Below are 50,056 nucleotides of genomic sequence, written 5' to 3'. Positions count from 1 at the left end.
GACACTCGGCGCCTGCACTAATACGGCGGGCATTTCGGTGAACTCACTGGGAGAAACCCGCGTCGATAGCAAAAGTTTTGCCCGTGATATCAGTGTCGAAGGGGTTGAGGCGCGCCGTGTTGGCGATCTTATCCAAGGTTCGGCGCTGATCGTCAGCAAGTCCTCAAGCGATATGCGAGTGCAATATAAGTTCACTTGGTATGATGCCAGTGGTTTTACCATTGAAGATGAAGCCACCAGTTGGAAATCGGTGAAATTACACGGCAAACAACAGCTGCAAGTATCGGCTGTGGCACCAAATGCCCAAGTGGTAAAATTTGACGTTTATGTGCGCGAGACCCATTCAAACTAGATTGGTGTTTGTTTTAGTAGAGTCTGTGCCGGGTTCTCTATATTTAAAAAGACTTACTCTTTTGGGAGTAAGTCTTTTTATTTGTATCAAATACAATGTGTTAAATGAGATTTTGTTATTAAGTTTTATGATGCTAAGTGTAAACGTTGCGATAAATCATCCACTTTTAACAAAAAAGGGGGATTACAACAGAAGATCCGGACTTTAGTCCTAAAAATATTTCGCGGTTGAGCACTACTATCTGCATATTACCACATGAGGATAGATCTATGACGGCTCATATTAATGCGCAACCTACTGATTTTGCAGAAACTGTTATTATGCCTGGCGATCCGCTGCGGGCTAAATATATAGCAGAAACCTATCTTACCGATGCCGTAGAAGTGACTAACGTTCGCAATATGTTGGGTTACACCGGTTATTACCAAGGGCAACGCATTTCGGTGATGGGCCATGGTATGGGTATTTCATCTATGGTGCTCTATGGCCATGAGTTGATTAATTTTTTCGGCGTTAAACGTATTATTCGTATCGGCAGTTTAGGGGCGACCCAACAGCATGTCGAAATGCGCGATGTGATTTTAGCTCAAGCCGCTGGTACGGATTCCCCAACGAATGCTAAACGCAGCAGTGGCTACCAAATGGCGACCTCAGCCACCTTTTCCTTACTGCACAAAGCCTATACCAAAGCCAATGAAAAAGGCATTAGCGTGAAAGTTGGCAACGTATTTAGTGGCGATCTTTATTATGATCCCGACGAAGATATGATCCCGGCGCTTGAGCGTTTCGGGGTGTTAGGTATTGATATGGAAGTGGCAGGACTTTATGGCTTGGCACATCAACAGGGAATTGAATCCTTAGCCATTTTGACCGTGTCGGACCACTGTTTAACTGGTGAAGAAACCACGGCGCAAGAGCGTCAATTATCCTTTAATAATATGATCGAGCTCGCTTTAGAAACCGCGCTTAATTAGGGTTAACGCTATCCTTTGTACCCTTAGCATTTCACTGATGGAATGACAAAATGAATAATAAAATCACCTTAACCGCAATTAGTTTTCTCGCTAATTTTATAATGGCGGGCTTTGCCACTCAATTTGGGATGCTGATTGAACCCATAGCGGATAAATTTGCAGCAAACGTGAATGACGTTGCTTCAATATTCTCCTTGCTTAATGGCGGCGCACTGGCGGGGACTATTGCCGCTTTTTTCTTTATTGAAAAATTGGGTATCAAGCGAATTACCTTAATTAGTTACAGCCTAGTGGCATTGTGTGCTGTCGCGTTACATCTTACCACTTCGCTACAAGTGGTGATGATAGCCATGACCTTGATTGGTTTTTGTGGCGGTGTGGGGCTATGTATTGCGGGTACGATAGTGGTATCAGTGTGGCAAGAGAAATTACAAAGCACCATGCTCGTCGTGCAAGATGCCACATTTAATATTGCGGGGGTTATTTTCCCTTTAATCACAACTTACGCACTCACAAGTTCATTGTCATGGAGTTACAGTTACTTAGCCGTAGGTTTAGTCGCGTTAGGAACCGTGATTATTACTTTGTTCACTAATTTTTCGCTATGTGAGCAATCATCGAATACGGAAGATAAGCAACAATCTGAATGGAATTTCGGCATTATTAGCGGTGGCATTGGGTTATTTTTAGGCATGTTGGCGCTGTATACGTTTTTAACCTGGGCCCCTTTATTTGTTAAGCAAAAATTTGATATTCCATTTGAAGACGCGGGCAATATTATTACTCAATATTGGTCAGCCGCACTGATTGGTGCGTTAATTTCGACGCTGATTGTGACTCGGGTAAAAATCCACCATTTTCTAGTCGCAATTATCGGCCTTGCTATGGTCATCACCTTTATGATTGTGACAACTGATAAGCTTAATTGGATAGGTTATTTAACCTATGGTTATGGCTTTGTGTGCGCAGCTCTTTACAACGCATTTATTGCTTATGGTGTGTCTTTTGTTAAAAAGGCGAGCAGTAAAAATGTGTCTTATATTTTGATCAGTGGCAGCACGGGGGCGATGTTTAGTCCCGCCATTAGCTCATTCTTTGAACGTATTATTGGATTGCAAACGGTGATGTATGTTATCCCGCTACTTTATGTTGCGATATTTATCATGCTGATTGTTTCAGGCCGAATGAAACCTGCTGCGGCCTAAAGTTCATTTGCGACGTTAATTGATTTGGCCCACTCATTGCTAATGAATAATCTTGAGAGTGGGCTTTTTTAATTTGGTTATATCGCAGCTTCAACAAATTGTTTAAGGGCATTGAGATCTTTAATCCTTATGCCTTCTTTATTGCGTTCAATCAGGCCACGTTCTTCAAGCAACTGTAGTGCCCGTCGGTAAACGCGATCGGTTGTACCAAATCGCTCCGCTTCTAAATAACGCTTACTAAAGCCATCAACGGGTAAATCATTTAAATATTCGTGGTAAATATCATATGCCACGTTATAGCTGATGGGATACAGCAGGCGCCGGGTAAAAATATCGACGGTGTCTTGGTAGTCAATGGCAATGGCGCTGGCAAAAAATAACGCTAGCTGTGGGTGCTGGCCGAGGGAATGTTGTAGTTTTTCGGCGCTAATGACCATGATTTCTAAGGCTTCATTAGCAATAATATCCAACTGGCAGTGATACTGAGTAAAAAACTCCATTTCACCAAAGAGTTGCGAATCACAATCGATAGTCCCCAATTGAAAACATCGACCATTTCTGGCGGTATGGCCAAGCGACACGCGCCCTTGTTTTACCAACACCAGTGAGGTCATGGCTTCACCTTGTGTCATTAGATGGGCGCCTTTTTTAAGCATTTTAACTTCGCTGATACAGCTGAGTATCACCGCTTCAATAAGGGGATAGTCTTGCTCCCATCGCTGGCTATAACGTCCTTTGGCTAACGGTTTTAGCTGCATTGAGTGTGATCCTCTTATCCTATGTAAAATGGCGGCCTTCTATAACATTATCGTGATAAACGGTCAAATGGCCAAAGGAGTTGACTGGCGATTTTAGGCATTGGGATTGCGGGCGTTTGGCATAAGATTTTTAACATTGTGTAGAAAGACAAGGTTTTAGTGATATTTAAGGATATCGCCGGCACAAGTGTGTCTACTTTATTATTTTCGTCATGTATACTAAGCGCCGCCAAGGGGTGTTTGCCAACATTCGGCAGACTGAGATGTCATCAGACGAACCCTTAGAACCTGATCCGGCTAATACCGGCGTAGGAATGGGCCAATCAACAGCACACTTCTGAATCGCTTATTCGTTGCCGGATCTCAAACATGTATTTGAGGTCCTATGTCTAACAAAAAGTCTAACAACCAATCTTCAGTCTTCACGATATCGTTAACTCGTGCACCATTAGCGCTGGCCGTCTCTGCGGCGTTAAGTGCGTCGGCATGGGCGCAAACCGATGCTATCGACAAACCTGATCCCAATAATGATATGGAAATCATGGTGGTTACGGCGGATTTTCGCAGTGCCAGTCTAGAAAAAATGCCTTCAAGCATTACCGTTATCGATGCCCAGCAAATTCAAGATGAAAGCGCCCAGCACTTTGAAGATGTGATGAACTCCATCGCCAACTTTAACTGGTCAGGTGGTAGTTCTCGCCCCAAGTATTTTCAGATCCGTGGCGTGGGTGAGCAGGAGCAATATCAAGGCGCGCCTAACTCATCCGTTGGTTATATTGTTGATGATATTGATTTATCCGGTATCGGCATGGTGTCGAGCATGTACGATCTGCAGCAGGTTGAAGTGTTACGCGGCCCGCAGGGAACCCGTTATGGCGCCAATGCGTTAGCGGGCTTAATTTACCTTAAGAGTAACGACCCAACCGATGTGTTTGAACATGGCGCCGAGGTTTCTTTAGGTAATGACGATCTACAAACCTTCAGTGGTTTTAGCTCAGGGCCGTTAAGCGATTCAGGCAAATTGCTGTATCGTGTGGCACTGCAGCAACATCAGCAAAACGGTTATCGCGACAATATCTATTTAAATAAAGAAGATACCAATGGCCGTGATGAATTTACCGGCCGCGCGAAATTGCGCTGGTATGCCACCGATGATCTGCAACTGGATTTAACTCTGCTGCATGCCGATTTTGATAACGGTTATGATGTCTGGAGTTTGACCAACGATCCGACAAACACCCTATCTGATCAACCGGGTGTCGATAGCCAGCGCACCACCGGCGCAGGTTTTAAAGCGACATATTCGGGGGCAGAGCAGTTTGAGTTGACCTCGCTGACGTCATTTGCCAATACCGATCATCACTATAGTTACGATGGCGATTGGGCGAACCCTGAGTATTGGGCATCTAAACAATGTGAAGAGGGCGGTAATGTATCGCCTTGTCAGTACGATTACTTTTGGGACAAAACCGGTCAGCGTAAAACCTTATCCCAAGAGTTCCGCTTAAGCTCGACCGACCAAGGCCGTATTTTTGCAGACTCAACCGATTGGTTACTTGGGGTTTATGCCATGAACCTTAAAGAAGATAACCAATTGTATTCTGAATATAATACCTGGCCTGACGAAGTGTTAGATTCGCAGTATGAGGCCACAAACTATGCGTTATTTGGCCAGCTGGACACCGATTTAGGTGCTGACTATGCCTTGTCTGTTGGGCTACGTGTGGAGCGTCGTAATAGCCATTACTCCGACACCAACAATGATAATTTCGATCCGAGTGAAACCATGTGGGGTGGGCATATCGCACTCAGTAAAGTGCTGAATGAGTCCCACAATATTTACGCCCGTGTGGCGCGGGGTTACAAGGCGGGTGGTTTTAATATGACCTTGCCAGTCGAACTCAATGATAAAAAAGAGTTTGATACTGAAACCTTATACAACTACGAAATCGGTTTAAAATCCCATTGGTTTGAAGGGCTTATCGATACTAATCTGGCGCTGTTCTATATGGATAGACAAGATCAGCAGGTGGCTGCTTCCCAGCAAGATCCTAATAAGCCACAACGGTTTATTCTCTACACTGAAAATGCGGGTAGCTCAAACAACTACGGTGCCGAACTAGATGCAACTTGGTATGCCACGGATAATCTCCAGTTTTACTCAAGCCTTGGTTGGTTACAGACTGCTTACGGTAATTACCAATATCAAGATAAATACGGTACTGATGTGGATTTAACGGGGCGCGATCTGGCCCATTCACCGCACTTAACCTATAGCCTAGGCGGCACTTATCGTGCGAATTCGGGTTGGTTTGCCAACTTGAATATGAGTGGTAAGAGCAAGTTTTACTACTCAGACAGTAACGATTCGCGCTCCGAGCCATATACTGTTGTGAATGCGCGTTTAGGTTATGAGGCAAGTGCGTGGTCAGCGTATTTATGGGGCCGCAACCTATTTGATGAAGAATATGGCGTTCGTGGCTTCTATTTTGGTAATGAGCCCGATAATGGCTGGGCGGAAAAACAATATATCCGCTACGGCGACCCACGCCAAATTGGGGTAACACTGAACGTTAAGTTTATGTAGTGCCCAAGCTAGCCGCGCTGTGGAGAGATACTTGAAGCGCTATGCTATACCGTTTCACGGTGCGGCTATTTTTATAATAAGTATTTGAAATAAGGATTGAAGATGAAACTGACCGCCGAAATTAGCATGTATCCTTTTAATGAAAACTACCTCGATCCAATTAAATGGTTTATTCATCGTTTAGACAGTTATCCAACGATTCAACGTGTTACCAATGCGATGGCGACCCAAGTGTGCGGCGACTATTCGGACGTGATGGCGATGCTGGCCACCGAAATGCAAGCCGCCCATGAGAAGTGGGGCAAAGCCGTGTTTGTGTGTAAGTTTATTGGTGGCGAGCTAAATTTAGCCCACAGCGAGTAACGCCTTTAATGAGCTAAGCCATTGCGCGATATTAGTGGTTAATTTAAGGCTCGTTCATACAGTTACGGCTCAAGCCTACAGGTTTTTAGAATGCGATTTATCGTGAGAGTAAGGCAATGACAGATTTATGGTTAACGCTAGTCAATAGTGTTAATGCCGCCCTTGGGGAAGTCCATGTGATGACCGCGTGGGAAGCACTTGCTGTGGTATTAGCCATGGCGTATTTGCTACTGGCTATGAAGGCAAGCGTATGGTGCTGGGCGGCGGCATTTACCAGCACGGCCATTTACACTGTGTTGTTTTGGAAAGTAGCATTGCTGATGGAGTCGATGCTCAATATCTATTATATGGGCATGGCACTTTATGGCTATTGGCTCTGGACTCAAGGTGGTGATAAACATCAAGGTGTTAAGGTGACCACTTGGCCGCTGAAAACCCATTTAAAGTTGATTGCTGCAACCACGCTAGTCTCCCTTGGTATTGGTCATGGTATGGCGACCTTTACTCAAGCTTCTTTTCCTTATCTCGATGCTGCGACCACCTGTTTTGCGGTGATGACCACCTATTTAGTCGCCAAAAAAGTGTTGGAGAACTGGCTGTATTGGGTCGTTATCGATCTGGTGTCGATTTACCTCTACTTGAGTAAAGGCCTTATGCTGACCTCATTATTATTTGTGCTTTATGTGGGGTTAGCTGTTGTGGGCTATTTCCTATGGCGCACCGCACTGGCTGAGAGTCGTCTCAATCTTAATGGCGAACGTGCCGCTAAGTTACTTGGTTAAGTGATGACAAATACCGATATGGACCAACTGCCAACACCTAAGATCTTAACTGCAACATCAGTGGTAAGCCGTTAATGCAGCCGTTATCTGCTGAGGCGTTTGCAAGGCTGGTACCGATATTACGCCAGGCAGGGCTAAGCCATATCACGCATATCCATGAGTTGGCGGGTGGATTAAGTAATCATAACTATCATATTCAAACACCTGCGGCACAATACGTGTTACGTCTTAATGCCGATGCTGCCAACCGGTTTTGTTCTCGAGAGCAGGAGTTGTTTTATTGGCGTAATCTAGCTAAGGCAAAGCTTGCGCCTGAGCTGATATGGGCAAGTTGCGATTATCGTTACTATGTAAGTGCATTTATCGAATCACAGGAGATTGCCTGTCGAGTTAACGTTTCTCGGACGCCGGAAATGCTCGGCGACGGGGCTGATTTTTATCACGTGGTTAACTGGAACGACTTGGAATATCAGTGTAGTGCGGCCGAATTCACCCATGGAGAATTGTGGGTGCAAAGGTGGCTGCAAGCGCATGCTGAAAATCTTGAGTGCGCATTATACGAGACTCCCACACCTCAGTCTTTCGCCGCCGAGTTCACACCGCTGACATTACTTGAATCCCAGTGCCCAAATTATGCACATGCTCTATTGCAGCAATTATTGCAACAGCTACGCTTGCAATCCGCTGGGCCTTATCACATCAGCGTGACTGAGCAGTGGCAGCAATATCATCAGCAGTTATTAGCCTTTGCTGCAACCGATAAAGGCAGCGCTTGGCAGACGCGGTTGGACTCATTGTTGGGCTTACAACCGCAAATTCATCGTTGGACAAAAGCGTTAGCCGATTGTTTGGTGGCGGCGCAATTTTGCCATCGAGACTTAAATCCGCATAATCTACTGATAAAGGATAACCGGCTGTATTGTATCGACTTTGAATACGCCACTGCCTCTCATCCTTTATGTGAGCTGGCCGCTGTGCTGGCGACCCACAGATTAACGCCTGCACAGCGGCATATTTTAGTGCAGCAATATCTTGCAAAACATCCAGGCCTCACATCCACAGCAATAACGGCGATTCCAGCTGCAATTGAAATGTATTGGGTGTTTGCGCTTTACTGGGCGCTACTGATGGCGGCGCAAACCGATGTAGAGCGTCAGCAGGCGTATCTTGCTTGGTTTGATAGCTTTTGGCCGCTGGTAAGCTAAGACGCTTAAACACATCTTTACGCTTCCACACTTAGTCAAAGATGCTTGCACCAATTATCCTCTGTAAAACCACTTAAGCAAAACAGTTAAGGTCAAACACTGCGTGATGTTTACTGCTATGTTATTGGTGCAACTTTTTGTTAACTTGGGTGTCGTAGGATGACAAAGAGAGAAAGGACGCAAATTGATGAAAAAAACCTTGTTGCTGTTGGTATTGGTGTTTGGGGTATCCGCGTGTTCGACTAAGTTTAGTTACCATTTTCTGGATTGGGCTATCGGTTGGGAATTAGATGACTATGTCACTTTAGATAAAACTCAGCAAAAGAGTATGGATCGGCTTATCGAAAAGTTTGTGCGTTGGCATCAATCTGAAGAGCTTGCTCACTATGTGTCGCAGTTAACCGAAGTTGAACATCTCATTCAAACCAATACCTTAACCCCTGCGCTTTGGGCTGAGCATGTCACACTCGCCAAGCGGCATTGGTTTAGGTTATTTGAGTTTGCGCTACCTGACATGCTGCCGATCATCGCATCATTAACGGATTCTCAGGTAAAGCAAATTCTTACCCTGTCTCGAAAAGACGAGCAGGAATTAATTAAGGAATTTGCCGGTAAAACTCCAGAGCAGTTACAACAAGAGGCCGATGAGAATCTTATCGAGCAATTCGATGACTGGCTGGGGAGCGTAACGGATGAGCAAAAAGCGCTTATCCATCAATATAATCAACAGCGGTTATCCACCCTAGATATGTGGCTCGACTACCGCCATGAATGGCTACGCCAGTTTGAGATAGCCCTCGGGCAGCGCAGCGATATTCCGCTGTTGACCGAGCGTTTGACGTTGCTGATGACACAGCCAGACGAGCTTAAATCAGAAAAACACCGCGCTATTTTAAGGCAAAATACCGAGGCCTTTGGGGCGTTATTGCTGGCCATTAATGCTAGTTTGACACCTAAGCAGTCGAAACATTTTTATAAGAAGCTGAACAAGCTTATTCAAGATCTTCGCGAATTAAATCAAGAGGGAATCGAAAAGGCTGTTAAGACTATGAAAGATTAATCCTGGTGACAAGGTCTATTGAACAACGTCATTTTGTTGAAGATATAACCCATGTCCCTCGTTTCTTTTTACCAAAAATCACTCAATGCTAGCCGTCTGTTTGATGGACTCGCACCCTTAGCCCTTAGGCTCTATCTTGCACCTGTACTGATGCAGGCTGGGTATAACAAACTCGCACATTTTGAAGACACCGTCGCTTGGTTTGCGAATCCCGACTGGGGGCTGGGTCTACCAATGCCGACATTAATGGCCGCGCTGGCGGCGGGCACTGAGTTTTTTGGGGCGATTTTGTTATTGCTCGGATTAGCCACACGACTGATTTCTATCCCGCTGATGATCACTATGCTGGTGGCCGCTTTTACCGTGCATTGGCCTAATGGTTGGCTGGCAATTGCCGATGGCAGTTCATGGCTGGCAAATGAGCGGGTGCTCGAGGCGGGTGACAAGCTGGATAAGGCCAAATCCCTGTTGCAGCAATACGGCAATTACGATTGGTTAACCAGTTCAGGTAACTTGGTTGTATTGAATAATGGAATTGAGTTTGCGGTGACCTATTTCATTATGTTGCTGGCACTCTTAAGCCTAGGTGGTGGGCGTTATACCAGTCTTGATTACGTTATCGCTAAGCGTTATGGCATAAAGTAAGCCGAGCGACCTTGCCTGTAAACGCTTTCAATCCCACTTTTACGTGGGATTTTTTGTACCTCTTTAGCCGCAATTTGCTATGCTTGAGCCAATTTATACGCACTCATTTATAAGAACAGGGATAATTACTTGGACGCTATCGAACTTTTACTCACCCGCCAATCTACTCCAAGATTAACCGCGCCAGCACCCAATGAGCATGAGCTTAAAATCATTTTAGATGCGGCGATTCGAGTGCCGGATCATGGCGCGTTAGCACCGTGGGAATTTATTATTGCCACGGGGAAGGGTTTAGACACCTTAGCGGATATCTATGTTAATGCCGCCAAAGCCTGCGGCGCCGATGAAGATTTTATCAACAAAGCCAAAGGGATGCCGATGCGCGCGCCCATGGTGATTACGGTTGTAGCGAAAACCCAACAACATCCTAAAGTGCCAGTGCTCGAGCAGCAAATTGCAGCGGGCTGCGCTACGATGGCCATGCAGCAGGCCGCGTTTGCCTTAGGATTAGGCGCAGTGTGGCGCACGGGGGATTTTGCCTTTGATGCCAATGTGAATGCGGCGTTAGGCTTAGCACCAGAGGATCAAATCGTCGGCTTTTTATATGTTGGCACCCCAGCGGTAGCCGCACCGAAAAAACCGCAAAAGGATGGCAGCCAGTACGCCCGTTACCTATAACCTAGTTTATCCCCTCTGAATGGGAGTCGTGAGTATGCAAGTTGCCCAAACCCCAAGATTACTGCTGCGGCAGTTAACGCCCGATGATGCGTCATTTATTTTGGTGCTACTCAACACCCAAGGATTTATCGACAATATTGGTGATAAAGGAGTGCGTAGCTTGCAGGACGCCAAGGATTATATCGCTAATGGGCCTGCTATCAGCTATCGCGAGCATGGTTTTGGGTTATTTGCCGTGGTACTGGCCGAAAATGGTTTTCCGATTGGGATCTGCGGGTTAATTAAAAGACCCACGCTGAAGGATGTGGATTTAGGTTATGCTTTTTTGCCTCAATATTGGGGCAAAGGCTACGCGTTTGAAGCCGCTAGGGCATCACTGGAATTCGGTAAAACCTTAGGGATTGAACGGATTGTCGCCATAGTTAGCCCACATAATCAGGCCTCTAAGTCGCTGCTGAAAAAATTGGGCATGTCGTTTGAAACCGAGTTGCAGCTAACGCCTAATGACCCCCCAGTTGAATTATTTTCCTGATAAATTCGAAGCACTCAAAAAATGAGGCCCCAACATTGGGGGCCTCATTATGCGATTAACTAACGTTACTTTTTACTGAAACACTATCGCTGGAATGGATATACGCTCCCGAGTTTCATAATTTGAGTGAGCTCATCTAGCGCGGTGCGTGATTCGATAACGAGTTGTGGATCGGCTAAATCCTGAGTTGATAAACGGTCGCGATAGTGCTTATCTACCCAAGCGTTTAAACGTGCAAATAAAGCATCGTTAAGTAAAGTGTGCTGATTTACTGCGGCAACTTCGCGCTCATTCATGGCAACCCGTAAACGTAAGCAGGCTGGGCCGCCGCCATTTTGCATGCTTTGTTTCACATCGAAATACAGCACTTGTTTGATTGGCGTATTTAAGGTGAGTAGCTCATTTAAATAAGCATAAACAGCGGGGTTTTCTTGGCAGTCGGTTGGGGCAATGATCGCCATCTCTCCTGAGGGGAGAGTGATGATTTGGGTATTAAATAGATAACTTTTCACCGCATCGTTAATCGCCACTTTGGCGGTTGGAACTTCGATAAAATATAACTCGGTATCGAGTTTGCGTTTTATTTCATCCAATTTTGCCTGTGTATTTAAAAATGCTTGCTCGTGGTAAAACAGCACATTTTGGTTACCCACGGCAATCACATCATTGTGAAATACGCCTTGATCAATCACGTCGGGATTTTGTTGAATAAAAACGCAGTTATCCTCTTCGAGTTGATGCAATCTTGCTATCGCCATCGAGGCCTCGAGGGTTTGTCTTGCCGGATATTTCAGTGGTTTAGGAGCATGAGGATTTGTCGCCTCTTGTCCATAAACAAAGAGTTCAACCCCAGCATGGCCGTATTCCTGACACAGGCGAGTGTGGTTCGCTGCGCCCTCATCACCGAAGCTATTATGCTCAGGTAAATGATTATGGTGATGAAAATAGTGGGGATCATTGAAAGTTGCTGTTAAGATGCGCCCCGTTGTGATGGGCTCGATGCTGCGATGCAACTTATCGACTAGATTAGCGGGCGTGAAATGCAGTTTACCATCACGGGTGTCGGCACTGGGTGACACGGTAGCCGCATTAGCCGTCCACATGCTTGAAGCACTGCAACAGGCATTAAGTAGTGCAGGCGCGGTTTTAGCGGCTTGTTGTAAAACTTGGGCATCGCTGCCAGAAAAACCAATTCGGCGCAGCGTGTTAAGATCGGGGCGCTCTTGTGGCGCTAACATGCCTTGGATCATCCCTAAATCAGCGAGTGCTTTGGCTTTTTGCAAACCTTGTTTAGCGGCGGCTTTAGGATTAGAGACTAAAGCGGCGTTGTTGAGTGAGGCCACATTGCCAAAAGACAAACCGGCATAATTGTGGGTTGGCCCAACGAGTCCGTCGAAATTCGCTTCAAAGTGCTTCATTGCATATCCTTGTGATAGGGAAGGTTATTATTTATTCAAATGGTCCCTGAAGCGACCCAGTATACTGAAGGTTTTTGTGGGCACAAGCGCACGGTTTTGTGCTCAAAGCGACTTTTTCGCGATAAATGCATAACTATTTCTTGCTTGCTGGCAAATAATGAAATATTAGTTTTTAATTACGCAATATTATTTTTTTACATTTTTTCAACTTTGATTAAAAAGTGACTCGCTGGTACATATAAAAGAGGGATTAGCTTGAAACTCTCAATGCAACCCTCTATATATGGAGCCAATTTCCACCTTCTTGAGATTTTTTGGCGCAAATCAAACTATGGGTAAATCGCTAGTTATTGTCGAATCACCGGCCAAAGCTAAGACCATTAATAAATATCTTGGCAAAGAATTCATCGTTAAATCGAGCGTAGGTCATATCCGTGATCTGCCTACATCTTCTATATCTGACGGCACCGATAAGGTGAAACCTGCCGCCGAAGTAAAGAAGATGTCGCCAGAAGAAAAGGCGCGATACAAAAAGATGAAAGATCATCAAGCGCTGGTATCGCGTATGGGCGTTAACCCTGAAAAGGGCTGGGCGGCTAAATATCAAATTCTACCGGGTAAAGAGAAAGTAGTTAAAGAGCTGCAAGCCTTAGCCGATTCTGCTGACCAAATTTATCTCGCAACGGACTTAGACCGTGAAGGGGAAGCCATCGCCTGGCATTTGCAAGAGGTGATTGGTGGCGATCCTTCACGGTATCAGCGCGTGGTGTTTAACGAGATCACCAAATCTGCGATTCAAGAAGCCTTTAGTAAGCCTTCTTCCCTCGACACCAATATGGTTAATGCCCAACAGGCACGACGCTTTTTAGACCGTGTCGTCGGCTTTATGGTGTCACCACTGTTGTGGAAGAAGGTTGCCCGTGGTTTATCCGCAGGACGAGTACAATCTGTGGCAGTGCGTCTCGTGGTGGAACGCGAAAGTGAAATCAAAGCCTTTGTGCCAGAAGAGTTTTGGGATGTGCATGCTGAGCTCAATACGCCAGCCAGCGAAGCACTGCGCATGGAAGTGGTTAAGTATTTAGATTCAGCTTTTGAGCCAACCAACGAGCAACAAGCGTTAGCCGCGGTGCAGGCCTTATCTTCGGCCAGCTTTAAAGTGATTGCCCGTGAAGACAAAGCGACTCAAAGTAAACCTTCTGCCCCCTTTATTACCTCCACCCTGCAACAAGCGGCCAGTACTCGTTTAGGCTTTGGGGTGAAGAAAACCATGATGATGGCGCAGCGCTTGTACGAAGCGGGTCACATCACGTATATGCGTACCGACTCGACAAACCTAAGCCAAGAGGCCTTAGACAGCGTACGTGAGATGATTGGCAAGGAATACGGCGCCAAGTATTTACCTGCCGAGCCTATCCGCTACGGTTCTAAGGAAGGCGCACAAGAAGCGCACGAAGCGATTCGTCCTTCAAATGTCAATGTTGAAGCTGCGGCTTTAACTGATATGGAACGTGATGCGCAGCGCCTTTACGAGTTAATTTGGCGTCAGTTTGTCTCCTGCCAGATGACACCTGCCCAATACGACGCGACTAAACTCACGGTGAAAGCAGGCGACTACGAACTTAAAGCAACAGGACGCATCCTGCGCTTTGACGGTTGGACCCGTGTTCAAACTGCAATCAAGAAGAAAAACGAAGAAGACAATACGCTACCGGCAGTGAACGAAGGGGATGTATTATCTCTCGTTGAACTCGAGCCTAAACAACATTTTACTAAGCCTCCTGCGCGATACAGTGAAGCGTCATTGGTTAAAGAGTTAGAGAAGCGCGGTATTGGCCGTCCGTCAACCTACGCCACCATTATTTCGACGATCCAAGAACGTGGCTACGTGAAAGTGGAAAACCGCCGCTTCTACGCTGAAAAAATGGGCGAAATAGTCAGTGAACGCTTAGTCAATAGTTTTGCCGAGTTGATGAGCTATGACTTTACCGCCAGCATGGAACAGACCCTCGACGATGTTGCTAAGGGTGAGTTGGATTGGAGAAAAGTGCTCGATGGTTTCTATGCTGACTTCACTAAACAATTAGAGAAAGCAGAATTAGCACCGGAAGAGGGCGGTATGCGCCTCAATCAAATGGTGATGACCAATATTAAGTGCCCGACTTGCGGTCGTCCAATGGGGATCCGTACCGGCACAACAGGGGTATTCCTCGGTTGTTCTGGTTACGAGTTGCCACCAAAAGAGCGCTGCAAAACCACCATGAACTTAACGCCAGGCATTGAAGCGATCAGCGATAGTGAAGATGCCGAAACCGATGCATTGCGTGCCAAGCACCGCTGTGGTATATGCGGCACGGCGATGGACAGTTATCTTATCGACGAAAAACGCAAACTGCATGTTTGTGGTAATAACCCTGTTTGTGAGGGGTATGAAGTCGAAGAAGGGCAATTTAAGATCAAAGGTTACGAAGGCCCATTAATCGAATGTGACCGCTGCGGTCATGATATGGAACTGAAAAACGGTCGTTTTGGTAAGTACTTCGGTTGTACGAATGCGGAATGCAAGAATACCCGTAAATTACTGAAAAACGGTGAAGCGGCGCCACCAAAAGAAGATCCTATTTACTTACCAGAGCTGAAATGCAGTAAGTCGGATGCGCACTTTGTGCTGCGTGACGGGGCGGCAGGGATATTCTTAGCGGCCAGTACCTTCCCTAAATCGAGGGAAACCCGTGCGCCACTGGTTGAAGAATTAGTGAAATACCGTGAACTCTTATGGCCTAAGTATCAGTATCTTGCAGATGCACCTATCGCCGATGATGACGGCAATAAGGCGGCGGTGAAGTTTAGCCGTAAAACCAAAGAGCAATATGTGGCGACGGAAGTCGACGGTAAAGCCACTGGATGGTCCGCCCATTATGTTAATGGTAAATGGGTAAGTGAATCATCAGCGAAGAAAGCGAAGAAATAAACATGTGCTTATGGGCATGTTCATAAATCGTCATTGAGGATGAACGCTTTGTGAATATGCTCTAGGTTGTGTTACTGCTTAAGTTAGATTTCAACCAATAAAAAAGCCAAGTCACTGACTTGGCTTTTGTGTTTTAAAGATTGATCACCATTTCTTTTTCGGTTGAAACAGCATATCGATATCGTCTTCTTCATTCTTGGGCTTAGGTGCACTGGGTGCAGTGAGTTTTTGTGCGCCCATAATTTCATCTAATAGCATTTTGGCTTCATCGACTTTACGGGCGATAAAGGGATCGTTTGGCGTCTGCGCTTTAATTGCATGCAAAGTGGCTAATGCTTTAGTCACCATTTGCTTTGAAGATCCGTATTGCTTCATAAAACTTGCGGCGCGAGCACGTGACAACATAGAGTCAACGTTAATTCTGAGCTGTAAACTATCAATACGATTTTCTTCCTGACCAAATACCGCTGGGTCGACTCTCCCCTTGTTATGCTCTGCACGCAAAATGGCTTTTAGTTTCTTTAACGTTTGTACTAACACCAAAGTTTGTTTGTCGTTATCAGGCAATCTAAAATTCTCAATCGGCGGGACTTGAGGTGGGTTAGCTTGTAATGAATCAATTTGATTTTTGATATCGGCAAGTCGACGTTGAAAATCGGCTTGTTGTTGGCTTGTACTCAGTGATGTTGCCATTTCCAAAGCATCTTGAACACGGCGATAGAGCACTAACATTATATGTGTACTACAAGGTATCATCCCTGTATTGGATAATACGGTTTCTGTTTCATCAAGAATCGCACGTTGGCGGGCAAATTCAATCCTACGTTCAGCCTCTGCACGTTCTTTTTGTTGTTGTATTACGTTAATTCCGATAACAAGCAGTAATAGTGCACCGATGAGGATCAGAACCAAGGTGAATGTCATAGCTGTTCCATTATTTATCCAATTGAGCTAATGCTACAATAAATCAATAAACTAGCATAGTTATCTTAGCCTAGGTTATCATTTCTGTCGTTTGAAACATAAGACTTGTGCTCTATATTCCTATTTGCTTTAATTTTTACTATATACTATAACGATTGATTATAGCTGATACTGAGTGGTGCTATTTTAACCAATCCATTTCAGCCTGTTTGAGACAAGGACATAAGATGAAACTGCAACAGCTCAGGTATATTGCTGAGGTCGTAAAGCATAACCTTAACGTATCGGCCACAGCTGAAAATTTATACACATCACAGCCTGGGATCAGTAAGCAAGTTCGCATGTTGGAAGATGAATTAGGTATTCAAATATTTGGTCGCAGTGGTAAACATTTGACCCATGTGACGCCAGCTGGACAGCAGGTGATTAATATCGCCAATGACATCTTAGGTAAAGTTGAAAGTATTAAAAAAGTATCTGAGGAATATACAAAACCGGATCAAGGTGAATTGAATATTGCGACAACGGATACCCAAGCTCGCTATGCTTTACCCCATATCATTCGCCAGTTTATCGACCGTTATCCCAAAGTTAACCTACATATGCATCAGGGGACGCCATCGCAGATCAGTGAGCAGGCTGCCCGAGGTGATGCTGATTTTGCAATTGCGACCGAAGCGATGCATTTGTATTCCGATTTGATTATGTTGCCTTGTTATCACTGGAATCGCTCCGTCGTGGTGCCAAAAGATCATCCCTTGGCGACACGAACTCATATTAGTATTGAAGATTTAGCCCGTTTTCCATTAGTGACTTATGTGTTTGGATTTGATCGGGCATCGGAAATTGAGAAAGCGTTTAATCGTGCAAACCTTGAGCCGCGGGTTGTCTTTAGTGCTACCAGCGCTGATGTGCTGAAAACCTATGTGCGCTTAGGCTTAGGTGTAGGAGTGATTGCCTCTATGGCGATTGATCCAAATATTGATAAAGATTTAGTTGCCATCGATGCTGGCCATTTATTTGCCCATAGCACCACTAAAATTGGTTTCAGGAAGGGTAGTTTCTTACGAAGTTATATGTATGATTTTATTCAACACTTTGCGCCACATTTAACTCGTGATGTGGTTGAGAAGGCCGTCGCATTGCGTGATCAGCAATTAATTGATGAGATGTTTGCAGATAAAAATCTGCCTATGCGTTGATTAAGCTACGCTATTGGTGAAATTAATAAAAATGCCGCATCAATTGCGGCATTTTTATTGTGTTGAGAGTTGAAATGACACGCATGACTATGACAAATCGACTTTATCCATTTCAAGCTGACTTAAAGCAATAACCGCTTGAGTGCGATTACGAACGCCTAGTTTTCTGAAAATGGCAGTGGCGTGCGCTTTTATTGTTGCTTCAGAAACACCTAAGTCATAGGCAATTTGTTTATTGAGCAAGCCCTCAGCAAACATTTGCAGTACTTTATATTGCTGCGGCGTGAGATCTGAGAGCTTACTGGCCATTTTATCAGTGCTGTCATCTTCGATAGGTATAATATCAGCACCTTTAGGTAGCCATAAATCCCCACATAAAACAGCGGTTAGGGCTTCTTTCAAGGTTTCCATCGACGCCGATTTAGGGATAAAACCGCTACCACCGTAGTGAATAGCACGGCTAATGGTATTGATATCCTCGTGGGCCGAAATCACGATAACAGGCAGCTCAGGGTAGTGAGAGCGCAGATGGATAAGCGTCGAATAGCCGTGGGAACCTGGCATCTGCAAATCCAGTAAAACCAAATCGTAGCTGATACTTTGTGAATCTAACACAGACTGCAACGCATCGGCACTGTCAGCCTCAAACCACTGGGTGCGCTCAAAGGCACTACTGAGTGCTTGACGTAGTGCATTTCGAAACAATGGATGGTCGTCGGCAATAATTATATTTAAGTTTTCTAGCTTCATGGCTTTTTTGATTATGTTCGTGGCGCGTGAAGATTAAACCCAATGTAACAGAAAAGTAATCGAGGATCCTATTGGTTTATGCAGCAAGAAGGACAAAATTTTTATATGTTTCTGGTTGTTATACTTTTGTCTTGCTTAAATGAACGAATAAATTAGCCCTAAAACCTTGCTGTTAAAGGGCTAGAGTACGTTATTACGTAGTATAAATCTTATTCAGCCGTCCACACTTGGGTTGGATGGCGTTGTTCGTCTACCGCAACAAAGGTGAATACGCCACGGATCGCATGCTCACGGTGATCTTGGTACATGTCTTCGACAAAAATATTGACTTCGACCTTTAACGAGGTATTACCTACATGGATCACGCGGGCGATAAGCTCTGCTAAGGTACCCGCTGGAATAGGTTTTTTAAAGTCGATTCGATCAGAGCTGACTGTAACTAAGGCTTTACGGCAGAAACGAGTCGCAGCAATAAAAGCGGTTTCATCCATCCATGCTAAGGCTTCACCACCAAATAAGGTATTGTGGTGATTGGTGATAGAAGGAAATACGGCTTTGATTACCCGCGCTTCGGATTGATTGATTCGTTGTTCGATGGCATCGGAAAAAGTAGGGCGAGTAGAGTCGAGTGAATGTGGCATACGGCAACCTGAGGTTATGCATTTTCAAGAGGCGCGATTATAGTGAGTTTTCAATTTGAATGATATAAAACGACTATATCGTTAGGTTTTAAGACAAAACGAAAAGTAAAAAGGCTTCCAGTGGAAGCCTTTAGTGTTTGGTAATCGACTTATTTACCGAGAAGTTCACGCCTATCGCGTGAGGCTTTAGCCAGATCTCGCAGTAATTTTTCTGAGTCATCCCAATGTAAGCAGGCATCGGTAATGCTTTGGCCATAGCATAAAGGTTGACCCTCAATCACTTTTTGATTGCCTTCCTGTAAGAAACTTTCTGCCATGATGCCGGCAATGGCCGTACTTCCGGTACGCATTTGCGCCATGATATTTTCAGCAACGACCAGTTGTTTTAGGTGATTTTTTTCACTGTTACCGTGACTAAAATCAACCACCACACGCGGCGTTACATTGACAGACTCAAGTTTTAATCTTGCTTGTTCAATATCCTGCTCAAAGTAATTAGGTTTTTTACCACCGCGTAAAATAATGTGCCCATAAGGATTGCCATGGGTACGATACACTGACATAGCGCCATCTTTATCTGGTGAATAGAAAATATGTGGCACTTTGGCGGCACGAACGGCATCAACGGCGATATTGATATTGCCATCGGTTCCATTTTTAAAACCTACAGGGCAGGAGAGTGCCGAGGCCATTTCGCGGTGGACTTGGCTTTCAGTGGTGCGAGCGCCGATAGCGCCCCAGGTGATTAAATCAGCAATATATTGACCGTTCACCATATCTAAAAACTCGGTGGCAATCGGCAATTTCAGCTCAGTGATTTGCTGTAGTAGCTGACGGGCAATACGCAATCCTTTATTGGGTTCAAAGCTGCCATCTAAGTCAGGATCGGAAATTAACCCTTTCCAGCCAACAATGGTGCGCGGCTTTTCAAAGTACACCCGCATTAAAATACAGAGATCGTCCTTTAACTCTTGATGCAGCACAGCTAAACGGCGGGCGTAGTCGAGGGCAGCTTGCGTATCATGGATAGAGCAAGGGCCAATGATCACCAGTAGACGATGATCTTCGCCCATAATAATGGCTTCAACTTCACGACGTTGCTGAACGAGGTAATCGGCTGCATCTTGGGTTAACGGGTACTCAGATGCCAGTTGTGCAGGTGAGATGACTTTAGCTAATAAGGAAGTGCGTAATTCGTCTGTTTTAATGGTCATTCAAAATACCGAGCTTGCGTGCGGCGCTTTTCGCCAGATTGCCTCGGATTATAACGAATCGAACAGCATTGCACAGTGCCAATTGTGTTAATTGTCGGCAACTGTGCAATGAATTTGATTTAAGTTAGACCTATTTAGCCTAAATCGAGGGACTCGATTGTCTCGTTCGAAATCATCAAGATTAGAACATATGACGTTCTAAACCCGTCACATCTAAAATCTTAGTGGCGATTTCTTCGACCGAGTGGTTGGTGGTGTCGATATAAGGAATACGTTCACGTTTGAACATCATCTCGACTTCTTTTACCTCTAAACGACACTGCTTTAAGGAAGAGTAGCGACTGTTTTCCATCCGACTTTGGCGGATTTCATGTAAGCGTACCGGATCGATGGTCAACCCAAACAATTTTTTCTTATTGCGTTTTAAGGCTTCGGGCAGTTTAAGGTTATCCATATCGTCTTCGGTGAACGGGTAGTTAGCCGCTTTAATACCAAACTGCATCGATAAATAGAGGCTGGACGGGGTTTTACCGCAGCGAGACACGCCCAGCAGGATCAAATCGGCCTGATCCATATGCTTCATGGTTTGGCCATCATCATTATCCATCGCAAAATTGATGGCATCGATACGGGCTTCATAACCCTGATTGGCTTTACCGTGGGTGCGGTGTAATACAGGCGATGCACTTACGCCTAAATGTTGTTCAAGTGGAGCGACGAAGGTATTTAAAAAATCGTAATCGAGACCTTCACTCGAATAAATGATGTCCCGAATTTCCGGTTTAACGATTGAATGGAACACTAAGGGGCGTTCGCCTGTTGTAATAAAACAATCATTAATTTGTCGTTTAACGTTTTCAGCTTTTACCAATGTTTCAACAAATGGAATTGTAAGTGACTCAAATTCTAATGGAAATTGCGAGAGAACTGCATGCCCAAAAACCTCTGCTGTGATCGCTGTGCCGTCGGAGATGTAAAATACCTTTGGTGCCATACTGACCTCTTGTAGTAATAAAATTACAAATAAAATTATAGATTTACGCTTCTTCAGCGGGAGTGTAAAATGCCGCTGCCCTCGTGTGAAGGGGCCACTGAAATAAACTTGCGGAGATAGAACTGTGCAGCAATACGTACTCTGGTATCAGGAATTAGGCATGGGTGACGTCAACTTGGTTGGCGGTAAAAATGCTTCTCTTGGCGAGATGATCAGCAATCTAGCTAATGCCGGTGTTCAAGTACCTGGCGGATTTGCGACTACTTCTTATGCGTTCAATGAGTTCCTTGAACAAAGTGGAGTAAACCAGAAGATTTATGACATTCTAGCCACACTGGATGTAGATGATGTCAATGCACTGGCAAAAGTAGGTGCACAGATCAGACAATGGGTGATTGACACCCCATTCCAACCAGCTTTAGAGCAAGCCATTCGTGAAGCTTACGATAAACTTGCCGCTGAAACTAGCGATGCATCATTTGCAGTACGTTCTTCTGCTACCGCAGAAGATATGCCAGATGCTTCTTTTGCTGGTCAGCAAGAAACCTTCTTAAACGTGAAAGGATTTGACTCTGTACTCGTGGCGATTAAGCACGTGTTTGCGTCACTCTTTAACGACCGTGCAATTTCATACCGTGTTCACCAAGGTTATGAGCACCACGGTGTTGCCCTGTCTGCCGGCGTACAACGCATGGTTCGTTCAGACAAAGCGGCATCAGGTGTTATGTTCACCATGGACACTGAATCAGGCAACAACGATGTGGTGTTTATCACTTCATCTTTCGGTCTGGGTGAAATGGTTGTTCAAGGTGCGGTAAACCCTGACGAATTCTATGTCCACAAACCTATCCTTTCTCAAGGTCATAAAGCCGTTGTTCGCCGTAATATCGGTAGTAAGCTCATCCAGATGGTGTATTCCGATGATGCTGCTCACGGCAAACAAGTGAAAATTGAAGACGTTGCTGCTGAAAAACGTCGTCAATTCTCCATCAACGACGCCGAAGTGATGGAACTTGCTAAACAAGCAATGGTTATCGAAAAACACTACGGTCGTCCAATGGACATCGAGTGGGCGAAAGACGGTAACGATGGCAAACTCTATATCGTTCAAGCGCGTCCAGAAACGGTTCGTAGCCGTGAAGACGTACAATTAATTGAACGTTACCACTTAAAGAGCCGTGGCGCAGTGATCTCTGAAGGTCGTGCTATCGGTCATAAAGTGGGTTCAGGTGTGGCTAAGGTATTAACTTCAATCGCGGATATGGATCAAATCCAACCAGGCGATGTGCTAGTGACCGACATGACTGACCCAGATTGGGAGCCTATCATGAAGCGCGCCAGCGCCATCGTGACTAACCGTGGCGGTCGTACCTGTCATGCGGCGATTATTGCCCGTGAATTAGGCGTACCTGCGGTAGTCGGTTGTGGTGATGTGACTGACCGTATCAAAAATGGTCAGTTAGTGACGGTTTCTTGCGCTGAAGGTGACACAGGTTACATCTACGAAGGTAAACAAGAGTTTGAAGTGATTTCAAACCGCGTTGACTCACTGCCAGCATTACCGATGAAGATCATGATGAACGTGGGTAACCCAGATCGTGCATTTGATTTTGCCCGTTTACCTAACGAAGGTGTGGGTCTAGCGCGTTTAGAATTCATCATCAACCGCATGATCGGTATTCACCCGAAAGCGTTGCTTGAATTCAACCAACAAGATGCTGCATTGCAGGAAGAAATCAACGAGATGATCGCCGGTTACGACTCTCCTGTTGAGTTCTACATCGCTCGCTTAGTCGAAGGTATTGCATCTATTGGTTCGGCTTTCTATCCGAAAAAAGTGATCGTACGTATGTCAGACTTTAAGTCTAACGAATACGCTAACTTAGTCGGCGGTGATCGTTACGAACCTGACGAAGAAAACCCAATGTTGGGCTTCCGTGGTGCGAGCCGTTATATCTCTGAATCATTCCGCGATTGTTTCGCACTTGAATGTGAAGCGATTAAGCGCGTGCGTAATGAAATGGGTCTGAAGAACGTTGAAGTCATGATCCCATTCGTCCGTACCGTGAAAGAAGCTGAGCAAGTGATTGAACTGCTGAAAGAGCAGGGCTTAGAGCGTGGTAAAGATGGTCTACGCGTCATCATGATGTGTGAAGTACCATCAAATGCGCTGTTAGCGGATCAGTTCCTTGAGCACTTCGATGGTTTCTCTATCGGCTCAAATGACTTAACACAGTTAACACTCGGTCTTGACCGTGACTCAGGCATCATCAGCCACTTGTTTGATGAGCGTAACGAAGCGGTGAAGATCCTGCTGTCTATGGCCATTAAAGCGGCTAAGGCCAAGGGCGCTTATATCGGTATTTGTGGTCAAGGACCTTCAGATCACGCCGATTTCGCGGCTTGGTTAGTTGAACAAGGCATCGATACCGTATCGTTAAACCCTGATACCGTAATTGATACTTGGTTATATTTAGCCGAAGCGCACGCTTGATCTAGGCCGTAATTTTATCAAGGTGTTAAAAAAGCCGCTTTTTAGCGGCTTTTTTTTGTTTATAATGGGCCGCATAACAATAATTGACTGAAGCCGCCCATGTTACCTCTGTTATCACATCAACAAACCTTAGAACCTGTTTATCTGGCCTATCTTGATGCTTTAGAACAAAGTGCCTATGAAGGTGATATTGATAAGCGCTACAGCGCGCGCTTAGTGCAAGCCACGGATAACTCCGTCTATCAATTTTTGCCCCAGGCGGTGCTTTATCCTAAACACCAAAAGGATATCGAGATAGCACTTAAACTTGCTACGAAAGCAGAGTTTGTGGGTGTGACTTTTAGTGCCAGAGGCGGCGGAACAGGCACTAATGGTCAGTCGCTGACCCACGGTTTGATCCTTGATGTGTCTCGTTATATGAATCGTGTGTTGGAAGTGAATCCTGAGCAGGGCTGGGTTAGGGTTGAAGCTGGGGTCATTAAAGATGCGCTAAATGATGCGCTGCGTCCCCATGGATTCTTCTTTAGTCCCGATCTCTCCACTTCAAATCGCGCCACTATTGGCGGTATGATCAACACCGACGCCTCGGGCGCAGGCTCTTTGGTGTATGGTAAAACTTCCGACCATGTACTGGCGCTGCGCAGTGTATTGATAGATGGCAGTGTGTTAGATACTCGTCCTCTCGATGCGGGTCTGTTATGTAATCCCGATAACGTGAGTGAAAATCCGCTTGGACAAAAACTGATTTCGGCTATTGCAAAGGTATGCCGTGAGAAGCGCGCGCTCATTGAGCAACAATTCCCTAAACTCAATCGATTTTTAACTGGATATGACTTAAAGAATGTCTGGAATGAAGGCTTAACTCAGTTCGACCTTTCACGCATTTTAACAGGCTCTGAAGGCACGCTGGCGGTTATCACCGAAGCGAAACTCAACATTACACCACTGCCGAGTGAGCGGGCGATGGTGAATATTAAGTACGATTCCTTCCAGTCTGCGCTGCGTCATGCACCTTCCTTAGTGGCTGCGCGGGCAACGGTTGTCGAAACCGTGGACTCTAAAGTGCTTAATCTTGCCCGCGAGGACATTGTTTGGCATTCGGTTTCCGACCTTATTCAAGAAGTGCCGGGTAAAGTCATCGATGGCCTGAATATGGTCGAGTTTGCTGGTGATACGGCAGAAGTTGAGCAAAAACTCGCGAGTCTTGAGGCTGTATTGACCGAGCAAATTGGTCGCGGTGAATGTGGTGTGGTCGGTTATCAAGTCACTCAAGATAAGGCCAGCATTGAGAAAATCTATGGCATGCGTAAAAAGGCCGTTGGATTGCTCGGTGCTACCAAGGGGCGTCGCAAACCCATTGCATTTGCCGAAGATACTGCTGTGCCACCTGAAAAACTTGCCGATTATATTATGGAGTTTCGTGCGCTACTCGATAGTCACAATTTGCAATACGGTATGTTTGGCCATGTGGATGCGGGCGTATTACACGTAAGGCCTGCGCTGGATATGTGCGATGTCGAAGATGAAAAACTGCTGAGGGTGATTTCTGATCAAGTTGCAGCACTGACGCTCAAATACGGCGGCCTGATGTGGGGCGAGCATGGTAAGGGCGTGCGTGGCGAATACGGCCCATCGGTATTTGGCGATGAACTTTATGGCGTATTGCAAGACATTAAAGGTCTATTTGACCCTGATAACAGGCTTAATCCCGGCAAGTTAGTGGCGCCCAAGCAAGTCGGCAGCTTGGCATTTGATGTGGATAGTACCAAGCGCGGCAAGTTTGACAGACAAATTCCCGTCGAAGTACGCGATGCCTATCCCGATGTGATGAATTGTAACGGCAATGGCCTGTGCTTTAATTACAGTAGCTACTCGCCTATGTGTCCGTCATTTAAGGTGACTGGCGATAGGGTGCAATCCCCTAAAGGCCGTGCGGGTCTGATGCGTGAGTGGCTGCGTTTGCTTGAGTCGGAAGGGGTGGATGTGAACGCGCTGGCGAAAGCCAAACCCTTAGGCATTTTGCAGCGGATGCAAAATACCATCAATGCGAAGCGCGATTACGATTATTCCCACGAAGTGATGGAATCGCTTAAGGGCTGTCTTGCGTGTAAGGCGTGTTCGAGTCAGTGCCCGGTTAAAGTGGATGTACCTAAGTTTAGGGCGCAATTCTTTAATATTTACTATCAACGTTATCTGCGTCCGGCCAAGGATTACCTGGTTGCGGGCATAGAAGATAGCTTACCTCTGATGGCTGCTGCGCCAAGACTGACTAATTTCGCCTCGCAAAACCCACTCAGCCAATGGGTCATCAAAAAGGCTATTGGCTATGTGGATGCGCCAGCGCTGTCGGTGCCAACCTTAAAACAACGACTCGATGGCCATGCGAGCCGCGGCTATGATCTGGCGGCATTGCAGGCCATCCCCGCCGATGAGAGGGCAAAATTTGTATTAGTTGTACAAGACCCCTTCAACAGTTTCTACGATGCGGGCTTGGTGTATCGCTTTATCCAATTGATTGAAACCTTAGGATTAAAACCCGTTCTACTGCCATTTAAGCCCAACGGTAAACCGACCCATATAAAGGGCTTCTTGGGTAAATTTGCTAAAACAGCGCAGTCGAGTGCGGATTTCTTAAACCAAGTGCATAAGTTAGGCATGCCAATGGTTGGGATCGATCCCGCCTTAGTGCTCTGTTATCGCGATGAATATAAAGAAATTTTAGGGGCTAACCGCGGCGCGTTTGAGGTTAAACTGGCTAACGAATGGCTGCTTGGCATACTGCAGGATATTCCTACTAAGGCCATGCAAGATAAACAATTTACTTGGTTTAGCCATTGTACTGAGTCTACGGCGAAGCCTAATACCGCCAATGAGTGGAGCAAAATCTTCACTCACTTTGGCGCTAAATTAACGGCAGTGAATCTGGGCTGTTGCGGCATGGCGGGTACCTACGGCCATGAGGCTGAGAATCTTGAGCGTTCTAAGACCTTGTTTGATATGTCATGGAAAGACACCTTAAGCAAGATGGATGCATCACAGGTGCTAGTCTCTGGCTACTCATGCCGCAGCCAAGTGAAACGTTTCGCCGGTTACAAGCCAAAACATCCATTAGAGGCTTTATTGGAGCTCGTTAAGGCTTAACGCAATTTTTTATTAGGGATTGGATAATCCCTAAGGCAATGCCACACTAAACCAGTCGTCAGGCTGGTTTTTTTATTGAGGGGACGCTATGGAAAAACACACGGACAATGTTATTGACACGCTACAGGCATTTACCAGCAAGACAAAACAGAATGATGACTTAGCACAGCAAACTGAGCTATGTAGTCAAACAACGTTATTTTGTATTCAACTCTCCGGTGACTGGTTATATCAGGACAGCCCATTACCGACGAAGTTTGCTAAGCTGTTTGCCAGTATTTTACATCACATCGATGGGGAGCATTTTCTAATAACCCCAGTGGAGAAAGTGCGAGTCGAGGTGGATGATGCGCCGCTGTTGATTGTCGATTATGTGAAGGATGAGACTGCATCGGGTTTAACGCTGCGCAGTAGTATTGGCACCGAGCATTCTCTGGCGACACTCCATCATTTAAAGCTCACCGACTTTGGGATTTATCTGCCGCTAGAGCGCGGCCTATGGGGAAAATTGAGCCGTGCCTGCTACTACAATTTTGTGAATGAATTCAATTTAACCGATGAAGGTGGCCTCAGTGCTTAAAGATTTTGATTGTAATAACTTGGGGAGGCTGACTAGTTTATTATGGGTTAAGTGATAGTATTAAAACTAACCTTAGCCAATCCTACTCGGGTTTAGGTTTGTGTCGATGGGTCTAAATGTTGTTTTCGGAGGTGCTGTTTGAACCGTTATGAAAGCTTAGGCTATCTTGTTTCGCACTTAAATATTGAGTTGCAAAATGAACTCGATTTGCAGTTGAAACGCTATCAGCTCGACATTAAGTTGTGGCCAGTATTATTCGCGCTTTGGCAGGAGGAGGGGATTACTCAGACCGAGTTGTCCAAACGTTGTGATGTAGCGAACTATACCATGACCCGTTTGCTCGATCAGTTGCAGGTGCAAGGCCTCATCACCCGCCATCAAGAACTCGATAATCGCCGAGCTTTCCAGATTTTTCTCACCGATGAGGCCAAGGCGCTGGAGCAGGATTTGATCCGTGAGGCCGAGCGCGTCAATGAAAAGTTTCTTGCTAATCTTACTGAAGATGAACGAAGTTATTTTATTAAGCTTTTGAATAAAATAAATAAACTGTCATCTAATCCGTAAGTTTTATTGTGCTTCTTTCGGTTATTTACAGTGGGAGTAGCATAAAAAGTAACACTAAACTTGACCCCAATAATATCCCTTGTTGCAGTAATCGTTGTCGCTGCATTAAGCTATTTTTTCCCTGTTTCAGACTAGTGATTAGCTGATTACGCTTATAAATACGGCAAGTTAACTCATTTGTGAAGGGGTCAATAAATAACTTACATAGGCATTGCCCACCATCTTTCAATTTGATCAGATGTTCACTTTGATGACTAAAATTGAGTTTGCGCGAAACCATTTGGCCATTGATATAGACTCTCTCCAAACCCGACCAATCACTTGCTTGTAATTCAAGTGAATCTTTCCCCAGCTCATATTTGAAACTGACCATAGTGGCACCTTCTCCGTGACTGACGAGTAGTTAATTCAAGCAGAGAGATATAGGGTTTTCCACTACAGAAAAGTGAATTTTACGTGGCGTTTTGGTATCTGATTGGTATTGAGAGGAATTTATTTTTTAGATTGATAAGTGGAGCGAGGGAAGTGGTTGAGGCGGACAACGACTCGTTGTCCGCCTACTGCATGATTAGGCTTTGGCCGCCTGGTAAATGGCACGGGCCATTTCGTCAGCTACTGCACCTGTCGTGCGGTTTTCAGCATCGGCCTTAGCAAAAATCTTCAGCAGCGTGTTGTAGATTTCTCTGACCTTAGCTTCTGATTTTGCTGCGTCATAATCTTTTTCAAATGACACGTTGATAATGCCGCCAGCGTTAATCACATAATCTGGCGCATACAGAATGCCCATTTCTTTTAACTGCTCGCCATGGCGGACTTCGGCTAATTGGTTGTTGGCACAACCCGCAACAATCTTAGCTTTGAGTTGTGGTAGGGTAACATCGTTTAGAGTTGCACCTAGTGCACATGGCGCATAGACATCCACGTCTTGGGCATAAATATCCTGTGGAGCAACAACGATGGCGCCAAAGTCGGTAGCCACTTTATCCAGTGATGCTTGGTGAATATCGGTAACAATCAGCTGTGCACCTTCTTCATGCAAATGTTTACACAGGTAGTAACCGACATGGCCAACACCTTGAACGGCGACCTTAAGGCCTTTTAAGCTGTCTAAATCGAGTTTATGTTTAACTGCAGCCTTGATCCCTAAATAGGTGCCTAATGCTGTAAATGGCGATGGGTCTCCACTCTTGCCTTCAAGGCCTGCCATGTAAGGTGTTTCTTGATGGGCAATCATGATATCAGCGGTCGTGGTGCCCACGTCTTCAGCAGAATAGTAACGTCCACCGAGGCTATTGATAAAACGGCCAAAGGCACGGAAAAGGGCTTCGCGATCAGGACGCTTAGGATCGGCAATAATCACAGACTTACCACCGCCCATGGTTAAACCTGCGAGGGCATTTTTGTAAGTCATACCACGGGAGAGGCGTAATACGTCTGTCAGGGCTTCATCATCGGATTGATAATTCCACATCCGGCATCCACCCACAGCTGGACCTAAGTTGGTGTTATGGATGGCAACAATGGCTTTTAAGCCACTTTCTTTATCATGACAGAATACGACCTGTTCATGTTCATCAAAGGATACATGATTAAATACAGCCACGTGAAGTTCTCCGCTATACACAATAAAACGTCGATGGAACGACTTCCCATCGACAGCTCGTTATATTTATTGCAGAACCATAGCATTTAGCGATACTCTCAACCATGCATAATGACCGAATAAATAGATTATTTGTGGCAATCTAGCTTTCCACTTTACGTAAACGTAAGCTTAGAGATGCGAAACCAGTTTTAACTGATGATATTCTCAGACATTAGTATGATTCGCGTGCTGTCCCAAGAATGAGAGCCGCGCTATAACAATAAGATAGGACGGAAGTATGACTGAACAAGCTGTCGATCAAGCTCAACCAACAATCTCTCCTGAAGAAATGGAGAAATTGCGCCAAGAGTGGGTCAGAACACAATTCCAAAAAGCGAACCGTTTTTTAGCGGAAAAAGGGGTCATCCCCAGCAAGGTTTTAGCCGATGAGAGCCGTTATCTTGCACCTTATTTAGCGATTTGGAAGATGGAATCCAAACGTCCTACGACCAAAACCTATTGGGTGATGTCAGGCGATTTACCATCGGATTTTGTGGATGTCAAAGTGGCTAAAACGGCGCGTGATGCGGTTCGTCATTTCTCGATGATGTGGCAAATGCAGGCTGAAAATTTGATCCGTTCAGGCGCAACCAGACGTGATGCAACCCAGGCAAAATTTGCCCAGTTATTAGTCTCCCGTGCAGAGAGTTTATATCGTATGCACAATGATGAAAAACTGTGGAATAGCTAGATTTCCTTGTGTTGAGTCATAAAACCAAAGGCACTCGATTGAGTGCCTTTGTTGTTTAAGTCTGTCTCAAGCGTTGTGTTCTACGTTGAGCATACCGACGGTTTCATTCCATATTAAAGGATTACGCTTCTTCATCACTTAAATAGTATAAACCTTGATTAATCAGTTCCAGCAATAGCTGTTGTACTTCATCATGTTCGCATAACGCGAGAGCTGTTTCGCAATCAAAGCTGACATGATCGCTTAACTGTACAAGCACCGCTTCGGGTGTATTGGGCAGATCATAGATTTCGCCATTGATGAATAAGCGCGAGTGAGCATCATTCTCTAAACGTAGTACTTTTAAACCGCCAATGCGATTTACACCAGCGCCTTGTTCAAAGGCATCTTGCAGATCGTCGATGCTATAGGCTTCTTCGCCTTCACAAATATCTAATTCAAATCGGTTTTGGCTTAGCAGTTTACCTAGCACAACCTGATAACTCGCAGGATCTTGGGCAAGCTGGCTTAACAGCGACATAATGCCGAGTTGATGATCTTGGCTAATAATGCCCGGATTTGCTGGCTCGGATGCGGAGGTAAAACGCTGTTGACCCAAATTTTTGTCGAGTAAATAGTCGGCCACTTCGCTGACTAATTCTTGCTGACTGGGTGCGCGGTAACCAATCGAATAGCTCAAGGCTAAGGTTAAGGTTTCACCGCAGTGTGGGAATCCTGGCGGAATATAAAGCATATCGCCTTTCTCTAACACCATATCAATAATGGGATCAAAGTCTTCAACCAGAGGTGAATTAGGATTACCGCCACGACGTTGTTGTGGGGTGTTGTCACCTACGGTCCAGCGGCGCTGACCTTCGCCTTGAATAATAAACACATCGTAGTTGTCGATATGGGGACCGACACCGCCACTTGGAGTGGCAAATGACACCATCAAATCATCGAATCGCCAATCGGGGAGAAAACGAAAGGCCTCAACGAGGGGTTGTGAGTCGGGATACCAATGGTTAACCGCTTGCACCAATAATTGCCAGTGGGTTTCACCGTAATTGTCGTAATCCTCAAAGGGGCCTTGGATCACTTCCCAGTTATCTTTTTGGGTCACGACGATGCGCGAAGTGATTTCTTCTTCGCAGGCCAGGCCGGCCAGCTCATCGGCACTGATTGGATCTTCAAAGTGAGGAAAAGCGCCTTTGATGACCACAGGTTTTTGTTGCCAGTAATCCTTGAGGAACTGGGCAATATCGAGATTGAGTTTATACATAGTGTCAAAAAAGGCGACTACATCCTTAACAATGTAACCGCCTCAATCCTTATTTAGGCTAGATAATAAGCTAAGCATGTCAGCTTAGCGTTAAACGAAGCGTTAGCCGTAAACTGAACTTTAGTTAAGTTCGTCAACGAATGCTTCTGCACGGCCAATATAGTTGGCTGGCGTCATCTTCTTCAGCTCTGCTTTCACTTCTTCAGGCAGGGCTAAACCGTCGATAAATTCGGCAAGTTGCTTAGCGTCGATGCGTTTACCGCGTGTCAATTCTTTTAACTTCTCGTATGGCTTTTCAATACCATAGCGACGCATAACGGTTTGTACGGGCTCGGCCAATACTTCCCAGTTTTGATCGAGCTCGGCACGTAAATGCTCTTCATTCACTTGTAACTTGCTGATGCCTTTTAAGGTCGCTTGGTAAGCGATCAGCGAGTGGGCGATACCCACACCTAAGTTACGTAGTACGGTGGAATCGGTTAAGTCACGTTGCCATCTTGAAACGGGTAGTTTTGCGGCTAAATGTTGCATCAACGCATTGGCAATACCTAAGTTACCCTCAGAGTTTTCAAAGTCGATAGGGTTGACCTTGTGTGGCATGGTTGATGAGCCAATTTCACCGGCAATGGTACGTTGCTTGAAGTGACCTAAGGCAATATAACCCCAAACGTCACGGTCGAAATCGAGCAGAATAGTATTGAAACGCGCAATCGCATCAAAGAGCTCTGCAATGTAATCATGCGGTTCTATTTGAGTGGTGTATGCGTTCCAGTGCAGGCCAAGGCTTGTCACAAAACGTTCAGACAGTGCATGCCAGTTCACTTCTGGGTATGCAGATATGTGCGCGTTGTAGTTACCTACGGCGCCGTTAATTTTCCCCATGATTTCAACGGCCGCGATTTGCTTGATTTGGCGCTCTAAACGCACGGCTACGTTAGCCATTTCCTTGCCTAAGGTTGAAGGCGAGGCTGGCTGACCGTGGGTACGTGACATCAAAGGTACTGAGCGGTATTCAACGGCCAGTTTTTTGATGGCGCTGAGCAGTTCATTGCAATAAGGCAGTACCACTTGCTCGCGGGCTTCAGTCAACATTAAACCATGGCTTAAGTTGTTGATATCTTCAGAAGTACAGGCAAAGTGAACAAATTCACCGACAGCGGCGAGTTCCGCGTTGTCTGCGATTTTTTCTTTGATAAAGTATTCAACAGCTTTCACGTCGTGGTTGGTGGTGCTTTCAATGGCTTTCACGCGAAGCGCATCTTGCTCACTGAAATTGTCTTTAATGGCATCGAGAAGCGCGATCGCTGACTCGCTTAATGGTGGCACTTCGGTGATTTCTGGGCAATCAGCGAGTAACTTTAACCAGTTGATTTCAACTTGAACACGGTACTTAGTAAGACCGAACTCGCTGAAAATCCCTCGCAATGACGCTGTTTTACTACCGTAACGGCCGTCTACCGGAGAGATAGCAGTTAGTGCGGAAAGATCCATGTGAAGCTCCTTGATGAAAACTTATTTTATTATAGGGTAAGACTTTTCTTAGCTGTGTCTAAGATGGCTTTACGGGCAAAGACTAAGTGTCGACGTTTGCCGCCTAGTTGTCGCCATAACACAGCGCTGCGCATGGCTGCAAGCAGCAAGGCGCGGATTTTTTGTTGTACTATTGGACGTTGCAGACACACTGGATTGCCTGAGATCTGAATCTTAGGTCCAAGATTACTGATAATGTCGCTATAAATACTGGCCAGATTGGCAATGACTTGTTCGTCGGTGATCGCAAAATGATGTAGCTGACGATTCACTTGATTGATGCGTTCGGCAAGCATAGCTAACCCGGTGTTTGAACGGGTTAATTTACGTTCAAGGGCTAAAATTCCCACCAGATAGCGAGTTATTTCAACATCTTTTTGACTGCTATCCCCCAGTTGATTTAACACCAATTGGTAGCCTTTGTGCAGGCCAGCCTTATCTTGGTAGACATCGGCGGGGGTTTCGGGATTAGTCACTAAAATGGTGTGTAAACTGGCAGCTAGCTCATCGGTGTCGCTTTCACCATGACGGGCTAAATACTGAACTTGTGCAATGGCCTGCAGTATTCCTGCGAAGGCCATAGTACGATCATGGAGCTGTTCGTTCACGGTTTATCCTCTGATCAGTTGATCGATAATTCCGCCACCGAGGCACACTTCGCCATCGTAAAATACCGCTGATTGGCCAGGCGTCACGGCGGCAACGGGCTCGTCAAACACCACTTTGAGCGTATTGTCATCAAGATAGGTGAGGGTGCAGGGGATATCCTGCTGGCGATAACGGGTTTTCACCACAATTTGACAGCCATCGGCGGGACCTTTGCGGTCGACCCAGTGTAGTTGATTGACAAACATGCCATTGGACATCAAGCGCGGGTGGTGGCCACCTTGGCCAACAACAAGCACGTTACGTTTGAGATCTTTATCCACCACGTACCATGGGTCATCATTGCTATTTTTCATGCCACCAATCCCCAGACCTTTACGTTGGCCTAAGGTGTGGTACATCAAACCTTGGTGCTTGCCAATGACTTCGCCTTCGGCGGTTTCGATGTTGCCAGGTTGCGCTGGTAAGTAATTACCTAAAAATTCAGTAAATTTTCGCTCGCCGATAAAGCAAATGCCGGTGCTGTCTTTCTTATCATGGGTAATTAAGCCCATCTGTTTGGCGATCTCTCGCACTTCGTGTTTTTCGAGTTCACCCACCGGAAACAGGCTGCGTGCCACTTGTTCATGGCTTAAGGTGTATAGGAAGTAGCTTTGATCTTTATTATTGTCGACCCCGCGCAGCATTTGCGTTGTGCCATCGGCATTGTCGCGGCGGCGCACATAGTGACCCATGGCGATGCAGTCGGCATCGAGAATATCATCGGCAAACTCTAAAAAGGCCTTAAATTTGATTTCTTTGTTGCACATGATATCAGGATTTGGGGTACGACCTGCTTTGTATTCGGCAAGGAAATACTCAAATACATTGTCCCAATATTCGGCAGCAAAGTTGACCGTGTGGAGTTTGATCCCAAGCTTATCGCAAACGGCTTGAGCATCTTTTAAATCTTCGGCGGCCGCGCAATACTCGTCGTTGTCATCTTCTTCCCAGTTCTTCATGAAAAGGCCTTCAACCTGATAGCCTTGCTGCATAAGCAAATAGGCTGAAACGGATGAATCAACACCGCCGGACATGCCGACAATGACTTTTTTTCCTGTATGAGTGGGTTCGATTGATGTCATAGATCCTAAAACCATTGAGTATATGTGTTAGCGAGTCGTGGCTTGAACCGTTGTCATTAGTGCATGACTCACTTTTAAATCTGCGTTTATTTAGCTGCGTAGTTAGGGCAGGCTTATTGGTGATCCGTTTAGCATCTGAGATACATTAGCCCAATATTATTAAGCACAAGATGCATGATGCTAAAATACCCCAAATTTTTAACCCAAAAGCGCAGTTAAATGCCTTATCGAATCGCGCATTTACGCGGGGGCGTATTCTATCACGCCTTGTTGCTTGGGGCTATCTTTGACATCCCTACAGACGCTGACTATTGAGTAATTCGAGCGAATGAATTTGCCCTTGTTGCAACTGTTTGCGGTAATCGTTGAGGCAATCGAGCACTAACGGACTGCGCAACTGGTGTACTCTCGCGGCTATTTGCTCAAAGCTCAACCAATGGGCGGCATAAATATCCACATCCTGTGGCTTAGGTGTGAGTAGCGTATCGACTTGCACCAAAAAGGTAAAACGCACAAAAGCGAGGTCCTGATTGGCGCTAAATTGATAAATCCCGACCAATCCCTGTGGCTTGAGTTGAAGGCCTGTTTCCTCAAAGACTTCGCGCTCACAGGCTTGGATAAGACTTTCATTCGCTTCCAAATGTCCTGCTGGTTGATTAAAACGCTGCTCACCATCAATCCACTCTTCCACTAATAGATACTTATCCTCGGTAGAGGCATGGATAATACAAGCAACTGTTACATTGGGTTTATATCTTGCTTTTACTGTCACAGTGATTACCTTTGAGCGGCTAGATTAGGGATATTAGATTGCTTGTTGGCGTAAGACTATTCGGTCTTTTGAGCCACCAGTATGCATTTATGCTCACCTGTCGCTAAATCATCTAGACTCCATTGGCCTATTTTATAGCGAATAAGTCTTAAGGTCGGAAAACCAATATGGGCCGTCATCCGCCGAACTTGGCGATTGCGTCCTTCGTGGATTTGAATTTCCAGCCAAGTTGTTGGGATGTTTTTTCGCTCACGGATTGGTGGATTACGCGGCCACACATTCGGCGTCGCCATGATGCAGACCTTCGCGGGCAGCGTCATGCCATCTTTTAATTCAACCCCTTGGCGCAGTTTGGCTAAATCGGCTTCCGATGGCACACCTTCCACTTGTACCCAATAGGTTTTAAAGGTTTTCTTTTTTGGCTCAGTCAGTTTGGCTTGGAGTTGACCGTCATTGGTTAACAGCAACAGTCCCTCGCTGTCGCGATCTAATCGCCCAGCAGCATAAACGCCCGGAATAGGGATGTAATCTTTTAAGGTTTTACGGCCTTGCTCATCGGTAAATTGGCACAGAACATCGAAGGGCTTGTTAAATAAGACGATGATAGGCGCAGTTTGAGGCTTGACGCGTGAGGCCGATGAGTGTTTTTGAAGCCGTGTTTTGGGACTATTTTGTTGTGACCCTGTATCGCGCTGCAAACTTGCCTTGGCAGATTTGGCGAAGGAGCTTGGTTTACTTCCTTTGCTGCGGTTATCTGCCCTATGCTGCGGGTGCGTGGTGGATGCGCTCTGGCCGCGAGTGCGAGGTGTTGCCTGAGAAGTTAGCGGGTTATTTTTGTTCATGCAGTAACTAATTGTTGTTCATACCGTGGCGAATAGTCGCTTAAGACAGTCTAGTCATTTTACGTCGTCGCCGATGATATACGACTGAACCTATCCGTTAGCAGACGTCAGAAAGAAGACGTGTTATTTATCTGCACACAGTGTACTTGGCATTCGCCGTTAGTGGAATTTGAATATTATTGTGAATGCTCTATGATGTCGGCCTGAAAATGTGATCTACGCCTAAATGTTTGTTAGGTATTAATGAGTCGATTTACCCACGTTGGCGAACGTAAAGAGGATGTTGCAGCGGGTTTATAGGTTTTGTAGGGGCGTTTACGATTGCCTCGATAGAGAATTCCTTCGTGCCAATGTTTGTTCGTCATGATATAAAATTATTATAAAAATACTAAATTTTACAATAATGTAGGATGTAACATGAAAGATAACTCACCAACAATTATTTATACCGAAACCGATGAAGCGCCAGCACTGGCAACGCTTTCTCTGTTACCTATCATCAAGACCTTTACCAATGCGGCGGGTGTGGCGGTTGAAACCCGTGACATTTCTTTATCAGGCCGTGTGATTGCTAACTTCCCAGAAAAACTGACTGACGCGCAAAAGATTGGCGATCACTTAGCTGAGCTTGGCGATTTAGCGAATCAACCAGAAGCTAATATCATCAAGTTGCCTAATATCAGTGCGTCAATCCCACAGTTAAAAGCCTGTATTTTAGAGCTGCAACAGAAAGGATATGACATTCCAAACTATCCTGACGAGCCAAAAACTGACGAAGAAAAGTCAATTAAAGCGCGTTACGACAAGATCAAGGGCAGTGCGGTAAACCCCGTCCTGCGTGAAGGTAACTCTGATCGCCGCGCGCCGCTGTCAGTGAAAAACTTCGCGAAAAAGAACCCACACTCTATGGGTAAATGGGTGAAAGACTCTAAGTCACACGTTGCTCATATGAGCGAAGGTGATTTTTACGGTAGCGAGCAGTCAGTGACTTTGGCTAACGCAGACACGGTCAACATCGTTCTGGCACAAAAAGACGGTCAAGAAGTCGTCCTTAAATCAGATCTGAAACTGCTCGCGGGTGAAATCATCGACGCGTCAGTGATGAGCAAAAAAGCCTTAGTGAGCTTCTTTGAGCGTGAAATTGCCAATGCCAAGGCTGAAAACGTGTTGTTATCGCTGCACCTTAAAGCCACCATGATGAAAGTGTCCGATCCCATCATGTTTGGCCATGCCGTGAAAGTGTTCTTCAAACCGGTATTTGATAAACATGCAGCGTTATTTGCTGAATTAGGCGTTGATGTGAACAACGGTTTTGGCGATGTATATGCGAAAATCGCCAGCTTACCTGCCGATGTACGTAGCCAAATTGAAGCCGATATCGCGGCGGTCTACGCTGAGCGTCCTGCGCTGGCGATGGTGGATTCTGACAAAGGCATCACCAACTTACACGTCCCAAGCGACATTATTATCGATGCTTCTATGCCAGCGGCTATTCGTTCATCTGGCCAAATGTGGGGTCCAGATGGCAAGTTGCACGATACTAAAGCGCTGATCCCAGACCGTTGCTACGCAGGTGTGTATCAAGAAACTATCGCGTTCTGTAAAGAACACGGTGCATTCGATCCAAGCACTATGGGCAGTGTGCCAAACGTGGGCCTGATGGCGCAAAAAGCCGAAGAATATGGCAGCCACGATAAAACCTTCGAAATCCCAGCCGATGGCGTAGTTAACGTGATTGATGCCAGTGGCAAAGTGTTAATGAGCCACAACGTCGAAGCGGGCGATATTTGGAGAATGTGCCAAGTTAAAGATGCCCCAATTCGCGACTGGGTGAAATTAGCCGTACGCCGCGCACGTTTAAGCAATACTCCTGCGGTATTCTGGTTAGATGCAAATCGTGCCCACGATGCGCAATTGATTGTTAAAGTGAAGCAATATCTGCCTGAGCATGACACCAGCGGTTTAGACATCAGCATCATGTCACCAGAAGAAGCAACACGTTTCTCTTTAGCGCGCATCAAAGAAGGTAAAGATACTATTTCTGTTACTGGTAACGTACTGCGTGACTACCTGACTGACTTGTTCCCAATCCTCGAACTGGGTACCAGTGCTAAGATGCTATCTATCGTGCCATTAATGAATGGTGGCGGCCTGTTTGAAACGGGTGCGGGCGGTAGTGCGCCTAAACACGTACAACAGGTTGAAAAAGAAGGTCACTTACGTTGGGACTCTCTAGGTGAATTCCTGGCATTAGCGGCTTCTTTAGAGCATTTAAGCCAAACTGTGGGTAACCCTAAAGCGCAAGTACTGGCGGATACCTTAGATCAAGCCATTGGTCAGTTCTTAGATAGCAACAAGTCGCCATCAAGACGCGTTGGAGAGCTAGATAACCGTGGTAGCCATTTCTATCTGGCGATGTACTGGGCACAAGCATTAGCCGCTCAAACCAAAGACGAGCAGTTACAAGCTCACTTTATTCCATTAGCGCACGCTTTAAGCGCCAATGAGCAAGTGATTGTGGCTGAACTCAACAATGCGCAAGGTGCACCAGTGGATTTAGGCGGTTACTATCGTTTAGACGCCGCAAAAGCTGAAAAAGCCATGCGCCCAAGCGAGACACTGAACAAGCTATTACTTGCTTAAGCAGCATTGATACTTGTAAAGGCCTGCATTGCAGGCCTTTTTATTGCACTAAATTTAGGAGTAAGTTGTAAATTAACCAGAGCGAGTTAACGTTTCGAGATGAAAATGTATTCGCTCCGGTACACCTATGCTCACAAAATGAGACATGACGTGTAGTTATTCTACTCAAAATAAAAAGGCAGGGATTAATCCCTGCCTTTTAGATCATTGGCCTCACCATACATTATTTTGTTGGTGAAATGGCTGAAGCGTGCATTCCTTTTGGACCTTGTTCTACTTCAAATTGAACCGGTTGGCCTGCTTTTAGAGTTCTATAGCCTTCCATTTCAATGGTAGAATAGTGTGCAAAAACGTCCTCGCCACCTTGATCAGGGCAAATAAACCCGAATCCTTTGGCGTTGTTGAACCATTTAACAGTTCCGCTTGCCATACTTCCACTTCCTTCTGTTGTCTACTTACCAGTAAGATAGTAAAACCTGTATAGACGGGATTGTTTCACCGTCTGAGCTACAGAATGTAAGGAGTAAAAGCGGAAGTCAAGCTAAAATTAACAAAGAGGTAACAACTGATTAATTTGAAGATAGCAATTGGAAGAGGACAACACGAGAGGCTAGTATTAAAAAATGGGTAAGACAGGAAACATAGAGCACGTTGAAGAACGTGTTGAATCTGAGTTAATGCCACCTTCGATGTATAAGGTGATCCTTAATAATGACGATTACACGCCAATGGATTTTGTGATAGAAGTGCTACAAATCTTCTTTCGCAAGAATGAGCAGGAAGCCACAGATATCATGTTGACTATTCATCACCAGGGAAAGGGTATCTGCGGGATTTTCCCCTACGGCATTGCAGAAACTAAGGTGATACAAGTAAATCAATTTGCAAGACAAAACCAACATCCGTTACTGTGTTCGTTAGAGAAGGCTTAACAGCGCTTACTCTGTTGTCAGTTGTTAATTTTGGGGGTGCTTATGCTGAACAAAGATCTGGAAGTCACCTTAAATCTGGCGTTTCAGCAAGCCAGAGAGGCTCGTCACGAGTATATGACGGTTGAACATCTGTTATTGGCTCTGATAGACAACCCTGCGGCTCAAGACGCGCTAATCGCCTGTGGAGCGAATTTAGATAAACTTAGAGATGAAGTAGCAAGCTTTATTCAACAAACCACCCCAATCATTGCGGATATGGATGATGATAAAGAAACCCAACCAACGCTCGGGTTTCAGCGGGTACTGCAACGCGCCGTTTTCCATGTGCAGTCCTCGGGCCGCAATGAAGTCACTGGTGCTAATGTGCTGGTGGCCATTTTTAGTGAGCAGGAATCCCAAGCTGTTTATCTGCTGCGTCGCAGCGACATCAGCCGTTTAGATGTGGTGAATTATATTTCCCATGGTTTTTCAAAAAATGAGGACAGCGACGCTCATCAAGATCAAGAACGCATCGAAGATCAAAGCGAAGCGAACGAAGAACGCAGCATGTTGTCGCAGTTTGCGAGCAATTTAAACCAACTTGCAAAACAAGGGGTGATAGATCCGCTGATTGGTCGTGATCAAGAAATTGAACGCGCCATCCAAACTTTATGTCGTCGCCGTAAAAATAATCCATTGTTGGTGGGTGAAGCGGGCGTGGGTAAAACTGCGATTGCTGAAGGTTTGGCTTATCGAATCGTCAATAATCAAGTGCCAGAGGTGATGGCGCAGGCGACTGTGTACTCCCTCGACTTAGGCTCCTTGCTTGCTGGCACTAAGTACCGTGGCGATTTTGAAAAACGCTTCAAGAGTCTGCTTAAGGAACTTAGCGCCGATAAACACGCCATTTTATTTATTGATGAAATTCATACCATTATTGGTGCAGGCGCAGCATCGGGTGGGGTGATGGATGCCTCTAATCTGCTAAAGCCGTTATTATCGAGTGGTAATTTGCGTTGCATGGGCTCAACCACGTTCCAAGAATATCAGAGTATTTTTGAGAAAGATCGTGCACTGGCGCGCCGTTTCCAAAAGGTTGATATTAATGAACCTTCAGTGGCTGAAACCACTAAAATTCTGATGGGTTTAAAGTCTAAATACGAAGAATATCACGGCGTGCGTTACACCCAAGCGGCGATTAACAGCGCGGCAGAGCTGTCGGCAAAACACATTAATGACCGGCATTTACCCGATAAAGCCATCGATGTGATCGATGAGGCGGGTGCGCGCATGGCTATGTTGCCACAGAGCAAACGTAAGAAAACCATCGGTCAGGCCGAGATTGAAACCATTGTGGCGAAGATTGCTCGGATCCCAGAAAAATCAGTCTCCGCCAGCGACAAAGATTTACTGCGTAATCTTGAGCGCAATCTCAAGATGGTGGTCTTTGGTCAAGACAAGGCGATTGAATCCTTAAGCTCGGCGATTCGATTATCACGCAGTGGTTTAGGTACAGATAAAAAACCTGTTGGTAGCTTTTTGTTTGCTGGCCCAACTGGGGTAGGTAAGACAGAAGTCACCAATCAGTTAGCTAGTTGCCTAGGAATGAAGCTGGTGCGTTTCGATATGTCGGAGTACATGGAAAGCCATACGGTTTCTCGTTTGATTGGTGCTCCTCCTGGATACGTAGGATACGACCAAGGTGGTTTACTCACCGATGCTGTAATTAAAAATCCCCATTGCGTGGTGTTGCTCGATGAAATCGAAAAGGCTCACCCCGATGTCTATAACCTGTTACTGCAGGTGATGGATCATGGCACCTTAACCGATAACAACGGTCGCAAGGCGGATTTTAGGCATGTCACCTTAGTGATGACGACAAACGCAGGTGTTCAGGAAACGATCCGTAAGTCTATTGGCTTTACTCAGCAGGATCATACCCAAGATGCCTTATCGGAAATCAATCGAGTATTCTCGCCAGAGTTCCGTAACCGCTTAGATTCCATCATTTGGTTCAACCATTTAGATATGACTATCATAGCCAAGGTGGTTGATAAATTTTTGGTGGAATTACAAGCACAACTTGATGCGAAACATGTGTTACTTGAAGTCAGTGATGAGGCCAGAACTCTACTCGCCGAGAAAGGCTATGATAAGAGCATGGGCGCACGGCCAATGGCCCGCGTGGTGACAGAGCTTATTAAACGTCCATTAGCGGATGCTATTCTCTTCGGTGAACTGGAACATGGCGGTGTTGCTCATGTTGATGCCAAAGACGGTGAAATCGTGATCCACACCGAACGCCACGAGAAAAGTACCACTAAGGCTTAATCTCTCGCGAAAACCCAATAAAAATGGCTGCAATTGCAGCCATTTTTCTAATCTTACGCCAACAAAAAAACCCGGCCTCGCCGGGTTTTTCAACTAAAGGGGAATATTAGCGTGCGCGGAAGACAATACGACCTTTGGTCAGATCATAAGGGGTCAACTGAACTGTTACTTTGTCACCAGTCAGGATCCGGATGTAGTTTTTGCGCATTTTGCCTGAAATGTGGGCTATCACCACATGACCATTTTCAAGCTCTACGCGAAACATTGTGTTTGGCAAGGTTTCAAGGATAGTGCCTTGCATTTCAATGTTATCTTCTTTCGCCATTAATTATTTATCCCATTAGCCTTCGAATATAAAAAACGGGCGTATCATGCCGCAAATTCACCTTGCTGTAAAGGGGATGTGCCTAGCAAACTTGGGAATACTCCCAGCCTTGGGGGGTTAAAATCTGATAAGGGCGGTATAAGCGTTTGTAGGACATTTTCCGATTTGCATCAATTTGATATCCCAGATAAAGAAAATCTTTACCCTGCATTTTAGCCAATCTGCACTGGAGTAAGATCAACAATACGCCAAGGGAGCGGCGTTCTTCATCGGGGTCAAAGTAGCTGTAAATGGCTGACAAACTATTGGGCAGAGTGTCTGTCACTGCTACAGCCACAAGTCTATTGCCATCATAGACTTCAATAAACGTGGGGGGCAGCCAATGACAGAATAAAAATTGTTCATATTGGGTTTTGCTTGGCGGAAACATTGGGCCATCGAAGTGGCGCTCACGGATGTATTTTTCATACAGGGCATATTGAGCCTCGGTATGTTCTGAGGTGATGCGCCAAGTTAAATCACGGTTATGGGCTAGGGTGCGCTTTTGCCGTTTAGACGGTGTAAATTCTTTAATTGGTAACCGAATTGGCTGACAGGCACTGCAACGGGGGCAACGGGGTTTATAAATGGCGCTGCCACTGCGGCGAAAACCTATGGCGAGTAGCCGCTCAAATAGTATTGGGTCGAGGGTTTCCTCCTGAATGACTAACAGTTGCTCCTGCTGACCATCGAGGTAACTGCAGGGGAAAATTTGGCTGATCCCAATGGCGATTGGGGTGTTACTCGCGTTAGAGTTCAAGTGTGACCTCACTTGGTATCCAAGCTGCAGGATTAACCGTGTTATCCCTAAACTGGGTTAAGAGTTGTATAAAGTTCGCGCGTTTAACGGGTTTTGCCCCTAAGCTCTCAAGGTGGGGATTCATTACCTGTGCATCAATAAGTTTAAAATTCATTTTGATTAAATGTTGTTGCAACACCGCCATGGCCGCCTTTGACGCATTGGTTTCGCGGTGGAACATGGATTCACCACAAAACACTTGGCCAATGGCGAGACCATAAAGCCCACCGATTAATCGCTCACCGTGCCAAACTTCGATTGAGTGGGCATGGCCATTATGGTGTAGCTCACGGTAGGCCATTTGGATTTCATGGGTTATCCAAGTGCCAGTTTGTTTACGCCGAGGTTGAGCACAACCTGCCATCACATCGGTAAAGGCATGATTGATGGTATAGCGCCAAGGCTGTTTTTTTAAATATTTACGTAAACTGGTGCTGATATTCACTTGGCCTGGAATAAAAATGGCGCGGGGATCGGGTGACCACCATAAAATAGGATCCTCGGCGTTAAACCAAGGGAAAATGCCGTGATAATAGGCGGTCAACAAACGCTCTGGGCGTAGGTCACCACCTATCGCCAATAAGCCGTTTGGATCGGTGAGGGCGAGTTCGGGTGAAGGAAAAGCTTCAAATTCGTGATTCAGAAAAGACAGTGAGTTCACAATTGCGTATGATTCAGTAATAGACCCTTATACTAAGTTAGCGGAAATTCGGATATGTGGAAACCTACACTAGCGAGCTTTATGTTTATTTGTGCTTTAGTGATTTCTCCGGTGCAAGCAGGTTACGATCGTAATCAGGCGGTGCCGGTCGAGAAAGTCCTCTATGGTGATATCAACTCAGTACGTAATATCACCGAAACCCAATTAATTGAAGACCGAAACCAAGGTTGGAAAACTTTCGGTGGCGCATTAGCGGGTGGTGTTATCGGCCATCAATTTGGTGGTGGCTCTGGCCAAGATATTGCGACAATATTAGGCGCCTTAATTGGTGCTGGAGTTGGCAATCGTTATGGCAGTGGCACAACGGTGCAATCGCTCAAGCTCGTGGAGCTGATGATCACTCAGGAAGACGGCACGCAAGTCATGGTGATCCAAGATTATGATCCTGGCATGGTGTTCAATGCGGGGGATAGGGTACGTGTGGTGTACCTGCAAGGTGGGGTTCGCGTTGATTTAGCCATGTAACTAAGCCATGCACCTAACGCGAGGAAATTAAGCCTAACTGCCAAACATTAATAAAGAACGTTAAACGGTGATGGAATGACAAGGACAGAACTAACCCAATATTTAGCCGATTTTTTGCGGATATCGGCCTTTAAAGATTACGCCCCCAATGGTTTGCAGGTTGAAGGTAAAGCAGATATCCGCACCATAGTGACAGGTGTGACTGCTTGCCAAGCGTTAATCGATGAAGCGATTCGCCTCAAAGCCGATGCGATTTTGGTTCACCATGGTTTTTTCTGGAAGAGTGAGCCTGAGGTGATCACAGGCATGAAGCAGCGCCGAATCAAAGCCTTACTCGCCCACGATATCAATCTGTTTGGTTATCACTTGCCCTTAGATGCCCATCCAATGTTAGGTAATAATGCGGTCTTAGGCCGCAAACTGGGGATCATCGATGCTGAAGCAGTAGAAGATGTGGCACAGGGATTAGTGTGGCGTGGAAAGCTCGATTTGCCCGTCAGTGCCAGTGAATTTGCCGCGACCTTAGACGAAGTACTTGGCAGAGCGCCGCTGCATATTGGCGAGAGTTCGGATGAAATCCAATATTTAGCTTGGTGTACGGGCGGTGCGCAGGATTATATCGATGTTGCCGCGAGTCTTGGTGTGGATGCGTTTATCAGTGGCGAAGTGTCAGAGCGTACTTTCCATAGCGCAGTGGAGCAGGGAATTCACTATTATGCGGCGGGTCACCATGCGACCGAGCGTTTTGGCATTGAGGCGCTGGGGCGTCATCTCGCTCGCGAATTTAATTTGGTACACCATTTTGTAGATATCGCTAACCCTGTTTAACAATCTTGCTTTATCGACATCTTGTAAATGAAAGGCGAGCCATGCTCGCCTTTGTCTTATGTAAATCAACCTTAAGTTCAAATCAGTCCTAAGTTTAAATAAGCCCTAGGGTCGACAGGATAAAAATGCCTAAGGTGCAGGTGAGCAGCGAGCAAACGGTGGTTAAGGCGATAATATTGGCCGCAAGCGTGGCATTTCCTCCCATGGCCCGCGCCATCACATAACTTGCGGCTGCCGTGGGCGCGGCGCTCATCAAAAACACTAAGGCAAGTTCAACTTCGCGATAGCCAAGTATCAAGGCGCCTAGGGTGATGAACAGTGGCGCAAAGATAAGTTTTAAGGCGGTCGAGAACCACGTGGCATACTTTTCATGTCTGAGCGAGCCAATATCCAATGAACCGCCTGTACACAGCAGTGCTAATGGGAGTGTCATATTGGCAAAGTATTGCCCAGCATCGAGGACCATTTTCGGTAAGGGGATCGCCAGCAGATAAAACAACATGCCGAGTATAATGGCAATGATCAGCGGATTTTTGGTGATGGTTTTAATGATCACCGCAAAAGCGCGGCGGCTTGATTCCTCACCCTTAGGACTCAAGCAAATCACGGCTTGAATATTGTAGAGTAGCGTCATGGACGCGACATAAACGGCCGCTAAGGCAACGCCCGATTCGCCATAGGCATTAGAGACATAGGCTAAGCCGATAATGGCGGTATTGGCCCTAAATCCCCCTTGAATAATAACGCCTTGATCCTTCGGCTCGGGGAAAAATCGTTTTGTCGCGTAGGTCGAGAGGATAAAAAACAGTAAGTTGGCGAGTAAGCCATAACCGATTAATGGCGCACTGGCGGCAAGATTGTGGTGCGAGCTAATTATGCTGAGAAACAACAGCGCTGGCAGGGTGACATTAAAAACCAGCTTAGAAGCGACATCAATAAAGTGTTCGTCAATCACTTGGGTGCGTTTAAGCATCACGCCTAGGGCTAACATTAAACAGATGGGACCGGTTATTGAAGCAGAAAACAACAGCTGCTCAATGATATTGCCCATAACTTCTCCTCGAAAATTTCATAGTGCGTTGTCGCTGAATCAGTGCAGCTTAGCCATAGCCGCGATAGTGTCGCACAGTCAGTCACTTGTCGAGGCCACATCAACTTACGCTCCCTGATAAAGCGTAAAGGAATGTGTGTTTAATAAATAAGGCCGCATTAAATGCGGCCTTATATCGATTTAGCAGTAGCTTGACTCGTGTTTAGCCTAGCTTACTTAACCCGCATACCAGGTTGTGCGCCTTCGTGGGGTTCTAAAATCCACAAATCACTGCCACCAGGGCCGGCTGCTAGTACCATGCCTTCTGACATGCCAAAACGCATCTTACGTGGTGCAAGGTTGGCGACCATCACAGTCAGCTTACCTTCGAGATCCTCAGGCGAATAGGCTGATTTAATGCCTGCAAATACCTGACGGGTTTCGCCGCCGATATCAAGTTGCAGTTTTAACAGTTTGTCGGCTTCGGCTACATGCTCGGCTTTAACGATACGCGCAATACGCAGATCGATTTTAGCGAAATCGTCATAGTTGATAGTGTCGCTAATAGGATCGGTCGCCAATGGCCCTTTAGGTGCTTCTGGCTCGCTCGTGGCTTGCAAGTTTTCTTTAGAGTCGGCCACCATAGCTTCAACTTTGTCTAACTCAACACGCTGCATCATGGCTTTGAATGGCGCAATTTCGTGGCCCGCCATATCTTGGCCTAAGCCATCCCACGTTAAGGTTTGTTGGAAGAAGGCTTCAACGTCTTGCGCTAAGCGTGGTAACACAGGTTTTAAGTACGTCACCAAAATGCGGAACAGGTTCAGCGCGTTTGAACACACTTGGTGCGCGGCTTCCTGTTGATCATCTTGCTTCACTAGCTGCCAAGGCGCAGCATCGGCGACAAAACCGTTGGCGATGTCCGCGAGTGCCATGATTTCACGCATCGCTTTACCGTATTCACGGGTCTCATAAAACTCAGCGATTTGTTCTTGTTTGGCTAAAAACGCCTCAGTTAGCGTGGTATCCGCAATTTTCGCGAGCTTGCCATCGAAGCGCTTAGTGATAAAACCTGCGGTGCGCGAGGCTAAGTTCACTAGCTTACCGACTAGATCTGAATTCACGCGCTGGGCGAAATCTTCCAGATTTAAATCTAAATCGTCGATACGGCTACTGAGTTTAGCCGCGTAGTAGTAGCGTAAATATTCAGGATCTAAGTGATCTAAGTAAGTGCGAGCCTTAATAAAGGTGCCCTTAGATTTAGACATCTTAGCGCCGTTCACCGTTACATAACCGTGGGCATAGACGCTGTTAGGTTGACGGTAGCCCGATCCATGGAGCATCGCAGGCCAGAACAGACTGTGGAAATAAACGATATCTTTACCGATAAAATGGTAAACCTCGGCTTTAGAATCCTTCGCCCAAAATTCGTCAAAGCTTAGCTCTGGGCGTTTGTCACACAGGTTTTTGAATGAGCCCATGTAGCCGATAGGCGCATCTAACCACACGTAGAAGTATTTGCCCGGTGCATCTGGGATCTCAAAACCAAAGTAAGGTGCATCGCGGGTGATGTCCCATTGCTGCAGACCCTGTTCGAACCATTCGTCGAGTTTGTTGGCCATTTCGGTTTGCAGTGCGCCGGAGCGAGTCCACTCTTTGAGCATGTCTTCGAAGGCGGGTAAGTCGAAGAAGAAGTGCTCTGTGTCCTTCATCACTGGCGTGGCACCCGATACCGCTGATTTTGGATTGATAAGCTCAGTCGGGCTGTAAGTTGCGCCGCAGGCATCACAGTTGTCGCCGTATTGATCGGGCGATTTACACTTAGGGCAGGTGCCTTTTACGAAGCGGTCCGGCAGGAACATCGACTTCTCAGGGTCAAATAGCTGAGAAATGCTCTTGCTTTTGATATAGCCATTAGCGCGCAGTTTTAAGTAAATATCGCTCGCCAGCACGCGGTTTTCGTCACTGTGGGTGCTGTGATAATTATCGAAGGCGATATTAAAATCGGCGAAATCCTGCTGATGCTCTTTGTTGACTTGAGCAATCATTTCTTCAGGCGCCATACCTAATTGCTGCGCCTTGAGCATAATCGGTGTACCGTGGGCGTCATCGGCACAAATATAGTGGCACTCATGTCCACGAAGCTTTTGATAACGCGACCAGATATCCGTCTGGATGTATTCCAGCATGTGACCTAAATGAATCGGTCCGTTCGCGTAGGGAAGTGCGCTGGTCACGAGAATTTTACGTTGTGAAGTTGCCATCTTGTCTCAAATATCGTGGTGGGCCAAAAATAATGGTAGAGATACTAACCGATTACAGGATGATTTTCATCAAAACCTGAGTCGATTGGGTTAAATCTGCGCTAATGTTTTTGTCATTATCTGGTACACTTGGGCAAATTTATTGGTGGGGGTAATTCTTTTGTCTTCAACTCAAACTGATTATCGTTTAAGTGACGATCTTCTCGGGCCAGTTCTGGCCATTCTCGATGCATATATCGACCCGTATTTAGCGAAGGGTTTAGTGAGCGCAGGATGCGTTAATAAATTGGCGATTGAAGGTAAGCGTTTGCAGCTTGGCTTAGTCTATCCATACCCTTGTATGACTCAATACCGCGATACCGTGATGGCGCTGACCAACAAACTCGCTGTGCTGGATGCCATCGATGAGGTTGAGTGTGAAATCGATTTTCAACCTAAGGTGTATTCGGCGATTGCTTCTATCGCACCGATTGCCAATGTGAAGCAAGTGATTGCTGTCGCGTCCGGCAAAGGCGGTGTGGGTAAATCAACCACGGCGGTCAACCTTGCTTTAGCACTGGCCGCTGAGGGCGCACAGGTTGGTATTTTAGATGCCGATATTTATGGTCCTTCCGTCCCATTAATGCTTGGGATCCCCAACTTCAGGCCCGTTTCCCTCGATGGTAAACACATGAGCGCCGCCAGTGCCCATGGCATTGCCGCCCAATCGATTGGGTTTATGTTAAGTGGTGATGAAGCCGCAGTATGGCGTGGTCCTATGGCGGCGGGCGCGCTTGCGCAGCTGCTCAATGAAACCCAGTGGCCAGAGCTAGACTATTTAGTCGTCGATATGCCACCGGGCACGGGTGATATTCAATTAACCCTGTCGCAAAAAGTGCCAGTAAGTGGCGCGGTGATTGTGACAACGCCGCAGGATATCGCTCTCGCCGACGCCAAGAAAGGCATCACCATGTTCCAGAAGGTGAACATTCCGGTCCTCGGCATTGTTGAGAATATGAGTTTCCATTTATGCCCCGAGTGTGGTCATAAAGAACATCCTTTTGGTACGCACGGTGGCAGTAAAATGGCCGAGCGTTATCAAGTTCCACTGTTAGGCGCCTTACCACTGCACATCAATATCCGTGAAGCCATGGATGTGGGTGCGCCGACGGTTGTGGCCGAGCCTGACAGTGAAGTGGCGGCACTTTATCGGGAAATT

45 protein-coding genes and 1 riboswitch are annotated in these 50,056 nt (G+C 46.0%); of the genes, 24 read left to right on the top strand and 21 right to left on the bottom strand.

The window, feature by feature from the left end; all coding sequences use genetic code 11:
* The 3 genes from L976_RS17910 to tsgA all read left to right on the top strand — a co-directional run.
* Positions 1–352 (top strand): YcfL family protein (locus tag L976_RS17910; protein ID WP_081990969.1); only part of this gene is annotated, 352 nt, incomplete at its 5' end.
* A 269-nt stretch (positions 353–621) separates the two neighbouring features.
* The gene (gene deoD / locus L976_RS17905) at positions 622–1,326 is read left to right on the top strand and encodes a purine-nucleoside phosphorylase (protein ID WP_037427467.1); all 705 of its coding nucleotides are present in this window, start codon (positions 622–624) and stop codon (positions 1,324–1,326) included.
* A 50-nt stretch (positions 1,327–1,376) separates the two neighbouring features.
* Positions 1,377–2,531: an MFS transporter TsgA gene (tsgA, locus tag L976_RS17900; protein WP_047538945.1), complete on the top strand. Its 1,155-nt coding sequence runs from the start codon at positions 1,377–1,379 to the stop codon at positions 2,529–2,531.
* Positions 2,532–2,608: 77 nt separating this feature from the next.
* On the opposite strand, the gene L976_RS17895 is transcribed toward tsgA, so the two are convergent.
* On the bottom strand, positions 2,609–3,289 hold the full coding sequence (locus L976_RS17895) for a Crp/Fnr family transcriptional regulator (protein WP_037427464.1): 681 nt from the start codon (positions 3,287–3,289) through the stop codon (positions 2,609–2,611).
* Between the two features lie 222 nt (positions 3,290–3,511).
* A riboswitch (TPP riboswitch) is annotated at positions 3,512–3,621 on the top strand.
* Between the two features lie 53 nt (positions 3,622–3,674).
* Here L976_RS17895 and L976_RS17890 point away from each other — a divergent pair.
* From L976_RS17890 to L976_RS17855, 8 genes are all read left to right on the top strand, one after another.
* Positions 3,675–5,876, top strand: coding sequence for a TonB-dependent receptor (locus L976_RS17890; protein WP_047538942.1), 2,202 nt, complete (start codon positions 3,675–3,677; stop codon positions 5,874–5,876).
* 102 nt (positions 5,877–5,978) lie between these two features.
* Entirely contained in the window at positions 5,979–6,239 is a 261-nt protein-coding gene (locus L976_RS17885) for a hypothetical protein (RefSeq protein WP_037427460.1), read from the top strand.
* Between the two features lie 116 nt (positions 6,240–6,355).
* Positions 6,356–7,021, top strand: coding sequence for a nicotinamide riboside transporter PnuC (gene pnuC / locus L976_RS17880; RefSeq protein ID WP_011072658.1), 666 nt, complete (start codon positions 6,356–6,358; stop codon positions 7,019–7,021).
* 74 nt (positions 7,022–7,095) lie between these two features.
* The gene (locus L976_RS17875; protein WP_047538939.1) at positions 7,096–8,226 is read left to right on the top strand and encodes a phosphotransferase; all 1,131 of its coding nucleotides are present in this window, start codon (positions 7,096–7,098) and stop codon (positions 8,224–8,226) included.
* A 187-nt stretch (positions 8,227–8,413) separates the two neighbouring features.
* Complete coding sequence (locus tag L976_RS17870) at positions 8,414–9,286, top strand: DUF6279 family lipoprotein (protein WP_047538937.1); 873 nt, start codon at positions 8,414–8,416, stop codon at positions 9,284–9,286.
* Between the two features lie 51 nt (positions 9,287–9,337).
* Entirely contained in the window at positions 9,338–9,931 is a 594-nt protein-coding gene (locus L976_RS17865) for an HvfX family Cu-binding RiPP maturation protein (RefSeq protein ID WP_047538935.1), read from the top strand.
* Between the two features lie 129 nt (positions 9,932–10,060).
* The gene (locus L976_RS17860; protein ID WP_047538933.1) at positions 10,061–10,609 is read left to right on the top strand and encodes an NAD(P)H nitroreductase; all 549 of its coding nucleotides are present in this window, start codon (positions 10,061–10,063) and stop codon (positions 10,607–10,609) included.
* Positions 10,610–10,643: 34 nt separating this feature from the next.
* Positions 10,644–11,141, top strand: coding sequence for a GNAT family N-acetyltransferase (locus L976_RS17855; protein ID WP_047538930.1), 498 nt, complete (start codon positions 10,644–10,646; stop codon positions 11,139–11,141).
* An 83-nt stretch (positions 11,142–11,224) separates the two neighbouring features.
* On the opposite strand, the gene astB is transcribed toward L976_RS17855, so the two are convergent.
* A complete protein-coding gene (gene astB / locus L976_RS17850; RefSeq protein ID WP_037419515.1) occupies positions 11,225–12,559 on the bottom strand; it encodes an N-succinylarginine dihydrolase in 1,335 nt (444 codons plus the stop codon).
* 331 nt (positions 12,560–12,890) lie between these two features.
* Between astB and topA the strand changes: the two genes are divergently transcribed.
* Positions 12,891–15,527: a type I DNA topoisomerase gene (gene topA, locus L976_RS17845; RefSeq protein WP_047540681.1), complete on the top strand. Its 2,637-nt coding sequence runs from the start codon at positions 12,891–12,893 to the stop codon at positions 15,525–15,527.
* A 144-nt stretch (positions 15,528–15,671) separates the two neighbouring features.
* Here the strand turns inward: topA and zomB are convergent, their stop codons facing one another.
* Positions 15,672–16,451 carry a flagellar motor control protein ZomB gene (gene zomB, locus L976_RS17840; RefSeq protein WP_037419518.1) on the bottom strand — a complete coding sequence of 260 codons (780 nt, stop codon included), beginning with the start codon at positions 16,449–16,451 and terminating at the stop codon, positions 15,672–15,674.
* 227 nt (positions 16,452–16,678) lie between these two features.
* Between zomB and cysB the strand changes: the two genes are divergently transcribed.
* The gene (cysB, locus tag L976_RS17835) at positions 16,679–17,653 is read left to right on the top strand and encodes an HTH-type transcriptional regulator CysB (RefSeq protein ID WP_011622367.1); all 975 of its coding nucleotides are present in this window, start codon (positions 16,679–16,681) and stop codon (positions 17,651–17,653) included.
* Between the two features lie 87 nt (positions 17,654–17,740).
* On the opposite strand, the gene L976_RS17830 is transcribed toward cysB, so the two are convergent.
* The 4 genes from L976_RS17830 to ppsR form a co-directional block, all read right to left on the bottom strand.
* Positions 17,741–18,403, bottom strand: a complete 663-nt coding sequence (locus tag L976_RS17830) for a response regulator transcription factor (RefSeq protein WP_047538927.1) — start codon at positions 18,401–18,403, stop codon at positions 17,741–17,743.
* Positions 18,404–18,612: 209 nt separating this feature from the next.
* Positions 18,613–19,044: an acyl-CoA thioesterase gene (locus L976_RS17825; RefSeq protein ID WP_047538924.1), complete on the bottom strand. Its 432-nt coding sequence runs from the start codon at positions 19,042–19,044 to the stop codon at positions 18,613–18,615.
* 149 nt (positions 19,045–19,193) lie between these two features.
* Positions 19,194–20,258 carry a 3-deoxy-7-phosphoheptulonate synthase gene (locus L976_RS17820; RefSeq protein WP_047538915.1) on the bottom strand — a complete coding sequence of 355 codons (1,065 nt, stop codon included), beginning with the start codon at positions 20,256–20,258 and terminating at the stop codon, positions 19,194–19,196.
* 181 nt (positions 20,259–20,439) lie between these two features.
* Positions 20,440–21,252, bottom strand: coding sequence for a posphoenolpyruvate synthetase regulatory kinase/phosphorylase PpsR (gene ppsR, locus L976_RS17815; RefSeq protein WP_047538911.1), 813 nt, complete (start codon positions 21,250–21,252; stop codon positions 20,440–20,442).
* A 124-nt stretch (positions 21,253–21,376) separates the two neighbouring features.
* Between ppsR and ppsA the strand changes: the two genes are divergently transcribed.
* From ppsA to L976_RS17795, 4 genes are all read left to right on the top strand, one after another.
* On the top strand, positions 21,377–23,746 hold the full coding sequence (gene ppsA / locus L976_RS17810) for a phosphoenolpyruvate synthase (RefSeq protein WP_047538908.1): 2,370 nt from the start codon (positions 21,377–21,379) through the stop codon (positions 23,744–23,746).
* 99 nt (positions 23,747–23,845) lie between these two features.
* Positions 23,846–26,887, top strand: coding sequence for a D-2-hydroxyglutarate dehydrogenase YdiJ (gene ydiJ, locus L976_RS17805; RefSeq protein WP_047538905.1), 3,042 nt, complete (start codon positions 23,846–23,848; stop codon positions 26,885–26,887).
* Positions 26,888–26,975: 88 nt separating this feature from the next.
* Entirely contained in the window at positions 26,976–27,467 is a 492-nt protein-coding gene (locus L976_RS17800; protein ID WP_047538904.1) for a DUF1285 domain-containing protein, read from the top strand.
* Between the two features lie 138 nt (positions 27,468–27,605).
* Complete coding sequence (locus L976_RS17795) at positions 27,606–28,031, top strand: MarR family winged helix-turn-helix transcriptional regulator (protein WP_037419357.1); 426 nt, start codon at positions 27,606–27,608, stop codon at positions 28,029–28,031.
* Between the two features lie 25 nt (positions 28,032–28,056).
* Here L976_RS17795 and L976_RS17790 read toward each other — a convergent pair whose 3' ends face one another.
* Positions 28,057–28,404 carry a hypothetical protein gene (locus L976_RS17790; protein WP_047538901.1) on the bottom strand — a complete coding sequence of 116 codons (348 nt, stop codon included), beginning with the start codon at positions 28,402–28,404 and terminating at the stop codon, positions 28,057–28,059.
* A gap of 195 nt (positions 28,405–28,599) precedes the next feature.
* Positions 28,600–29,634, bottom strand: a complete 1,035-nt coding sequence (locus L976_RS17785; RefSeq protein ID WP_047538898.1) for a Glu/Leu/Phe/Val dehydrogenase dimerization domain-containing protein — start codon at positions 29,632–29,634, stop codon at positions 28,600–28,602.
* A gap of 280 nt (positions 29,635–29,914) precedes the next feature.
* On the opposite strand from L976_RS17785, the gene L976_RS17780 reads away from it, so the two are divergent.
* Positions 29,915–30,367 (top strand): DUF4826 family protein, encoded by a 453-nt coding sequence (locus tag L976_RS17780; RefSeq protein ID WP_037419348.1) that lies wholly within the window; start codon positions 29,915–29,917, stop codon positions 30,365–30,367.
* A 121-nt stretch (positions 30,368–30,488) separates the two neighbouring features.
* Here L976_RS17780 and L976_RS17775 read toward each other — a convergent pair whose 3' ends face one another.
* From L976_RS17775 to L976_RS17750, 6 genes are all read right to left on the bottom strand, one after another.
* Positions 30,489–31,628, bottom strand: coding sequence for a ribosomal protein uL16 3-hydroxylase (locus tag L976_RS17775; RefSeq protein ID WP_047538896.1), 1,140 nt, complete (start codon positions 31,626–31,628; stop codon positions 30,489–30,491).
* 120 nt (positions 31,629–31,748) lie between these two features.
* Positions 31,749–33,119 (bottom strand): adenylosuccinate lyase, encoded by a 1,371-nt coding sequence (gene purB / locus L976_RS17770; RefSeq protein WP_047538893.1) that lies wholly within the window; start codon positions 33,117–33,119, stop codon positions 31,749–31,751.
* A gap of 29 nt (positions 33,120–33,148) precedes the next feature.
* Positions 33,149–33,766 carry a high frequency lysogenization protein HflD gene (gene hflD, locus L976_RS17765; protein WP_037419340.1) on the bottom strand — a complete coding sequence of 206 codons (618 nt, stop codon included), beginning with the start codon at positions 33,764–33,766 and terminating at the stop codon, positions 33,149–33,151.
* Positions 33,767–33,769: 3 nt separating this feature from the next.
* The gene (mnmA, locus tag L976_RS17760; RefSeq protein WP_047538892.1) at positions 33,770–34,888 is read right to left on the bottom strand and encodes a tRNA 2-thiouridine(34) synthase MnmA; all 1,119 of its coding nucleotides are present in this window, start codon (positions 34,886–34,888) and stop codon (positions 33,770–33,772) included.
* A 295-nt stretch (positions 34,889–35,183) separates the two neighbouring features.
* Positions 35,184–35,660 (bottom strand): NUDIX hydrolase, encoded by a 477-nt coding sequence (locus L976_RS17755; protein ID WP_047538891.1) that lies wholly within the window; start codon positions 35,658–35,660, stop codon positions 35,184–35,186.
* A 56-nt stretch (positions 35,661–35,716) separates the two neighbouring features.
* Complete coding sequence (locus L976_RS17750; RefSeq protein WP_081990928.1) at positions 35,717–36,502, bottom strand: rRNA large subunit pseudouridine synthase E; 786 nt, start codon at positions 36,500–36,502, stop codon at positions 35,717–35,719.
* A 417-nt stretch (positions 36,503–36,919) separates the two neighbouring features.
* Between L976_RS17750 and L976_RS17745 the strand changes: the two genes are divergently transcribed.
* Positions 36,920–39,145, top strand: coding sequence for an NADP-dependent isocitrate dehydrogenase (locus L976_RS17745; RefSeq protein ID WP_047538885.1), 2,226 nt, complete (start codon positions 36,920–36,922; stop codon positions 39,143–39,145).
* A 223-nt stretch (positions 39,146–39,368) separates the two neighbouring features.
* Here the strand turns inward: L976_RS17745 and cspD are convergent, their stop codons facing one another.
* Entirely contained in the window at positions 39,369–39,575 is a 207-nt protein-coding gene (gene cspD, locus L976_RS17740) for a cold shock domain-containing protein CspD (protein WP_011072576.1), read from the bottom strand.
* 193 nt (positions 39,576–39,768) lie between these two features.
* On the opposite strand from cspD, the gene clpS reads away from it, so the two are divergent.
* Both clpS and clpA read left to right on the top strand, forming a co-directional pair.
* Positions 39,769–40,077 carry an ATP-dependent Clp protease adapter ClpS gene (gene clpS, locus L976_RS17735; RefSeq protein WP_011622425.1) on the top strand — a complete coding sequence of 103 codons (309 nt, stop codon included), beginning with the start codon at positions 39,769–39,771 and terminating at the stop codon, positions 40,075–40,077.
* 42 nt (positions 40,078–40,119) lie between these two features.
* Positions 40,120–42,387, top strand: coding sequence for an ATP-dependent Clp protease ATP-binding subunit ClpA (gene clpA / locus L976_RS17730; protein WP_047538881.1), 2,268 nt, complete (start codon positions 40,120–40,122; stop codon positions 42,385–42,387).
* Between the two features lie 106 nt (positions 42,388–42,493).
* On the opposite strand, the gene infA is transcribed toward clpA, so the two are convergent.
* The 3 genes from infA to aat form a co-directional block, all read right to left on the bottom strand.
* A complete protein-coding gene (infA, locus tag L976_RS17725; protein WP_006081934.1) occupies positions 42,494–42,712 on the bottom strand; it encodes a translation initiation factor IF-1 in 219 nt (72 codons plus the stop codon).
* Between the two features lie 82 nt (positions 42,713–42,794).
* Complete coding sequence (locus tag L976_RS17720; RefSeq protein WP_037426504.1) at positions 42,795–43,511, bottom strand: arginyltransferase; 717 nt, start codon at positions 43,509–43,511, stop codon at positions 42,795–42,797.
* Positions 43,501–44,211 carry a leucyl/phenylalanyl-tRNA--protein transferase gene (aat, locus tag L976_RS17715; protein WP_037426502.1) on the bottom strand — a complete coding sequence of 237 codons (711 nt, stop codon included), beginning with the start codon at positions 44,209–44,211 and terminating at the stop codon, positions 43,501–43,503. The genes L976_RS17720 and aat overlap by 11 nt, the downstream gene beginning before the upstream one ends.
* A 54-nt stretch (positions 44,212–44,265) precedes the next feature.
* Here aat and L976_RS17710 point away from each other — a divergent pair, with 54 nt between their 5' ends.
* Positions 44,266–44,736, top strand: coding sequence for a glycine zipper 2TM domain-containing protein (locus L976_RS17710; RefSeq protein WP_037419247.1), 471 nt, complete (start codon positions 44,266–44,268; stop codon positions 44,734–44,736).
* Between the two features lie 75 nt (positions 44,737–44,811).
* Positions 44,812–45,564 (top strand): Nif3-like dinuclear metal center hexameric protein, encoded by a 753-nt coding sequence (locus L976_RS17705; RefSeq protein WP_037426500.1) that lies wholly within the window; start codon positions 44,812–44,814, stop codon positions 45,562–45,564.
* A 94-nt stretch (positions 45,565–45,658) separates the two neighbouring features.
* Here the strand turns inward: L976_RS17705 and L976_RS17700 are convergent, their stop codons facing one another.
* Complete coding sequence (locus tag L976_RS17700) at positions 45,659–46,615, bottom strand: AEC family transporter (protein ID WP_047538874.1); 957 nt, start codon at positions 46,613–46,615, stop codon at positions 45,659–45,661.
* 212 nt (positions 46,616–46,827) lie between these two features.
* The gene (metG, locus tag L976_RS17695; RefSeq protein WP_037426495.1) at positions 46,828–48,858 is read right to left on the bottom strand and encodes a methionine--tRNA ligase; all 2,031 of its coding nucleotides are present in this window, start codon (positions 48,856–48,858) and stop codon (positions 46,828–46,830) included.
* Between the two features lie 160 nt (positions 48,859–49,018).
* Between metG and apbC the strand changes: the two genes are divergently transcribed.
* A partial coding sequence (gene apbC, locus L976_RS17690; protein WP_047540675.1) for an iron-sulfur cluster carrier protein ApbC occupies positions 49,019–50,056 on the top strand: 1,038 nt, incomplete at its 3' end.

Origin of the sequence: Shewanella sp. ZOR0012 (genome assembly GCF_000798835.1) — a bacterium.
In the GTDB taxonomy this organism is placed as follows: Bacteria; Pseudomonadota; Gammaproteobacteria; order Enterobacterales; family Shewanellaceae; genus Shewanella; species Shewanella xiamenensis.
This window is presented reverse-complemented; position numbering and strand designations above follow the sequence as displayed.

Bases quoted from the DNA above. Each gene is read 5' to 3' on its own strand.
- deoD (WP_037427467.1), top strand. From the start codon at position 622: ATGACGGCTCATATTAATGCGCAACCTACTGATTTTGCAGAAACTGTT.
- mnmA (WP_047538892.1), bottom strand. From the start codon at position 34,888: ATGACATCAATCGAACCCACTCATACAGGAAAAAAAGTCATTGTCGGC.
- clpA (WP_047538881.1), top strand. From the start codon at position 40,120: ATGCTGAACAAAGATCTGGAAGTCACCTTAAATCTGGCGTTTCAGCAA.
- L976_RS17800 (WP_047538904.1), top strand. From the start codon at position 26,976: ATGGAAAAACACACGGACAATGTTATTGACACGCTACAGGCATTTACC.
- L976_RS17855 (WP_047538930.1), top strand. From the start codon at position 10,644: ATGCAAGTTGCCCAAACCCCAAGATTACTGCTGCGGCAGTTAACGCCC.
- L976_RS17895 (WP_037427464.1), bottom strand. From the start codon at position 3,289: ATGCAGCTAAAACCGTTAGCCAAAGGACGTTATAGCCAGCGATGGGAG.
- L976_RS17865 (WP_047538935.1), top strand. From the start codon at position 9,338: ATGTCCCTCGTTTCTTTTTACCAAAAATCACTCAATGCTAGCCGTCTG.
- cspD (WP_011072576.1), bottom strand. From the start codon at position 39,575: ATGGCAAGCGGAACTGTTAAATGGTTCAACAACGCCAAAGGATTCGGG.
- metG (WP_037426495.1), bottom strand. From the start codon at position 48,858: ATGGCAACTTCACAACGTAAAATTCTCGTGACCAGCGCACTTCCCTAC.
- tsgA (WP_047538945.1), top strand. From the start codon at position 1,377: ATGAATAATAAAATCACCTTAACCGCAATTAGTTTTCTCGCTAATTTT.
- L976_RS17745 (WP_047538885.1), top strand. From the start codon at position 36,920: ATGAAAGATAACTCACCAACAATTATTTATACCGAAACCGATGAAGCG.
- L976_RS17790 (WP_047538901.1), bottom strand. From the start codon at position 28,404: ATGGTCAGTTTCAAATATGAGCTGGGGAAAGATTCACTTGAATTACAA.
- L976_RS17775 (WP_047538896.1), bottom strand. From the start codon at position 31,628: ATGTATAAACTCAATCTCGATATTGCCCAGTTCCTCAAGGATTACTGG.
- L976_RS17875 (WP_047538939.1), top strand. From the start codon at position 7,096: ATGCAGCCGTTATCTGCTGAGGCGTTTGCAAGGCTGGTACCGATATTA.
- L976_RS17780 (WP_037419348.1), top strand. From the start codon at position 29,915: ATGACTGAACAAGCTGTCGATCAAGCTCAACCAACAATCTCTCCTGAA.
- clpS (WP_011622425.1), top strand. From the start codon at position 39,769: ATGGGTAAGACAGGAAACATAGAGCACGTTGAAGAACGTGTTGAATCT.
- pnuC (WP_011072658.1), top strand. From the start codon at position 6,356: ATGACAGATTTATGGTTAACGCTAGTCAATAGTGTTAATGCCGCCCTT.
- L976_RS17700 (WP_047538874.1), bottom strand. From the start codon at position 46,615: ATGGGCAATATCATTGAGCAGCTGTTGTTTTCTGCTTCAATAACCGGT.
- ppsR (WP_047538911.1), bottom strand. From the start codon at position 21,252: ATGGCACCAAAGGTATTTTACATCTCCGACGGCACAGCGATCACAGCA.
- L976_RS17890 (WP_047538942.1), top strand. From the start codon at position 3,675: ATGTCTAACAAAAAGTCTAACAACCAATCTTCAGTCTTCACGATATCG.
- L976_RS17830 (WP_047538927.1), bottom strand. From the start codon at position 18,403: ATGAAGCTAGAAAACTTAAATATAATTATTGCCGACGACCATCCATTG.
- ydiJ (WP_047538905.1), top strand. From the start codon at position 23,846: ATGTTACCTCTGTTATCACATCAACAAACCTTAGAACCTGTTTATCTG.
- L976_RS17885 (WP_037427460.1), top strand. From the start codon at position 5,979: ATGAAACTGACCGCCGAAATTAGCATGTATCCTTTTAATGAAAACTAC.
- L976_RS17820 (WP_047538915.1), bottom strand. From the start codon at position 20,258: ATGACCATTAAAACAGACGAATTACGCACTTCCTTATTAGCTAAAGTC.
- L976_RS17870 (WP_047538937.1), top strand. From the start codon at position 8,414: ATGAAAAAAACCTTGTTGCTGTTGGTATTGGTGTTTGGGGTATCCGCG.
- zomB (WP_037419518.1), bottom strand. From the start codon at position 16,451: ATGACATTCACCTTGGTTCTGATCCTCATCGGTGCACTATTACTGCTT.
- astB (WP_037419515.1), bottom strand. From the start codon at position 12,559: ATGAAGCACTTTGAAGCGAATTTCGACGGACTCGTTGGGCCAACCCAC.
- L976_RS17705 (WP_037426500.1), top strand. From the start codon at position 44,812: ATGACAAGGACAGAACTAACCCAATATTTAGCCGATTTTTTGCGGATA.
- L976_RS17710 (WP_037419247.1), top strand. From the start codon at position 44,266: ATGTGGAAACCTACACTAGCGAGCTTTATGTTTATTTGTGCTTTAGTG.
- infA (WP_006081934.1), bottom strand. From the start codon at position 42,712: ATGGCGAAAGAAGATAACATTGAAATGCAAGGCACTATCCTTGAAACC.
- L976_RS17825 (WP_047538924.1), bottom strand. From the start codon at position 19,044: ATGCCACATTCACTCGACTCTACTCGCCCTACTTTTTCCGATGCCATC.
- L976_RS17750 (WP_081990928.1), bottom strand. From the start codon at position 36,502: ATGAACAAAAATAACCCGCTAACTTCTCAGGCAACACCTCGCACTCGC.
- purB (WP_047538893.1), bottom strand. From the start codon at position 33,119: ATGGATCTTTCCGCACTAACTGCTATCTCTCCGGTAGACGGCCGTTAC.
- topA (WP_047540681.1), top strand. From the start codon at position 12,891: ATGGGTAAATCGCTAGTTATTGTCGAATCACCGGCCAAAGCTAAGACC.
- cysB (WP_011622367.1), top strand. From the start codon at position 16,679: ATGAAACTGCAACAGCTCAGGTATATTGCTGAGGTCGTAAAGCATAAC.